49 protein-coding genes (1 of these 49 running past the window's edge) are annotated in these 57671 nt (G+C 55.0%); 27 read left to right on the top strand and 22 right to left on the bottom strand.

Translation table 11 applies throughout. The features are described from left to right. Positions 1–295: 295 nt before the first annotated feature. Complete coding sequence (locus VPK24_RS06550; protein WP_190353884.1) at positions 296–1237, bottom strand: ABC transporter ATP-binding protein; 942 nt, start codon at positions 1235–1237, stop codon at positions 296–298. Positions 1238–1656: 419 nt separating this feature from the next. Between VPK24_RS06550 and VPK24_RS06555 the strand changes: the two genes are divergently transcribed. From VPK24_RS06555 to VPK24_RS06565, 3 genes are all read left to right on the top strand, one after another. Continuing rightward, positions 1657–1800, top strand: coding sequence for a hypothetical protein (locus VPK24_RS06555; RefSeq protein WP_099533016.1), 144 nt, complete (start codon positions 1657–1659; stop codon positions 1798–1800). Between the two features lie 105 nt (positions 1801–1905). Then, a complete protein-coding gene (locus VPK24_RS06560) occupies positions 1906–2664 on the top strand; it encodes a phycocyanobilin:ferredoxin oxidoreductase (protein ID WP_393011505.1) in 759 nt (252 codons plus the stop codon). Positions 2665–4362: 1698 nt separating this feature from the next. After that, entirely contained in the window at positions 4363–6495 is a 2133-nt protein-coding gene (locus VPK24_RS06565) for an ATP-binding protein (protein ID WP_393011507.1), read from the top strand. An 88-nt stretch (positions 6496–6583) separates the two neighbouring features. Here the strand turns inward: VPK24_RS06565 and VPK24_RS06570 are convergent, their stop codons facing one another. Continuing rightward, on the bottom strand, positions 6584–7837 hold the full coding sequence (locus tag VPK24_RS06570) for an MFS transporter (protein WP_393011509.1): 1254 nt from the start codon (positions 7835–7837) through the stop codon (positions 6584–6586). A gap of 287 nt (positions 7838–8124) precedes the next feature. Then, the gene (locus tag VPK24_RS06575) at positions 8125–9120 is read right to left on the bottom strand and encodes a glycosyltransferase (RefSeq protein ID WP_393011511.1); all 996 of its coding nucleotides are present in this window, start codon (positions 9118–9120) and stop codon (positions 8125–8127) included. A gap of 244 nt (positions 9121–9364) precedes the next feature. Between VPK24_RS06575 and rpsB the strand changes: the two genes are divergently transcribed. The 8 genes from rpsB (at position 9365) to VPK24_RS06615 (ending at position 18561) form a co-directional block, all read left to right on the top strand. Next, positions 9365–10132: a 30S ribosomal protein S2 gene (gene rpsB, locus VPK24_RS06580; protein WP_099533040.1), complete on the top strand. Its 768-nt coding sequence runs from the start codon at positions 9365–9367 to the stop codon at positions 10130–10132. A 449-nt stretch (positions 10133–10581) separates the two neighbouring features. After that, positions 10582–11241 carry a translation elongation factor Ts gene (gene tsf / locus VPK24_RS06585; RefSeq protein ID WP_393011513.1) on the top strand — a complete coding sequence of 220 codons (660 nt, stop codon included), beginning with the start codon at positions 10582–10584 and terminating at the stop codon, positions 11239–11241. 336 nt (positions 11242–11577) lie between these two features. Beyond that, positions 11578–12738, top strand: coding sequence for a hypothetical protein (locus VPK24_RS06590; RefSeq protein WP_393011515.1), 1161 nt, complete (start codon positions 11578–11580; stop codon positions 12736–12738). A 327-nt stretch (positions 12739–13065) separates the two neighbouring features. Further along, a complete protein-coding gene (locus VPK24_RS06595; protein ID WP_393011517.1) occupies positions 13066–14004 on the top strand; it encodes a UDP-glucuronic acid decarboxylase family protein in 939 nt (312 codons plus the stop codon). 370 nt (positions 14005–14374) lie between these two features. After that, positions 14375–15730, top strand: coding sequence for a UDP-glucose dehydrogenase family protein (locus tag VPK24_RS06600; protein WP_393011519.1), 1356 nt, complete (start codon positions 14375–14377; stop codon positions 15728–15730). A gap of 182 nt (positions 15731–15912) precedes the next feature. Next, entirely contained in the window at positions 15913–16080 is a 168-nt protein-coding gene (locus tag VPK24_RS06605) for a hypothetical protein (protein ID WP_393011521.1), read from the top strand. Next, the gene (locus VPK24_RS06610; RefSeq protein WP_099533025.1) at positions 16073–17977 is read left to right on the top strand and encodes a cation:proton antiporter; all 1905 of its coding nucleotides are present in this window, start codon (positions 16073–16075) and stop codon (positions 17975–17977) included. The genes VPK24_RS06605 and VPK24_RS06610 overlap by 8 nt, the downstream gene beginning before the upstream one ends. Positions 17978–18231: 254 nt before the next feature. Next, positions 18232–18561, top strand: coding sequence for a DUF433 domain-containing protein (locus VPK24_RS06615; protein WP_393011524.1), 330 nt, complete (start codon positions 18232–18234; stop codon positions 18559–18561). Between the two features lie 39 nt (positions 18562–18600). Here the strand turns inward: VPK24_RS06615 and VPK24_RS06620 are convergent, their stop codons facing one another. Continuing rightward, a complete protein-coding gene (locus tag VPK24_RS06620; RefSeq protein ID WP_099533041.1) occupies positions 18601–18789 on the bottom strand; it encodes a hypothetical protein in 189 nt (62 codons plus the stop codon). Between the two features lie 137 nt (positions 18790–18926). After that, on the bottom strand, positions 18927–19406 hold the full coding sequence (locus VPK24_RS06625) for a hypothetical protein (RefSeq protein ID WP_393011526.1): 480 nt from the start codon (positions 19404–19406) through the stop codon (positions 18927–18929). 182 nt (positions 19407–19588) lie between these two features. On the opposite strand from VPK24_RS06625, the gene VPK24_RS06630 reads away from it, so the two are divergent. Further along, positions 19589–19819: a hypothetical protein gene (locus tag VPK24_RS06630; RefSeq protein ID WP_393011528.1), complete on the top strand. Its 231-nt coding sequence runs from the start codon at positions 19589–19591 to the stop codon at positions 19817–19819. Between the two features lie 108 nt (positions 19820–19927). Then, positions 19928–20929: a hypothetical protein gene (locus VPK24_RS06635; RefSeq protein WP_393011530.1), complete on the top strand. Its 1002-nt coding sequence runs from the start codon at positions 19928–19930 to the stop codon at positions 20927–20929. Between the two features lie 130 nt (positions 20930–21059). Here the strand turns inward: VPK24_RS06635 and VPK24_RS06640 are convergent, their stop codons facing one another. From VPK24_RS06640 to VPK24_RS06670, 7 genes are all read right to left on the bottom strand, one after another. Next, positions 21060–21386: a hypothetical protein gene (locus VPK24_RS06640; RefSeq protein ID WP_393011532.1), complete on the bottom strand. Its 327-nt coding sequence runs from the start codon at positions 21384–21386 to the stop codon at positions 21060–21062. A 334-nt stretch (positions 21387–21720) separates the two neighbouring features. Then, positions 21721–24537: a GAF domain-containing protein gene (locus VPK24_RS06645; protein WP_393011534.1), complete on the bottom strand. Its 2817-nt coding sequence runs from the start codon at positions 24535–24537 to the stop codon at positions 21721–21723. A gap of 548 nt (positions 24538–25085) precedes the next feature. Continuing rightward, entirely contained in the window at positions 25086–26924 is a 1839-nt protein-coding gene (gene recN / locus VPK24_RS06650) for a DNA repair protein RecN (protein WP_393011536.1), read from the bottom strand. A 276-nt stretch (positions 26925–27200) separates the two neighbouring features. After that, positions 27201–28346: a glycosyltransferase gene (locus tag VPK24_RS06655; RefSeq protein WP_393011538.1), complete on the bottom strand. Its 1146-nt coding sequence runs from the start codon at positions 28344–28346 to the stop codon at positions 27201–27203. Next, entirely contained in the window at positions 28343–28555 is a 213-nt protein-coding gene (locus VPK24_RS06660) for a hypothetical protein (RefSeq protein ID WP_393011540.1), read from the bottom strand. The genes VPK24_RS06655 and VPK24_RS06660 overlap by 4 nt, the downstream gene beginning before the upstream one ends. 42 nt (positions 28556–28597) lie before the next feature. Then, entirely contained in the window at positions 28598–29146 is a 549-nt protein-coding gene (gene rimM / locus VPK24_RS06665; protein ID WP_393011542.1) for a ribosome maturation factor RimM, read from the bottom strand. Further along, positions 29143–30186, bottom strand: a complete 1044-nt coding sequence (locus VPK24_RS06670; protein WP_393011544.1) for a methylenetetrahydrofolate reductase — start codon at positions 30184–30186, stop codon at positions 29143–29145. The genes rimM and VPK24_RS06670 overlap by 4 nt, the downstream gene beginning before the upstream one ends. A gap of 248 nt (positions 30187–30434) precedes the next feature. On the opposite strand from VPK24_RS06670, the gene VPK24_RS06675 reads away from it, so the two are divergent. The 3 genes from VPK24_RS06675 (at position 30435) to VPK24_RS06685 (ending at position 33745) form a co-directional block, all read left to right on the top strand. Further along, positions 30435–31103, top strand: coding sequence for a hypothetical protein (locus VPK24_RS06675; protein ID WP_393011546.1), 669 nt, complete (start codon positions 30435–30437; stop codon positions 31101–31103). Positions 31104–31112: 9 nt separating this feature from the next. Further along, complete coding sequence (locus VPK24_RS06680; protein ID WP_393011548.1) at positions 31113–31877, top strand: pentapeptide repeat-containing protein; 765 nt, start codon at positions 31113–31115, stop codon at positions 31875–31877. Between the two features lie 269 nt (positions 31878–32146). Continuing rightward, the gene (locus VPK24_RS06685; RefSeq protein ID WP_393011550.1) at positions 32147–33745 is read left to right on the top strand and encodes a M10 family metallopeptidase C-terminal domain-containing protein; all 1599 of its coding nucleotides are present in this window, start codon (positions 32147–32149) and stop codon (positions 33743–33745) included. A 536-nt stretch (positions 33746–34281) separates the two neighbouring features. Here VPK24_RS06685 and VPK24_RS06690 read toward each other — a convergent pair. The 3 genes from VPK24_RS06690 to VPK24_RS06700 all read right to left on the bottom strand — a co-directional run bounded on the left by VPK24_RS06690 (position 34282) and on the right by VPK24_RS06700 (position 38060). Beyond that, complete coding sequence (locus VPK24_RS06690; RefSeq protein WP_190526009.1) at positions 34282–34884, bottom strand: superoxide dismutase; 603 nt, start codon at positions 34882–34884, stop codon at positions 34282–34284. A 399-nt stretch (positions 34885–35283) separates the two neighbouring features. After that, on the bottom strand, positions 35284–36825 hold the full coding sequence (locus VPK24_RS06695) for a carotenoid oxygenase family protein (RefSeq protein WP_393011552.1): 1542 nt from the start codon (positions 36823–36825) through the stop codon (positions 35284–35286). An 845-nt stretch (positions 36826–37670) separates the two neighbouring features. Further along, positions 37671–38060, bottom strand: coding sequence for a hypothetical protein (locus tag VPK24_RS06700; protein WP_099533415.1), 390 nt, complete (start codon positions 38058–38060; stop codon positions 37671–37673). A gap of 111 nt (positions 38061–38171) precedes the next feature. On the opposite strand from VPK24_RS06700, the gene queA reads away from it, so the two are divergent. From queA to VPK24_RS06735, 7 genes are all read left to right on the top strand, one after another. Then, complete coding sequence (gene queA, locus VPK24_RS06705; protein ID WP_393011554.1) at positions 38172–39353, top strand: tRNA preQ1(34) S-adenosylmethionine ribosyltransferase-isomerase QueA; 1182 nt, start codon at positions 38172–38174, stop codon at positions 39351–39353. Between the two features lie 520 nt (positions 39354–39873). Beyond that, positions 39874–40878, top strand: a complete 1005-nt coding sequence (locus tag VPK24_RS06710; protein WP_099533332.1) for a rod shape-determining protein — start codon at positions 39874–39876, stop codon at positions 40876–40878. 397 nt (positions 40879–41275) lie between these two features. Then, complete coding sequence (gene mreC / locus VPK24_RS06715) at positions 41276–42145, top strand: rod shape-determining protein MreC (RefSeq protein ID WP_393011556.1); 870 nt, start codon at positions 41276–41278, stop codon at positions 42143–42145. Positions 42146–42199: 54 nt separating this feature from the next. Then, a complete protein-coding gene (mreD, locus tag VPK24_RS06720; RefSeq protein ID WP_393011558.1) occupies positions 42200–42772 on the top strand; it encodes a rod shape-determining protein MreD in 573 nt (190 codons plus the stop codon). A gap of 100 nt (positions 42773–42872) precedes the next feature. Then, positions 42873–43814 carry a glycosyltransferase family 2 protein gene (locus VPK24_RS06725; RefSeq protein WP_393011560.1) on the top strand — a complete coding sequence of 314 codons (942 nt, stop codon included), beginning with the start codon at positions 42873–42875 and terminating at the stop codon, positions 43812–43814. A 159-nt stretch (positions 43815–43973) separates the two neighbouring features. After that, positions 43974–45074, top strand: coding sequence for a tRNA 2-thiouridine(34) synthase MnmA (gene mnmA, locus VPK24_RS06730; protein WP_393011562.1), 1101 nt, complete (start codon positions 43974–43976; stop codon positions 45072–45074). A gap of 156 nt (positions 45075–45230) precedes the next feature. After that, positions 45231–45725 (top strand): molybdenum cofactor biosynthesis protein MoaE, encoded by a 495-nt coding sequence (locus VPK24_RS06735; RefSeq protein WP_099533336.1) that lies wholly within the window; start codon positions 45231–45233, stop codon positions 45723–45725. A 70-nt stretch (positions 45726–45795) separates the two neighbouring features. Here VPK24_RS06735 and opcA read toward each other — a convergent pair whose 3' ends face one another. From opcA to VPK24_RS06760, 5 genes are all read right to left on the bottom strand, one after another. Continuing rightward, positions 45796–47109 carry a glucose-6-phosphate dehydrogenase assembly protein OpcA gene (gene opcA / locus VPK24_RS06740; protein WP_190525997.1) on the bottom strand — a complete coding sequence of 438 codons (1314 nt, stop codon included), beginning with the start codon at positions 47107–47109 and terminating at the stop codon, positions 45796–45798. 145 nt (positions 47110–47254) lie between these two features. Beyond that, positions 47255–48784 (bottom strand): glucose-6-phosphate dehydrogenase, encoded by a 1530-nt coding sequence (gene zwf / locus VPK24_RS06745; RefSeq protein ID WP_190525995.1) that lies wholly within the window; start codon positions 48782–48784, stop codon positions 47255–47257. Positions 48785–48946: 162 nt separating this feature from the next. Then, a complete protein-coding gene (gene fbp, locus VPK24_RS06750) occupies positions 48947–49999 on the bottom strand; it encodes a class 1 fructose-bisphosphatase (protein ID WP_393011565.1) in 1053 nt (350 codons plus the stop codon). 403 nt (positions 50000–50402) lie between these two features. Then, a complete protein-coding gene (locus VPK24_RS06755) occupies positions 50403–50696 on the bottom strand; it encodes an RNA recognition motif domain-containing protein (RefSeq protein ID WP_099533340.1) in 294 nt (97 codons plus the stop codon). A gap of 641 nt (positions 50697–51337) precedes the next feature. After that, positions 51338–51586, bottom strand: coding sequence for a hypothetical protein (locus VPK24_RS06760; RefSeq protein WP_304441465.1), 249 nt, complete (start codon positions 51584–51586; stop codon positions 51338–51340). A 36-nt stretch (positions 51587–51622) separates the two neighbouring features. Here VPK24_RS06760 and VPK24_RS06765 point away from each other — a divergent pair, with 36 nt between their 5' ends. Then, positions 51623–52333, top strand: a complete 711-nt coding sequence (locus VPK24_RS06765; protein ID WP_393011568.1) for an LmeA family phospholipid-binding protein — start codon at positions 51623–51625, stop codon at positions 52331–52333. A gap of 128 nt (positions 52334–52461) precedes the next feature. Here VPK24_RS06765 and VPK24_RS06770 read toward each other — a convergent pair whose 3' ends face one another. Next, positions 52462–52755 (bottom strand): P-II family nitrogen regulator, encoded by a 294-nt coding sequence (locus VPK24_RS06770; RefSeq protein ID WP_393011570.1) that lies wholly within the window; start codon positions 52753–52755, stop codon positions 52462–52464. Between the two features lie 47 nt (positions 52756–52802). Next, positions 52803–53786, bottom strand: a complete 984-nt coding sequence (locus VPK24_RS06775) for a sodium-dependent bicarbonate transport family permease (protein WP_393011572.1) — start codon at positions 53784–53786, stop codon at positions 52803–52805. Positions 53787–54017: 231 nt separating this feature from the next. Between VPK24_RS06775 and VPK24_RS06780 the strand changes: the two genes are divergently transcribed. The 3 genes from VPK24_RS06780 to pdxA form a co-directional block, all read left to right on the top strand. Next, positions 54018–55964, top strand: coding sequence for a prolyl oligopeptidase family serine peptidase (locus VPK24_RS06780; RefSeq protein ID WP_393011574.1), 1947 nt, complete (start codon positions 54018–54020; stop codon positions 55962–55964). Between the two features lie 317 nt (positions 55965–56281). Next, a complete protein-coding gene (locus VPK24_RS06785; RefSeq protein ID WP_393011576.1) occupies positions 56282–57097 on the top strand; it encodes a hypothetical protein in 816 nt (271 codons plus the stop codon). Beyond that, on the top strand, positions 57090–57671 hold the 5' portion of the coding sequence (gene pdxA, locus VPK24_RS06790; protein ID WP_393011578.1) for a 4-hydroxythreonine-4-phosphate dehydrogenase PdxA. Its footprint extends 480 nt past the window's final position; 582 of the gene's 1062 nt are visible here — the first part of the coding sequence; it begins with the start codon at positions 57090–57092; its stop codon lies beyond the right edge, outside the window. Before VPK24_RS06785 ends, pdxA begins: the two co-directional genes overlap by 8 nt.

Below are 57671 nucleotides of genomic sequence, written 5' to 3' on the forward strand. Positions count from 1 at the left end.
AATTGCCCTATGGGTGCTGCTGAGTGGCCGGAAGTTTCTGCAACCAACGGAATCGCCACAGGTGCGATCGAACCGGAGCAATTACTCGATTTAGCCCAGCGGGCCGGTGCCGAAGCCGCTGAAGTTTCCTGGAACTGGGCGGGGAGACCCTGGAACTGGGCGGGGAGACCCTGGAACTGGGCGGGGAGACCCCGCCCCTACGATTGATTGGTTTAAAGAACGAGGTCATCAGGGTTTCAGGCGATTTGATGACAGGCCCTAAGCCCCTTGCCCCGAGGCCCAGCAACCGCAAGGGCTAACTGGGGCGAACTTGTCGATCGCGGATCAGGTTCATGAAAAAATCCTCCAGGGAAGGGCGCTGAAGGTTCAGGCTCAGCACTTGGGCTTGGGCCTGGTCGATCGCCCGCAGAAACTCAGCCGGATCGCCCTTCAGCAAACCGCGCCAGTGATCGCCCTGAAAATCCGCCTCCGTCAGCCACGACGCGATCGCCTCCGGTGTCCCCCCTCGGCCCACAACGCGATAGGTACTGCTAGGGCCCAGTAGTTCATCCAAAGATCCCACACAGAGCAACTCTCCTTGGGCCAAGATAGCCACCCGATCGCACACTTGCTCCACATCGGAGAGGATGTGGCTATTGAAGAAAATCGTCTTGCCGCGCTCCTTCAGAGTCAGCACAATTTCTCGAAACTGATGCCGCCCGATCGGATCAAGGCCCGACATCGGCTCATCCAGAAAAATTACCTCCGGATCATTGATCAGCGCTTGGGCCATGCCCACTCGCTGCAACATACCTTTGGAATATTGCTTCATCAGTTTTTTGCGGGCCGCCGTTTCGGACAGTTGCACCCAATCAAGCAGTTCCACGATGCGCTTTTGGGCAACGGCACGCGGAATTTGAAACAGGGCCGCCGCCTGCTCCAAATATTCCCAACCGGTGAGGTGGTCATAGAAATAGGCATTTTCCGGCAAATAGCCCACTCGCTGCTTCACGGCTCGATCGCCCAAGGGCCGCCCCAGCACCGTGCCGCTCCCGGCCGTTGGGTTGGCAATTCCCAGCAAAATTTTGAGCAGGGTGGTTTTGCCCGCCCCGTTGGGCCCCAACAGGCCAAAGGTCTCACCCGATCGCACCGCCAAGGACACACCCCGCAAAGTGGTGACCAATTGATTGAGCCAAAAACCAGTGCGGTAGGTTTTGCGAATGTTGTGGGCTTCAACAATCCAGGATTCCAGTTCCATAGCAACGCAGCAAGGTTAATGCAGCAAGATCAAAACAGTACGGGTCAAGGCAACAGGGGTCGATCGAGGCGGAATGCATTCAGCACAGCAAAGCCAGTAACAGCAAGACCAATACAAGATCAGTACAAGACCAGCACAAGATCAATGCAGTACAGCGCGATCGAGACAGAAGGCATCCAGATCCAGCCAATGCACCAATTTTGTCGCAATCCCCATTGTGCTGTTCATGAACCCTGTGCATGTGGGTTTTGCATTGGGCCAGCAGACGATCTCCCTTGGCCCGGCGAGCCTTAGACTGAAGAATGCACAAGGCCCCTGTTGGGCCGATGATTCGGGACACTGAGACTTTCAGTACCCCAGCCAACTTGGTCAATTCCGAAAATACCGCGAAAACACCCTAAACCTTGCGAGGAACCCCCATGACCCGATCAAAGTGGGTAGCCATTGCCACTGGCGCAATTTCGTTGCTGTTGGGGGCAATTTATCTGATTGTGGTGCAGATCTTAGACAGCCGAGAAATGGTTCCAGCGCCCATTTTGGAATGGTTGCCTATGGGGTTTTAGGACGCTTTATTCATCCCAAGCTCAATCACTCAAATTTCAGTCATTCAAAGTTCAGTTCATTCAAGGTTCAGTTCATTCAAATCATTCAAAAATTCAACAATCATCATGACTTCTGAAATGTCTTTGGAAACGCCTATCAAGCCAGGTTCCTTGCGCGATCGACTGCATCCCACCATTACCGCCGTTGCCAACGCGATCGAGCAAATTTGGCAATCGGAATTGAACCTAGAACCCTACCAAATGCCCGAGGACTTGGGGTATGTGGAAGGAACCCTAGAAGGCGAAAAATTAATTATTGAAAATCGCTGCTACCAAACTCGCGAATTTCGTAAAATTCACTTGGAACTGGCGCAAGTGGGCAGTGCTTTGGATATTTTGCATTGTGTCATGTTTCCTCGATCGACCTTTGCTCTGCCCATGTTTGGATCTGATTTGGTGGCTGGACGGGGGCAACTGAGCATGGCGATCGCGGACTTGTCACCCGTGATGGACGATCGCGCCTTGCCCAGCCCCTATGACCAAGCCCTCAGCGCCTTACCAGAATTGGTTTTCAGCCAAGAACGGACATTCCCCAGTTGGGGCACCATTTTTTCCGCTCACTGCCTGTTTGTGCGGTCCGAAAATGCCCAAGAAGAGGCACAAATTGTGACCCGCATTGGTGACTTTTTGCGGCTGCACTGCCAACAGGCGATCGCCCTTTCGCCCACAGAAGATGCCGCTGAAATTGCCGCCATTGAAATGGGTCAGCGGCGCTATTGCCAACAGCAATTGCAAAACGATAAAACCCGCCGTGTGTTGGAAAAAGCCTTTGGAGCCGATTGGGCCGATCGCTACATGACCACCGTTCTTTTTGACGTTGTATAGGACGTGATATAGCCTGCGATCGGCTGAATATCGGCTAAATATTGGCTGAAGTAGGCGCAGGTTTGCCCAACCTAGACTGGACTCGCTGAACTGGACTTGCTGAAATGGATGTTTCGTGAACCCATCTTTCAGCCCAAAGTTGAGCGAATGGCCCGAAAGTCAGACCCTTGAACCCATCTTCACCCTGTGCCCAGTTGCCCCCAGCATCTGGGTTCAGTCGTTTGGGGCGATCGCCTGGTTCTTGACATCCTCCCCGTCCTAAAGGAGCGGGGATTCCGGCCCTAGGCAAACAACCGAAGTTGCTCGACTAGACCACGGGTTGACGCTTCATAGGGTGCTGCCGGCAAGCCAGTCTGACGCTCCCTCCACGTCCGTTTAGAGTCTCGGACTGCCCGCCCGCGACTAAATTGGGTGTCTTCGGGTCGGCTTCTCCGTTGCCCTCAGATTCTTTCCCTCTCGCTGTCCCAGTCCCGGTTTCACAGCCCAACGGCTGGTATATCGCTGCAAGATGAGGTGGGGATTTCAACCATTTTCATTCTAGCAACCAAAGCCGCCCTAGAAGGGCGGGGCTTGTACCCTTTTCTTTTGGGTCAACGACCGGAAGCCAACCCAAAAGCCTCCCAGAAGCCTGGGCTGAAGGGCAACACCAGAGGAACCCGCGCGATCGAACCAGCAACCCAACGGATTCTGGCCGGGTTGCCGGATCGACAGGGATCAATTGGTAAAAGTAAGCGATTCATCGTAGCTCCCCCCTAGATACCTCGATGAATGACTTCCATGGTTTGCTCTTTAAGGGGCCTTGAACCGGGGCTTGTTTTCTTGCTATGCCCTGGATCAATGTGCCAACATAAGCTTCTTTTCGATCACGGTTCTCCAGTCAAAAAAAGACCGCCATTTATTAAAATTGAATCATTTTTCCTGAAAATCTTCTCAAATTGCACCTGACTTAGATCAAGATCACAGGAGCAAAGCCCAATTTTCAGCCCCTCTTAGACCAATTCAATACACTTCTTGAGATTTTCTTCATAAAACCGATGAATGAGTCTGCTTTTGCATTTTTTTAAAGAAAGCTTATAAAATTTCAGGGGATCAGAGCTTTCTCAAGAGTTTTTACATTTTTTTAAATTTCCATACGGGTTGTGACAATCTTCGCCACAATACAATCAGCGTTCATTGCTTTAAATCTTCGAAAAATCTCACAACGAACCATTGATCAAGCTTCAATCTAGCTTTCTCAATCGATTTATAGGAGGATGATTTTACATTCAAAGCCGTTACATTCAAAGCAGCACTGAGAAATGATGAGTCGAGAACCACCAACCTTGGTTAACTCGGTAATCCTTCCATTCCCAATCCGCGCATCCTTTACTCCAAAGACTCACAGTGATCGTGATGGATGGAGATTATCATCATTTCTCAATGCATCTTTGATCTGTTTTGATCGGTTGAAAGTTGCTTAAAGGATACCGTTGGGTTAATTTTTTTTGATTTCGATCTTGATCCGATTGTGACTCAATTTCTTACTTAATCTTTTTAGACTCCCATCATTGGCATTGACCAGCGAGACTTGATTGTTTTAACAACAATCTGCGCAATGCTTCCACTTCTTCTCAGCTCTAAACCATGCATGATATCGCGCAAAATTCTGCTCTTCATACACTCCTCAGCAAGATGCCAGGGGTTGCTTATCAGCTTCTAATGGATCGTGATGGCCGATTGTCATTTCTGTTTATTAGTGAAAGCTGCTATCGACTATTTGGTCTTTCGGCAGAGGCAATCATGGCCGATAGTCACTGTTTGTTGTCGCGCATTCATAGCCGCGATCGCCGGGCTTTTCACCGATCGCTCCAAGCAGCCGCCCGCAATCGATCGTCCTGGTTTTGGCAAGGGCGATTTGAGGGTCATCAACACCAGGAATGTTGGGTTTATGCCACCTCAGAACCGGAGCTATTGGCAGATGGTTCGATTTTGTGGCATGGCACTTTGATGGAGGTGAATTCCTTCAAGCAAGCAGAATCTCGCCTCAAGCGATCGCGCAAAACCGTGCACAAAGATCGAATGCGCTATCGCTATGCCCTGGATAGCACCAGCGAGGCGGTGGCGTTGGTTGATACGGAGGGGCAACCGATTTATCACAACGGGGCTTTTGCGCGGTTGTTCCAGGTGGATGAGCTATCGGCACTGGTGGCGGCGGGGGGCATGGCTAGTCTCTACGCCCAGCCGCAAACTTGGCAGGCGATCTATGACTTGGTGCGATCGGATCGCTCTTGGGTGGGCGAGGTGACCATGAAAAGCACCCGAGGGCAAATGCTGACGATTTTTTTGCGAGTCAGCCCCATCCATGACGCAGATGGTTCCTACATGGGTTGTGTCAGTTTGTTTTCGGATGTGACCCTGAAGCGGCAGGCGGATCAAGAGCGCCGCCAACTGGCCGCGCTGGTGGAAAACAGCCCGAATCTCATTGGCATTACCAGCCTGGATGGCGAAGTTTTATATATGAACGGGGCGGGCTTGGCCCTGGTGGGGTTGCCTAATTTATTGGCGGCCCAAAATCACCAGCTCATGGACTTTTTTGCGGTGGAAGATCGCCCGATCGCGGCTGGACTCATTCACCCGATCGCCCTCAGGGATGGCACTTGGAGCGGGGCTTTTCGGCTGTGGAATCTGCAAGCCCAAAGTTATATTCCTGTTGATTACACCATTTTCGTGATTCGCCATCCCCAAACGAATGATCCTCTCTGTTTGGGGGTCATTGCTCGGGATGCGAGCGATCGAGAAGCGGTGGAAGTGGCCTTGCGGGAATCGGAAATGCGGTTGCGGCAACAGGCCAAAGACCTAGAAGAAACCATTATCGAATTGCGCCACACGCAGGCTCAACTGATCCAACAGGAGAAGATGTCAAGCTTGGGCCAGTTGGTGGCGGGCGTGGCCCATGAGATTAATAACCCCGTGAATTTTATCTATGGCAATTTGGATCATGCCAAACGATATGCCATTGATTTGCTCGATTTAATTTTGCTTTGTCGAGAATATTTTGATTTTGAAGCAATTCAGCCGATCGCTGAGCATCTAGAAGACATTGATTTTGAATATCTCAGTCAGGACTTACCTAAACTATTTACTTCCATGAAAATGGGAGCCGATCGGATTAAAGCCATTATTAAATCCCTGCGCACCTTCTCGCGAATGGATGAATCAGAACTGAAGGAAGTGAATCTGCACGATGACCTCGAAAGCACTCTGACCATTTTGAATCACCGATTGCGAGGTAGCGATAAACATCCCTCCACGCAGGTGATTCGCAACTATGGGCATCTGAGTTTGGTGGAATGTCACCCGGGCCAACTCAATCAGGTATTTATTAATATTTTGGCCAATTCTTTGGATGCCTTGGAAGATCGCTATCAGGTTGAGGGGAAGAGTTTTCAGCCGCAAATTGTGATTTCCACTCGCCCGATTTTGGATAACCATTGGGTACAAATTTCCATTTCGGACAATGGAGCGGGGATTCCAGAAGCCATCCGAGCGCAGCTATTTGACCCGTTTTTCACCACAAAAGCAGTCGGCCGGGGAACGGGGCTGGGATTATCCATTAGCTATCAGGTGGTGACGGAGCGACATCATGGCCGCCTGCTGTGCGAGTCCCAGGAAGGCTTGGGCAGCACTTTCACGATCGAGATTCCCACCCGCCAATCGAGCTACCCCAGCCGGGGCACGGAACGGCGCTCCACGGCGATCGCCCATCGATCGCCCCAAAACGGTTCCGCCACTTCACCGATCGCGGCTTCGCCTTCGGTGATCAGCACCCGCCCGGAGTCCTCGTCGGATTGAGTTCTGGGCTGGGTGCTGATGGGGTGAGGGTTGATCCAGAGGCCGGGTTAGGCCAGGAATCCAGAGGTTAGATAACGGCAATCAGAATCTAGTGGGATTCCGAAGGGCTGAGGGCATAGACATCCGGCGATCGCCCCAAGGCGAACCGGATCGATCGCCCCACGGACTTGCTCGAAAGGGTGATAAACATCATCAACGCCACCAAAGCCAGCCCAGAGGCGATCGCGAACAACACCCGATAGCCCAAGGCATCGGACACGGCCCCCAAACCGGGCCCAGCGATCGCAATGCCCAAATCAAACCCCAGCAACACCAGGGAAAAACTGCGGCCGCGCTCGTGGGCAGGAACCCGATCGGACACTAGGGCCACAATCGAGGGAATCAGCAACCCAGCCCCCAATCCTTCGAGCAAGGCGGCTACGATGAATCCCGCCACGGATTCCGCCTGGGCCAGCAAGCCCATGGACACCACATAACAGACCAAGCTGAGAGTGATGAACGCACCGCGGCCCAGCCGATCGGACTGTTTGCCCGCTAAAAATCGGGCGCTGAAGCTGGCCACGGCGGCGGCGGTGTAGAACAGGCCGGGAATCAGGGCCACGCGGCTCTCCACAATCAAGAGCGGCACAAAGGTGCTGAGCGTACCAAACACCAGCCCGATCGTTAGCATCACCAGGGCTGGAGTCCGCAGAGCGGGCGTGGCCAACTTGGCCCAAAAACGCTCCGCACTGTCGGATGAGCTGGCGGCAGGATCCTCCGCTGGGGGAGCTGTTTCTTGAATAAAGCTCATCCCGATCGTGGCGGCCGTCCCAAAGCTGGCGGCCACAATGAAGGTGGGCCAAAAGCCATAGGCCGTTTGCAAATAGCTGCCCAGGGCCGGGCCGATCGCCACACCCACCGGCTGAGTTAGGGTCATGTAGCCAATTAGCTCCCCTTTTCGCTCCGGAGGAGACAAATCCACCACCAAAGCGCTGTAGCCGGTGGTGAAGGCGGCAATGCTCAGTCCATGGAAAATGCGCACCAACATCAGGAGGGGTACGGAGGTGACCAAGCCGTAGCCGATCGGGGCGATCGCCGCCACCACGGTTCCCAGCAGCAACACCCGCCGCCGGCCTTGGAGATCAGCCAACTGGCCCAACTGCGGGCGCGATAGCAGCAGCCCGATCGCGAAGGCTCCCATCACAAGCCCCACTTGGCTATCGTTGCCGCCCGTTTGACGCACATATAAGGACAGCACCGGCAGTTGCGAAGCCATGCTGCACCAAAACAGGAAGGCCGCCCCCGCTAAAAACAACAAATTCCGCCGACTGTGGGCCGGCAGCGATCGAAACAGCGATAACACGGCAACTTCAGGTGCTTACACGCTGGCGATAGGACTGATCATTGTAGCGAATGTGACAAAAATGCAATGAAGCGCCACTTGGCCCCAGGCCGCGATCGCCCCTTGGCAAAATCTTTTCATGTCAACGTCTTTTCACAGCTTCCCCACAAGCCGATCGGCCTGTGAATTCGGTGTCGCTCAACCACCGCCAAGCCATTACTCAAGCCATTAATGCGGATTAGCTGCGGATTAGCTGCTGCTGATCAACTTGATCAGGTTGATCATTGATCAACTTGATTAACCGTTGACTAGCCCACTTCCTCCCGAATTCGATAAATCGGTCGGCCCTGGGATTCGTGATAGGTGCGCATGGTCAACTCCGACAACAGACCAAAGCAGAAGAATTGAAAACCCGCCAGCAACAACACGGTGGCAATGGTCAACAGGGGGCGATCGCCAATGGCCTGGGCCAAAAAGACTTTGATCGCAATCAGATAGATAAACAGAACTCCCCCGATCGCAATTAGCCCCAACCCCAGGGGGCCAAACACATGCATCGGCCGGGTCAGAAATTTTTTCATGAACCAAATGGTCAGCAAATCCATCACGACCCGGATCGTGCGGCCCAGTCCATATTTACTTTGGCCAAACTGGCGAGCATGGTGACGCACGGGAATTTCTGTGATTCTGGCCCCTTCCATGAAGGCCAAGGCGGGCAAAAATCGGTGTAATTCGCCGTAAAGGTTCATATCGGCCAGTAATTCAGCGCGGTAGGCCTTGAGCGAGCAGCCATAGTCCCGCACACGCACACCCGTGACCCGGCGAATGATGGCGTTGGCAATCCGCGAGGGCAACAGTCGGGTCACGGCCGCATCTTGGCGCTTGACCCGCCAACCGGTCACCAGGTCATAGCCCTCGTTGAGCTTCTCCAGCAGGGCCGGGATGTCTTGGGGGTCGTTTTGTAAGTCTGCATCCAGGGTCACGATCGTGTGGCCCAGAGAGCGATCGAACCCCGCAGCCATGGCCGCGGTTTGACCATAATTACGTCGCAAAATCACCGATCGCAGGTTGGGGCGCTCGATCGCCGCCTGCTTCAGCCAATCGCCGGAGCCATCCCGCGATCCATCATCCACACAAACAATCTCGTAGCGATCGCCCGTTGGTTCCATCGCCGCCGTAATGGCATCCAGCAGATGAGGCAGGCTTTCAATTTCATTGTGGATGGGCACAACGATCGAGATGTCGGGGCGATCATCCAAGGGCAACTCAGACCCAGGAATCGATCGAGCCGGAGAAGAGATCATGGGGGCATCCTTAGGGAATCGGCCTTGCGCCTCAGCGGACGCTTGCAAAAGAATATCGCGATCGCACCCCCCGTGATACCCTAGTCAAGCTCTCTAAAACGCACATCCAGCGTTTCGGGTGTTTTGTTGGTTGCCAAAGAGCCGAAGCCAAGGTCGCAAACCCTGAGCTAGTCAGCCTTTCGCCTTCTGCAAAATCGCTCGCTGGATGGAGGATAAACCCGAATATCAGGAGAAATCGCCAACCATGGCAGTCGTATCCCTTACCCAAATGCTCGATGCGGGTGTTCACTTTGGACACCAGGCTAGCCGCTGGAACCCCAAGATGTCGCCCTACATCTTCGCGGCTCGCAACGGCGTGCATATCATTGACCTGGTGCAAACCGCCCAGTGCATGGAATATGCCTATCAATTTCTGCGCGAAGCCTCCGAGCAAGGCAAGCGCGTGCTGTTTGTGGGCACCAAGCGCCAAGCTGCTGGCATCGTGGCCCAAGAGGCTAGCCGTTGCGGCAGTTTCTATGTGAACCAGCGTTGGTTGGGCGGGATGCTCACCAACTGGACCACGATCAAGAGCCGGGCCGATCGGCTGAAGGAACTGGAGCGCCGCGAAGAAACCGGCGGTCTTGACCTGCTGCCCAAGAAGGAAGCTTCGGTGCTGCGCCGCGAAATGGCCAAGCTGCAAAAGTACCTGAACGGCATTAAGCACATGCGCAAGCTGCCTGACATCGTGGTCATGGTTGACCAACGTCGGGAATACAACGCGGTGCAAGAGTGCGTGAAGCTGGGGATCCCGATCGTGGCGCTGCTGGACACCAACTGCGATCCCGATACGGTGGATGTGCCCATTCCCGCCAACGACGACGCAATTCGATCGATCAAGCTGATCATCGGCAAGCTGGCCGATGCGATCTATGAAGGTCGCCACGGTCAATTGGATAGCGAAGACGAAGCCTTCGACGAAGAGTACGACTACGACGCAGAAGAGTACGAAGAAGAAGAAAGCACCGAAGCCTAAGGTCTGTCTTCAAGACTTGTCCTCGGATCGGCAAAATTCTGATTCTTCCGCTGCGAGATCCGAAGAAGTCAGGCGTTGAAATCACTGGTTGAGTCACTGTCTGGATCGATCGATCAGGTCGCAAGGGTCGGCGCTGGTCGATCGAACCGGATCGAACACCGTCAGATTTTGGCTCACCAGGCTTTGGCTGACCAAGCTTTGGCTCACCAAGCTTTGGCTCACCAAGCTTTGGCTCAATTAACTGTCCTAATTTCTGTCGCTTCTTCGGTTCATTCGTCTCGGTTCAGCTCAGTATATTTTCAGCTCAGTTTATTGGTTGATATCGATCGGGCGAGCCGGGTTAGGGCAAGCTTAACCCCGTCCTGACTCGTCAGGTTTTACAATCAACGGCAAATAACTGCTGCACAGTTCACGACAACGCTTGCAAACGCTTAGGTAACGAGGGCCCCATGGCAGAGATTTCGGCAAAGCTGGTTAAAGACCTGCGCGAACGTACCGGCGCGGGCATGATGGACTGCAAAAAAGCCCTGGCAGAAAACAACGGCGACATCGAAAAGGCCACCGAATGGCTGCGCCAAAAGGGCATCGCCTCCGCTGGCAAGAAAGCGGGCCGCGTTGCCGCTGAAGGGCTGGTTGATGCATACATCCACACCGGCGGTCGGATCGGCGTGCTGGTGGAAGTGAACTGCGAAACGGACTTTGTGGCCAAGCGCGATGAATTCCGGGAGCTGGTGCGCAACATCGCCATGCAAATTGCCGCTTGCCCGAATGTGGAGTTTATTTCGACTTCGGAAATTTCCGAGGACGTGGTGGCTCGTGAGAAGGCGATCGAAATGGGTCGCGAAGACCTGGACGGCAAGCCCGAGCAACTGAAAGAAAAGATTGTTGATGGTCGGATTAAGAAGCGCCTGGAAGAGCTGTGCTTGCTGCCTCAGCCGTTCATCCGCGACCAAAGCAAGACCGTGGAAGAACTGATCAAGGAATCGATCGCGAAGATTGGGGAAAACATCCAAGTTCGTCGTTTCCAGCGCTTTGTGTTGGGTGAAGGCATCGAGAAGCAAGCAAGCAACTTCGCTGAGGAAGTAGCTGCCCAAACCGGCAACAAATAGGACGGCTGGGGCTGGATGGCCCATCCGATTTGTGGGGAAGGCGGTTTTGTCCGGCTTGTCGCCCCAACGGCTGAATTAAACCCGAAGGCATGGCCCGATCGATCGCGCAACCGTCCGAACGATCCGTGGCTGTGCCTTTGGTGCTGTTGGGGCGATCGTTCCTATCTTGGTCTGGTGCAGCCTGGTTTACTGTTCAGCCTGGTTTGGAAGATTGGATTTGTTTGAGCTTGTGCAAATTGCAGCAAATTACAGCAAATTGAGTTTATGTAGCCTGAATTTGCACATTGGAATTTGCACGGATTTGAACTGGTGCAGAGAGAAGAGGCGAAACCACCCGTGACCGACCCGATTCATCGACTGGAGCAAGAATTGGCGGAGCTGAGCGATCGGTCTCGATTGCTGGCGGAGTCCTTATACGAGGCGGATTTGAGCTATTTGCGCACCCTGGGAGCCGCCGCCGGTCAACAGTTAATTTTGGCCAGCTACCGCATCTGTACCCATAAGTATCCTGAGCGGTTTTTGGCCCTGCCTTTCATGGAGCGCCAAAAACTACAGCAGGCCCTGCGACAGGTGGCCCGCGACCTGTCTGAACAGTTGCCACAAAACCTGGGTTTACCCATTCCCAAGCCCGAGCGGAAACAGCGGATTGTGAAGGTGGAGGCGATCGAGCGGCCCAAATCCAGCGGTCGCCGTTCGGCCAACGGAGCAGACAACGAAGACAACGAGGGCCCCAGCACCGCTGAAATGGCGGCGGCCCTAGCGGCAGCTTTTAACTCATTGGTCAATATCGAGTCGATCGAGCTAGAGGGGGATGATGCGGACGACGCTGAAGATCCTGAAGATTCTGAAGATTCTGATGACGAAACGAGCGATCGCCCCCGCAACGCGAACTCATCCAACGCAAACTCATCCTCAGGGCGCGATGACGACGATCTGGCAGCCGACTCAGAGGAAGCAGCCGACTCAGAACCGGAGTCAGATCCCGAACCCCGGCCCCCAGCGATCGACCTGGATGCTGGAATGCCCGAAGTGCTGGCAACGCTGGCAACCCACCCCAGCCGCGTGCTGCAATGGCATCGATCGCGCGAACAGCTCACCAACAACACCCTTCGCTCCCAATCCCATCAGGCCAACGAGCTATTACGCTCGGCCGGTATTCTGCCCCGCAAACTCCCGCCCGCCATGCTGGACATTGCAGCCAAGGGAGACTTCGACGACTTCACCGGCAACTCGCCTAACCTGATTGAGCTGATCATGCAAGGCGAAGACGATGACGACTCCGACAACGACTCCGACGGAGCCACTCGCCTGGTGGCCGTGCATTTGCGCCTCTCGGAAATTCACTTTAGCAACCCCGACCTGAAACCCCAGCGGGCCGCGATTCAACAGGTGCTGGAGCAGCTTGATCAACTCCGCACCCGCTACGAGAAGGTGCAGCATCGCCAAGCGATCGCCTCCGCCGAATCCGCCTGGCGTAGTGCTTGGTTTGAAGACTAGTAGCATGACAGGCTTAATACATTGGGCCAAAGTTGCGGAGCCAGTCGTGGTAACAAGGGGCTTGAACATCTTGCTGCTTAACGATCAGATGGCGGTAACAGCCATGTCATTTAACCCAGCGAATTAAGGCAGCCACGCTACTAGGAAGGACTCGCGTTCGTCAGCCAGCTAAAGATTTGCCTCAGGGATCAGCGCCCGCCAACCCGATCGCGCCTTGATCGCACCTCGATCGCGCCCGATTCCTCGAAAATCCATCACCACACACCCAACGCCTCATCCCAGGTGCTAGGTTATTGGGGATTTCAAACCCCCTAGCGCAACGTTGCCATGAGAATCCTCGTCACCGGAGGCGCGGGCTTCATCGGTTCGCACTTGATCGATCGGCTAATGAACGCCGGTCATGAGGTCATTTGTCTCGACAATTTCTACACCGGCCACAAGCGCAACATCGTTCACTGGCTGGGCCACCCGAACTTTGAACTCGTCCGCCACGATATTACCGAAGCTATTCGGCTGGAAGTGGATCAGGTTTATCACCTGGCCTGTCCTGCCTCTCCGGTGCACTACCAATACAATCCCGTCAAAACCGTTAAAACCAACGCGATCGGGACCATGAATATGCTGGGCTTGGCCAAACGGGTCAAAGCCCGGTTCCTGCTGGCCTCCACCTCCGAAGTCTACGGCGATCCAGAAGTCCATCCCCAAAGCGAAGACTATCGGGGCAACGTCAACCCGATCGGAATCCGCAGTTGCTACGACGAAGGCAAACGGATTGCCGAAACCCTCACCTTTGACTATCACCGCCAGAACAATGTAGACATCCGCGTGGTGCGTATTTTCAACACCTACGGAACTCGGATGTTGGAAAACGATGGGCGCGTGGTCAGCAACTTCATTGTGCAAGCCCTGCGCGGCCAGCCCCTGACCATTTATGGAGACGGCTCCCAAACCCGCAGTTTCTGTTACGTGTCGGATTTGGTGGATGGGTTGATTCGGATGATGAACAACCCCGACCACACTGGCCCCGTTAACCTCGGTAACCCCGGGGAATACACCATTTTGGAGCTAGCCAAAGCCGTCCAAGCCCAGGTGGGTTCCGGCGTGGAAATTGACTATAAGCCCCTGCCCCAGGACGATCCGCGCCGCCGCCGTCCCGACATCACCCGCGCCAAGCTGTGGCTGGGGTGGGAGCCGACAGTGCCCCTGGAAGAAGGACTGCAAAAGACGATCGAGGACTTCCGCCAACGGATTATCGCTGAAGCCTAAGAGGGTGTTGAAGCAGCCAAAGTTGATAACCAGCTTGCCCAATCGATCGACAAAGACAAGTTGTCCGAGCGATCAACAAAGACAAGGGGCTTAAGCCCCTTGTTCCCGCAACTACTAACTAGTACTTGGCGATTGCTGCAAGACGGGTTTCAGACATCCTCCAAGGGGCAAGTTGGAACAGGCAGCGTCTCAAAACCATCCAGAAACCATCCGGGCCAGAAACCATCCGGGCGGTCGCAATCAACCGGACTGATGACAGGCTCTAGGGAATACGGATCTCAGTTTGTCTGCACCATTTGGCCCGGATGCGGCTGAATGGTTGCCGAATGCCCCCACTTGTAAGGACTCCACTTGTACAGAAGGTGAATTTATGCGTGTTTGCGTAATTGGAACAGGCTACGTGGGTTTGGTCACCGGAGTTTGCTTGGCACGCACGGGCCACCATGTCACCTGCGTAGACAACAACGAGGAAAAGGTGAAGCTGATGAAGTCGGGGCAATCCCCGATTTATGAGCCGGGTCTGTCGGAATTGATGCAGGCGGCCATGACGGAGGGGACGATCGAGTTCACCAGCGACCTGGCTTCCGGGGTTGATCAAAGCGACATCCTCTTCATTGCCGTGGGTACGCCGCCCCTCCCCACGGGGGAAAGTGACACGCGCTATGTGGAAGCGGTGGCCCGGGGCATTGGCACCAGCCTGAAGAGTGGCAGCAGCTATAAGGTAATTGTGAATAAGTCCACGGTGCCGATCGGCTCGGGGGACTGGGTGCGCACCATCGTGCTCGATTCCTTTAAGGAAAATTCGCCGGGTCAACCGGAGCCGGCCTTTGCGGTAGTCAGCAATCCGGAATTTTTGCGGGAAGGTTCGGCCATTTACGACACCTTCAACCCCGATCGGATTGTGCTGGGCAGCAATGACCCCAAGGCACTGGGGATGATGAGCGAGTTGTATGACCCGATCGTCCGGCGCGACTTTGCAGAAAACCAAGCCCTGCCTCCGGTGCCGATCGTCACGACGGATTTGGCCTCGGCGGAAATGGTGAAATATGCGGCCAATGCATTTTTGGCCACCAAGATTAGCTTCATCAACGAAGTGGCTAATATCTGCGATCGGGTGGGGGCCGATGTGACCCAAGTGGCCAAGGGCATTGGCTTAGATTCGCGGATTGGCCCGAAATTCTTGAATGCGGGGATTGGCTGGGGCGGTTCCTGTTTCCCGAAAGATGTGTCTGCCCTGGTGCATACGGCCAGTGACTATGGTTACGATGCGGAACTGCTGAAGGCGGCGGTGAACGTGAACCAACGGCAACGGGCGATCGCGATCGAGAAGTTGCAACAGACCCTCAAAATCCTGAAGGGCAAGACGATCGGCCTGTTGGGCCTCACCTTCAAGCCCGACACGGACGACATGCGCGATGCACCGTCCCTGATTTTGATTGAACAGCTCAGTCGCTTGGGCGCGAAGGTGAAGGCCTACGACCCGATCGTTTCCCAAACCGGAATGCGCCACGGCCTCTCCAACGTCTATGTGGAAACCGATCCCGAGCTGCTGGCGGATGGTTGCGATGCGCTGGTGATTGTCACGGAATGGGAACAATTCCGCACCCTGGATTACGCCAAGATGGCCAAAGCCATGCACAATCCCACGGTGGTTGATGGTCGAAACTTCCTCGATCGGGCGGCTTTGGAGGCCGCAGGTTTCCACTACGTAGGCATTGGCCGATAAAGATCACCTTCAGGGGCCCCGGGGGCCCCTGCGATATACTGGCCCACAAGCGGTTTTGGCCGTCCCCGCCTTGGGAGGCTCTCAATTGCTCCCAATCCAACTCCCTAGTTTTGTCCAAAACACCCTCAACACAAGCATGAGGGGGAGAGCAGGCGAGGTTTTTTACTGAGTTCTTGCGCCCGATGGCGCTGTTGCTGTTGCCCTTCAATTCACAGCATTACCGGTTAGCGGGGCACCTCGCGGGGCATCTTGCGGAGCATGGTATCCTCGGCAAACGTCAGGGAATTGTGACCCAAGACAGCCGCGATCCCCATCCTTGGGGCGATCGCGCGGGAGGCAACTGTGGCTGAGATTGCCCAAACCCTCATCCTGGCCGTTTTGGTGGGCATCGGGGCCCAAATTGTGGCGGCCTGGTTGCGGCTGCCCGGCATCGTTTGCCTGCTGGTGTTTGGAATTAGCCTGGGGCGCAGCGGCCTCGGGGCGATCGACCCGCAACAGTTGGGGCCAGCCCTGGAGGCGATCGTTTCCTTGGCAGTGGCCCTCATTTTGTTTGAAGGGGGTCTGGGCCTGGAGTTGCGCGATGTGGGCAAAGTCTCCGGCAGCCTGCGCAACTTGGTGACGATCGGGACGTTGGTTTCCTTTGCGGGCGGCGGCATGGCGGCCCACTGGTTAGCGGAGTTTCCTTGGCCGATCGCCCTGCTCTACTCCTCCCTGGTGGTGGTGACCGGGCCCACGGTCATCGGCCCCCTGCTGAAAAATATTCAAGTCGATCGGCAGGTTTCAGCCCTCCTCGAAAGCGAAGGCGTATTAATTGACCCGATCGGGGCGATCTTGGCCGTCGTCGTCCTCGACATCATCATCGACGGCGGGGGCGACCCCAGCGCCATCCTGGCCGGCATGTTATGGCGCTTGGGATCCGGCAGTTTGATCGGTGGGTTGGGCGGCTGGGCGATCGCTGCCTTCCTGCGGCGGGCCCCCTTCCTCTCCGATGACCTTCGGAATTTAACCGTTTTGGCCGGAGCCTGGGGCCTGTATAGCCTGTCGCAACAAACCGCCAGCGAATCCGGCCTGATGGCAGTGGTCATTGCAGGCATTGTTCTCCGGGCCGCTGAGCTGCCTGAAGCCCGCACCCTACGCCGCTTCAAAGGGCAACTGACCCTGCTGGCCATCTCCGTTCTGTTTGTGCTGTTGGCGGCAGACCTCTCCCTCGCCAGCGTTTTCACCCTTGGTTGGGGCGGCTTGGCCGCCGTTTTGGTGTTGATGTTGGTGGTGCGCCCGCTGAACGTGTGGCTTTGCACCGCCGGTAGCGACTTTAATTGGCGACAAAAACTATTTGCCGGTTGGGTGGCTCCCAAGGGAATTGTTTCCGCGTCCGTGGCCTCCCTGTTCTCGATTTTGTTGACCCAAGGGGGCATTACCGGCGGCGAGTCCATCAAAGCCTTGGTGTTTTTGACGATCGCCACCACGGTCACCGCCCAAGGCCTGACGGCGGGCTGGGTAGCCGATTGGCTGCGGTTAACCTCCACGGAGCGGCGTGGCATCGCGATCGCCGGGGCCACGCCTGTTGGATTGCTGGTGGCACGGCTGTTTGCCGATCGCGGGGAAGCGGTGGCGATCGTGGAAACCGACCCGGAAGCCTGCAAGCAAGCCGAAAGCGCCGGATTCCGCGTGTTTTCCAGCAGCGCCCTCGACACGGCCGTTTTGGAAGCGGCCGGTTTGGAGTCCGTGGGAACGTTCCTCGCGGCCACCAGCAATGGGGAAGTGAATGCGGTTTTGGCCCAACGCGCCGCCGAAGAATTCGCCCCGCCTCGGGTCTTGGCCGCCGTTCCCACCGAAGAGAACAGCAACGGCAATGGCCAAGCCAAACGCAGCAGCAAGGTGCAACCCGCCTTTGCCACCCAACGCAGCCTCAAGGAGTGGAATCAATTGGTGAGCGATCGGGCGGTCAAACTCGGAGAAACGATCATGCGATCGACCGATTTAGACTTGCAACATGCCCATCTCACGGCCCTGATTCGCACCGGAGAATTAATTCCCTTGCTAATTGCTCGGGACGATCGGCTGATGGTGGTTTCTGCCCATGACCCATGGTTAGCGGGCGATCGGCTCATCTATTTACTTCATGATCCCAAGCCGAAGCTCCTGCAAAGTTTGGCCGGATCTCGCAAGCCCGAATTCACGATCGAGCGGCTGCCTTCTGTGGAGGAGTTGCCCCTTGCCAGTGAAGCAATCCAAGAAGCCATTTAACTCGATTGTTAAGACCACCAAGCTTACCGTTTCGCTTAAAGTGACGCATATCAATATTGCCGATTTTGCCAGTGAAGTTGATGCAGATTCGCGATCGCACAGCTACCAGACTAATCCCCAATCAAGGATGCAGGTACTGTGAGGGCAACGACATTGATCGCTATAAATTAAATTTTGATCTCCAAAGCTACCAAATGCGCCCTTATATAGAAATTGCACTTAGCAAATGAACCAATCAATTAGGAGGCTTTGAGATGTTAATTATGCCAGTGACAGAAACTGTTCCTTTAGCCATTGATGCTACGGGTGTCATTCGCGTGGGAGGAACTCGCGTGACATTGGACACAGTAATCTTGGCATTTCTAGAAGGCAATTTAGCTGAGGAGATTCAAGAGCAATATCCTTCGCTTCAGTTGGCTGATATCTATTCTGTGTTGGGATATTATTTGCGACATCGATCGGAAGTTGATGACTATTTGCGATCGCGATCTAATTTGGCGGTAACAGTACAGCAAAGAATTGAAGCAACTGATAGCCCAGTGGGTTTACGCGATCGGCTCCTGGCGCGACAGATGAGTCACTAATTTACTTCTAAAGTATGAAGTTTCTTGCGGACGAAAATTTCAATTGAGGCGATCGTCACCGGGGCGATAGGACAGGATTTCGATGCCGATGGGTTCTTGGGTGTCGCTATCTTTGAACAAGATGATGTCGTCACCGAGGTTGGTGGCGATTTGATTCAGGCGGGGCGCTTGCCAAAAGATAGTGAGCAGTTCCGTTTCAGGTTCGTAAAAGACTCTTATTTGAGCCATAGCATCAGGCAAATTTCGGTGCATGGGAGACGAGTTATAAGGATCGTGATTACTTAATCAGGCTTCCATTTACCCTAGAAGATTACTGACAGAAATTTAGGCAATCTCCTGCCAGCTTTCTTATTACACTATTCAGGCTATTTTTGAGTGCTGGGCACTCCTTGCACATCCGCAATGGGTAAATCAAGGGCAATTGAAATTTGCTGATCAGTTAAGCCCATCGATCTCAATCGCTTTACAGCTTCTAGCTTCGCTATTTTCTGACCACGCTGGAAATCCTGGGACTCATCTTCTTCACCACAGGCGTGAACTGATCCCGCTGTATTGTTATCCCCGATATTAATAATTGAGTTATAAATCATACCTTTCCGCAAGAGAACTGTTTTCAAGTTATTCTTGCTAACTTCCTCTTGAAAAATGTCTGACAGAATTTTCCACAACTCATATCCAGTATCTTTTGCATAGCCTTCCGTGCAGTTGAGGGCTTGAGCAATTTCGCTATACTTCTGCCGCTTGAGCACCCCTTCAATCACACCCAATTGCACATCATCTAGGTGTTGTCCGGTGCGATCCAGAATCAAATCATCCAGAAAGCAAAGCACCTTCTGAATATCCATAAATCTCACTTCTCCATCGCTTCAGCTAAAACCAATCATATCTGACTTTTTTCGTCTCGGCACTTCCAACGCCTTTAAAAAAAGCAAAACACGACTTTTTTCGACTTCCTCCGTCTGTGCAATCTCGATGGGCGCTCTCTATTATCATTTCAGTGACATCCCAATCACAAAGCACTAACTCCATGAACAACCTGCAAGTCGCACTTGATCAGAAGTCTTATCCCTTGATGATGCACCTCAGCATCATTCCGAAGTTGAGTGATCTGGCTGACGAACAGGCAACCTATAACCCAGTCACCCAAACTTCTAACATTTCTGCCATGAGTAGTTCTTACTGCAAACGTAGTGGATCTACAAACAAGGGGCTTCTTGATCTTGCTCCATTGGATTCTGATTCTCAAAAGGATGACTAATTTGTGATTTAGTTCGTCGAATTCTCATCAAACAAAGGCAGCCTGTAGATATCCATCTAAGTAAGATAGGCTGCCTTTGTAAATTATAAATATCAAATTGAAAAGAGAATGATGGATTTTTTAATTGTCACCTCTGAAGAAGACGTTCATGCAGACGCGGTTATTCAAGCTGTAGAAGGCAACAGATTAAATCCGATTCGTCTGAATTCCGAGCATTTTATTCAACAAAGTCAATATGCTTACTCTTGGGATCAAACCGGACAGTTATCTCAAAAACATCTGACTCTTTTGGATTCATTGAGAGAAATTCAAGATCTAGGAGTTATCTGGTGGCGCAAGCCCGGTGATTATCAAGTTTTCCAAAAAGTGCAAGATCCTTGGGCGATACAGTATTGCCAAGAAGAAACGGAGTCATTGATTTTCTCACTGCCAGGTCTTTTCCCAAAAGCACAGTGGGTTAATAATTACTACAACATCCGAATCCCATCCCATCGCATTAACCAGATTCCGGTTGCCAAAGATCTTGGAATTTTGATTCCACCCACGATCGTTACGAACGATTATGAGGCTGCTTGTGACTTCGTGCGATCTCATCAAGATTGCATTGTTAAGCCCATGCGCTATTCCGGTTTTTTGCATCAAGATCAACAATATGGCTGCTATACCCGCTTGATTGATCTCGAACTCCTCCAGGGCTTAAAAGATAGCATCCGGCTTGCACCAGTCTTCATTCAAAAGCGGATTCACAAGAAGGCAGAATACCGAGTCACATTGATCGGTGAAAAGCACTTTGTTTGTCGAATTGGGGCGGAAGCCATCCCAGATCAAGATGTTCAATTGGATTGGCGAGTCACAGAACCAGATAAATTAACTCACTGCCCTGACGAGCTACCTGATGATTACATCCAAAAACTCTATGGAATGCTGAAAGTCTTTGGACTGAATTTTGGGGCATTTGACATCATTCGGGATGACGATGATCAACTCTACTTTATTGAGCTGAATCCCAATGGCCAATGGTATTGGATTGAGCTTTTAACAGGATTGCCGATGGTGCAGGCCATGGTTGAACTGTTGGAGCAACTGGCCGATCGCTACATCAGCCTCTAGCCAACCCTCAGCAAAGCGCAATCTCCAGCCGATTGCCCTAAAAATATTGAGCCTTGGGACAACCATGGCGGTAACCATCATCCCAAGGCCAACAGCAAGCAGCCGCTAGAATCACTCGATCGAGCCGTGACTATTCGGAATATTCGTAAGTGCCGCCATCACAGACAGAAACGCTGGATTGGATCAAAGCTCCCCGACCCACACCATTCCCGGGGCCGAGAACGCCTTTGAAATCGTAGAGACAATCCTCGCGGCCGTCATCGATCGTGATCTCAATGGACTCGCCCGGGTTGAGCACATCAACGCCCAAAATGTCCTCTTCCCAACTACTGCTGCTGGGGGGAGATGCATAGAATTCTTCGAGCACCCGACTGGTGGAATTAATCAGGGTGAAGGTCACCGAATCGTATTCAGCAGCAGCGGGTTGTGCGCCCAGGGCCGAACCTACGAGGGCCACAGCGAACCCTGCCAAGGAGGAGTGCCAAAAAAAGCGATTTTTCGCCATAAAACGTCTGAAGAAGAAGTGGATTGCAGTTCAAGGGATTGCTGGGCCCCGTGATGGTGGCGGCAACCCTATCCATTGCGTCCATTAAGGTAGCCTACTGATCGGGAAGAATCACAGGGGGATCAACAGGTTTCCAAGGCTGGGGCGATCGCCCGTTAACGCTCGTAAACCCCATTAACCAGCCAATCGGAGAGGTCAGTGGGGTTTAGGAACGGGTTGCGCCAGATTGCGCCAGATTGCGCCAGATTACGCGATATTTTGCGAGACTGCGCGAGCGTTTCCGGATTTACTTGCTGGTCATGGTGAATGCACCATCCCACTCGGACTCGGGGGGATTGGTCAAGTAATGCTGACAGCGTTGGAGTTGCAGTTGGGCGGCTTTCTCGTCCTTGTTAATTTCCAACACCATGCCGAATTCGGCCATGGCCCGGGCAAACTGCCGATCGAGATAGAGCCGCCGGCCGCGGCCGTAGTGATCCAGGATATCCAGCTTGGCTTGGGGCACTTCGCGAGCCAGGGGCCCTTCTTTGATGGCGATGATTTCGTACACCGAGACGGGCTTGTTCTTGCCCTTCACTTTGATGTAGTCCAGTTCGCGGGCCCAGAGTCGATCGGGGTTGCACTTGCGATAGGTGTTTTCGCTAATCAAGATGTCGCAGCCATACTGCTTGGTGGCCCCTTCCAGGCGAGACCCCAGGTTCACACCGTCCCCGATCGCGGTGAACTCCATCCGCCGACTGGAACCAATGTTGCCGCTAATCACTTCATCGGAATGCAAACCAATCCCGATGCTGATTTCCTTCTTGCCCTGTTCACGACGCTTCAGGTTGAACTCCACCAACCGATGGCGCATATCCACCGCCGTTTGCACCGCCATCCAAGCATGGTCATCGAGGGGCAACGGTGAGCCAAACACGGCCATGATTGCGTCCCCGATGTATTTATCGAGGGTTCCCTTGTGTTGGAACACCGCATCCACCATGGACTCGAAATATTCGTTGAGCATGGCCACCACCTCTTCGGCGGTCATGCTTTCGGTGATGGTGGTGTAGCTGCGGATGTCGGAGAACAGCACCGATACATCCTTGCGATCGCCCCCCATCTTGGTTTCGCCACTGGCCAGGAGCTGTTCCGCCAACTCTTGGGTCATGTAGCGATACATGGTGCTCTTCAGGCGTTTTTCATCGCTGATGTCTTCCATCACGATCAAGGCCCCGCGCACCTGGGTAGGATCGGCCGCATCGGCGATCGTGTTCAGGGACAGGTTAACGCTATGTTCCTCCTGCTTGGCTTCCGGTTCCGGCTCTGGAACGATCATCGTCGGCTCGTCCCACAGGTCGTCATCAAGGCCGGGGGGCTTGGGAACAGGAGTCGGGGCCGGGGCCGGCGGCGGCGCTTCGATCAGGGTCGAAGGCATTAAGGTTTGGTCGGGGTAATATTGCCGACGGGCTTTTTCCTCGCTGGCGGAGAGGGCCGCTTGCACCCACTGGTTAAACTTGTCGCCCCCTTCCCGATCAGCCTTGGCCTTCAGGCGCACCACATCCGTGACCGAAAGCCCTTCCAGTTCGTCATCGGACTCCAGACCCAGCAGCTTTTTGGCGCTGTCGTTGGCGGCCAGGATTTTGCCGTTTTTGTCGGTGGAAATTACCCCATCGGAGAGCGATCGCAGAATGTCCTTCTGCATTTGCTCCTGCTGTTTGATTTCCGCAAACAATTTGGCATTTTGCAGCGCCACCCCCGCTTGGATGTTGAAGGCTTCCATGAATTCTTGGTCGCTGCTGTCAAAGCTGGCTTTCCAGCATTCAGGGGCAGCGGGCCAATCGGTGGGATCGTAGGCGGGAAATTCACCCTGGCGCTTTTTGTTGATGAGCTGGGTCACGCCGATCAGGTGCCGATCGGCATTGAACACCGGCATACACAACATGCTGCAAGTGCGGTAGCCGCTGCGCTGATCGGTTTGTTTGGAGGTTTCGGAATCGGGGCGATCGTACAGGTCAAAGTCAATTCGCAGGGGCTGACCAGACTGGGCCACTTGGGCGGCGAAGGCCGTGCTGGCCGCATCAATCCGAATTTCCGTGGGCCGACCGTTGATCGGAATTTTGGTCCAAAGCTGATTTTTATTTTCGTCGTAGAGCCAAAGGGTGCTGCGATCGGCCTGCATCAGTTCCTTGGCCTGATCCATCACATTGGCCAGGGTTTCTTCCAAGTCCAAGCTGCTCTTGCTCAGGCCTTCCGTAGCCTTCATCAGCGCATTGGCCGCCCGCTGACGTTTGATGGCCGCGTAGAACGCCCGCGACGATTCCAAAATCAGACGGATGGAGGGAGCAAACTCCCGAAACACCTGTTCATCATGGCTGGTGAAGCCTTCGAGATCGATTTTGTCCGCCAGTCCCGTGCTCGGATCCACGCCGGGCTTGAGTTTGTTGATCAGTTGCACCACAGCCACGAGTTCTTCAAACTCGTTGAGCAGGGGCATTACCAGCATGGTGTAGGTGCGGTAATGGTTTTGCTGATCAAACTTTTTGGCGGCGGCCGATCGGGGATCGTTGTAGAAGTCGTAGGGAATGTTGATGACTTTGCGGGAGGTGGCCACTTCTCCGGCAATCCCGACGGTGGAAGGAATCCGAATTTCGGGCGCGCCCTTGGCCACCTTCGACCACAGTTCCCCCCGCTCTTCGTCTAACAGGTAGATGGTGGTGCGATCGGCGTTGAGCAGCTCCCCAGTTTTCAGGCTGATCGATTCGAGCATTTCCTCCAGAACCGTTTCAAACCCCCCTTGGTTGTCGTTGAGCACGTCCAACATGGAGAGGGTTTGGTTCACGACCCGGAGCTTGTCCTCCACGTCGGTAACCACCTGTTTAAAGGTGTCGCGCTTCAGGGGTGCGAGGAACGCCTTAAACCCGCCTTGGCGCGAGACCACTAACCCACCGCCGCCGCTGCTGGAGGGGCGCGGATTGGCTGGGGGCCGGCTGGCCTCGTGGGTGGCAGCGGTGTTATCCGTCACAACCTCGGTAGCGCGGGAGTCCGTGGCGACGACATCCACGACGGTGGCTTCGAGAATGGTGGCTTGGGCGATCGGTTGCTTAGGCGACGAGGGGGCCATAGATGCTCGGGAGATTATCGCTGCGGGTCAAGGTGCGATCGAAGCAGAATCAGCAGAGAAGTAACTTGAATGGGGTGCAAATAGGGTGCGCGGAGAAATGGGTCAGCGGTGGGTGGAGATTATGGGTGCGAAGAAACCTCAAACAATCACGGAACTGAAACAACTGGCGGGAGCGGCTGATGATCGATCGCCCTACTGGATGAGTCACCAGTGATTAACCGGTCAGCAATTGGTTTTTAAGACCATTGCCCGAACCTGAGAATTGGCGTGGATCGTGGCGTTTCTGAGTCCACGGATCTAGGGCGATCGCTTCAAGGATGAAATCCGAAGCATTGTTTTTACGCCCTAGTGTAGTCTGTTTATTCTATTTTCCTCAGGGGGCAACTTCGGTGGCTTAGGCCCGGGGCCATGAATGAAGCCGTGGTTGTTGGAGTCCGAGAGGCGATCAAACAAAATGGGCGATCCAGCACTGAAAAGCCATTTTGGGATGACGAGTTGATCGCTACTCTGACCATAGAGGGATTCAGAAGTCGAGATTGTCGTTGATTTTACGACGTTTTTCGAGGGAGGCGGCGCGGGGCCCGTGGGGGACGATCGCCCTGTCGTAACCGGGCGGCTCGATCGAGCAGGGAATCGGCAAAGGCATTGGCCGCCGCCAGGGTTTCCGTGGAACCTGCTGGGCCGTCGAGGCCCCCGGCCAATTGGGCCAGCTCCAACCGGCGATGTTCTGATCCCAAAGCACTGAGGCGCACCACGGTTCGGATTCCCTCTGCGTCGTCTTGGTCAGTGATCGATTCGGCCAGCGGGGCGCTAATCGTCACCTTGGCCACACGGAAGTGGTGATCGGCCATGGCCGCCACGATCGGCTGGTGTGTCACGCACAGAACCTGATGATCTTGGCTGAGGTGATGGAGCTTTTGGGCGATCGCCTGGGCCACTCGCCCGGAAACCCCCGCATCAATTTCATCAAAAATCGCCGTTTGTACCTGGCTCACCTGGGAAAAACAAGCTTCAAACGCCAGCAAAAAGCGGCTCATTTCCCCACCGGAAGCCGTTTCGCTCAAGGGTTGCAAGGGTTCTCCGGGGTTAGGGCTGAAGGTGTAGGTAATTCGATCGAACCCGGCCGACGAAGGGGGAACCCGCCCAAACTCCACAGCAAACTGCACCCGCTCCATGGCCAGGGGAACCAATTCCGCCACCAGTTGCGTTTCCAGATCCCGCGCGGCCCGGCGACGCAGTTGATGCAGGCGATCGCACTCGGCTTCGAGGGCTTGATAGGCCGCTTGGTATTGGTGCTCCAAGGCCTCCAGGGATTGCCCCCCGTCCGTCAACTCCCCCACCCACTGCTCCAGCTCATCGCGCCGCGCAATCAGAGCACCCAGGTCGAGGTTATATTTCCGGCAGAGGGCCTTGAGTTGCATGATTCGCCCCTCCACCCACTCCAGCCGATCGGGATCGCTTTCCAGGCTGGCTCCGTAGGCGTTGATTTGCAGCCCCGCCTCCGTGACTTGGGTGAGGGCGCTGGTCACCATCTCCAAAATGGCTTCTACCTGTCGATCGAACCGGGCCGATCGCTCCAATAGGGCTTCCGCCTTGCCCAACAGTTCCGCACAGGAAGCCGCATCGTCGGCCCCGGCATAGAGCAACTCATAGGCCTGGTAGCTCTGTTGTTGCAAATCCACCACATGGGTCAGGCGATCGCGCTCTTGCTCCAGATCAGCCAGTTCCTGCGCTTCCGTGAGGGCCGCCGCCGTCAGTTCCTGCAACTGGAATTGATAGAGATCGAGTTGTTGTTGTCGCTGGGCTTCCTGCTGTCGGCGGCTGCTCAGTTGCAACCACAGTTCCTGGGCCCGGTCATAGGCCTTGGCCACGGCCGATCGCTGCTTCAAAGTCGGTGCGCCGCCAAACTCATCCAGCCAATCCCGCTGGGATTCTGCTTGCAGCAATTGCACCGTTTGCCCCTGGGCGGCAATGGTCACCAACCGATCGCGCAGGATAGCCATGCGGGTTTTGGGGATGGGTTGCCCGTTGCAGCGAAACCGGCTGCGCACCGTGCTGCGGCCGCCTTTGCCCCCATCGCCATTGCCGGGACTGCTGACAATTTCCACACTGCAAACCAGCCGATCGCCCGTCATGGCCCATTGCCTCGCTTCCAGCCAGGCCCGCAGCGATTGATCAATGGCAAAGGTCGCCTCAATTTCTGCCCGATCGCAGCCTGTGCGGATCGCTCGGGCCGTGATGCGCCCGCCCAACACCGCCTCGATCGCATCGAGAATAATCGACTTGCCCGCGCCCGTTTCTCCCGTCAGCACATTCAGCCCGGGCCCAAGGGTCACTTCCAGCGCATCCACCAGCGCAAAGTTTTCAATCCGCAATGACAGCAGCATGGACCGTTGATTAACCCCACTCGCCTAGCGCTCTCCTAGCTTAAGGCGTGTCGCCTACCAGGTCGAAAGGCTTGGCAACTGGGAAAGGCTTTCGACAACCTATGTTGATTCAGCCGACCCAGCGGAATGGACGAGGTAACCGGAACAGAATCGATCGTGACCCGCAACCAACGAAACCAAGATCGCCGTAGGGGTTGGGTCTCCCAACCCTGACCTGAGCGATCGCGACTTTTCAGACCCCCTTTCAGGTATCGATCCAAATCGATCAAATATCGATCAAGAGCGCTGTTTCAAGTAGGTTTCAATGGCTTGCCGAATATCCTGAGAAAACTGCTCCGTTGAAAATAGTTGAGCCTGTTTTTCAAGGGCCGATCGCATTCGACTTTGCAACTCCGAAGAGGACAACAGAGCCACAATTCTAGCCACCGCTTCCTCGTCATTGGCGAACATCAATTCTTTGTTCTGTTCTCCAACAATTTCCACCTGGCCACCTCCCCGATCGCGCACAAAGGGAATGGTTCCCACTTTCACCATTTCTGCGATCGAGATGCCAAAGGGTTCCTTTTTCCAGTGGAGTCCATAGCGGCAACGGGACAGCACATTCACATAATCGGCATAGCTCAAATTTTCGTAAAGGGTCACCCAATCGGCATTTTCATCAATTTTTTGTTGTAAAAACTGCCGATATTTCTGACCATAAACCCCGCCACCGCCACCCGTGAAATAGAGCTTGATCGGAAACCCCTGATCGCGCACCCGCTTCAAAATTTCCAGCACCCGATGCGGTTCCTTGGCTTTGGTCAAGCGCCCACTACAGATAAAAGCTTCCTCGCGATCGGGCCAAGCCACCGTCGGCGCATCCACGGCCACGGGCGGATAAACCACCACCGGTTGGCCACCGTAACGCTCCTGGGCCACCGTGGCCACCATCCGCGAATTAGCGATCGACCAATTGCGCCGCATTCTGGCTTCCGAAAACTGCGAAACCCAATAGAAATTTCGGTTTTCTAGGACACCCACCCAATGGACATATTGCACCCCATCGCACCCCAAATCAATCGCGTTATAGCCAGAAACTGCCAAGTTATATTGCCGACTAAATTTCTTGAAAAATCGGATGCAAAAGTGGCAAAAAAACTTGCGAAAAAACTGACTATTGGCGATTAGAAATTCTACCAAATTCTTGAAGGGAGCCGGGATGCAGTAGCGCACTTTTACCCGATCGGAAAGTTGGGTTCCATAGAGCTGGTTTAACCGATTGAGGTCGATCGGGGTCAGTGTAAATAACGTCAGGTCATAGTCTGCCTGCAACGCATTCAACATCCACAGGGTCACGGCTTCCGCTCCCCCACCCGCAAAAAACGGATAAAAAACCGCGATCGTCGTTGGGGTTTGGGGACGGGGGTGTTGTTCTGAGGTCACGATGAAAAACCAATGAGCGACGAGCGATCGACCCGGCCAACCATCGGGCCCAGGTCGGGAGCCAATCCACAGGGCGATCGGCTGGGGCCATTATCGCCTAGCCTAACTTCCCTCTCTTTGCCCGCCAAGGATTCAGCCAACCGGACAATTCCCCCAAGAGCGCTTGCCCCGATCGCACCTTGAGCATCATCGGCGTGATCGGTCAACATTCCAACAGCAAGCAGGTTTCGGGTTGCATTTATCCGCTGGAATTACAAATCCAAAAGACCAGGGGGGGGCACAATTTCCAGACGCTTGGTTGTTAGATCAACGATCGGGACAATTTCATCCACAAAGGGAATCAAAATCACCTGTTCCGAGTCCGTGAGCTGCACTTGCAACAGATCCTGAGCAGCGGTCGCCAGGCCCACCACTTGCCCGATCGGGGCCTGTTGCACCTGATCAAACACCTCCATCCCCATCAAGTCCATCAGGTGATATTCCCCCGCTTCCAAGGGAGGGCGGCTGTGGGCCGAAACCAGCAACTTGGCTCCCCGGAGGTTTTCAGCACTGGTGCGATCGACCACTTCCGCAAACCGCACCACATACAGGTTTTGCTTATTCAGATATCGACCGCTCAGCAGGCGCACCGGTTGGGGTTCGTCCCGCCCCAGCTTGGCCCCCGGCGGCAACAACCAGCGTTGGCCCGGCTCCATAAATCGTTCTGGAAAATCGGAGTCGGGATAGACCCGAAGTTCCCCCCGCAGACCTTGGGGGGCAACTATTTTACCCACTTCGAGCCAATCATCAGGGGTGCTCATGGATGCAAAGAGGAGGTAGAGGTCAAGGAAGGGGATGAACTATGACTGGTGGTTTGGCCGTCTGAGTGGCCGTCTGAGTGGCTGTTGGGATGACTATGGGCATGGCCATTGGACTGGCCATTACTGTCGATCGGCTGGGCGGGCGGGATCACGGGTTCCAAACCAGCCATCTGCAAAATTTCGGGGATTAAGTCCTCGCGGCGCACCGCCATCATATGGACTCCCTGACAAATTTGGCGGGCCATGGCCACCTGCTCAGCGGCGATCGCCATGCCCTCGCGTAAGGGGTCTTGGGCCCGAGCCAGGCGATCGATCAAATGCTGAGGAATTTCTACGCCGGGGACATTGCGGTTGATAAATTCCGCGTTTTTCGCTGATTTCAGCAAAAAGACCCCCGCCAAAATTGGTTTTCCGCAACCGGCAGCCACCTGGGTCATGAACTGATCCAAGCGATCAAAGTCAGAAATCAATTGACTTTGAAAAAATTGGGCCCCAGCAGCTAACTTGCGCTGAAAACGCCGCTGCACCCCCGACCAACTCTTGCATTGGGGATCCACCGCCGCTCCAACAAAGAGATCAGTGCCGCTATTTTCCAAGGGGCGATCGGTCGCATCTTGCCCTTGGTTGAGCCGCTTCACCGCTTCTAACAGGCGCACCGCTTCCCAATCAAAGACACTGCGGGCTTCGGGAAAGTCACCGGCCTTCACCGGGTCACCCGTGAGGGCTAATACGTTCTGAATCCCCAGGGCATGGGCCCCCATCAAATCCGCTTGGAGGGCAATTCGGTTTCGATCGCGACAGGCCACCTGCCACACGGGTTCAATGCCCCGTTGCAACAGCAAGCTCGCGGCCGCCAACGAAGACATCCGCAACACGGCCCGGCTACCGTCGGTAATGTTCACCGCATGAACCCAAGGCTGCAACTGCTCGGCCATGGCCAACATATGGCTAGCATCACTACCCTTCGGTGGCATGACCTCGGCAGTCACCAGAAAAGTGCCAGCGCTGGCAGCAGTACGAAAACGCGATAACACGGGCATTGACTAACGGCGCAAGAGACAGGGATTGCGCAGGCATAGATCGACATTCTACCCGGAAGTTTTCCCCCCAAAATCTTCCCTTTGGCGAGGGATTGTGCAGGCTAGTCTAATTTTCTGGCCCGATCGCCCGCTGTTCCCCCACCTTGGGCGATCGGCCTTGTGTTGGGGCCGGCCCCTTGGCACAATGAAGCCCGTGGATTGCCCACAGATTCCGGCCATTGCCCCCGCTGCGGAAGCCAGCCTCCTCCTTGGGTATCGAACTCCGAAGCTACGTTTATCTCGATCGCCTGCAACCCCAACATGCGGCCTACATTGGCACAGTGGCGATCGGCTTCTTGCCGCTCCCCGGGGACAGTTCCCTCTGGATTGAAGTATCGCCCGGGATTGAAATCAACCGCATCACCGATGTGGCCCTCAAGGCTACCTCCGTGCGGCCCGGCGTGCAGTTTGTGGAACGGTTATATGGCCTGTTAGAAATTCACTCCAGCCGCCAAGGGGAAACCCTGACAGCGGGCCGGGCTATTTTGCAGGCCCTGGGGGTGCGGGAAAGCGATCGCCTCAAGCCTCGCATCATCTCCAGCCAAATTATCCGCAATATTGATCCACACCAGGCGCAATTAATTAACCGCACCAGCCGAGGCAACATGCTGCTGGCGGGTCAAACCCTCTACGTTTTTGAGGTGGAACCGGCAGCCTACGCGGCCCTGGCCGCCAACGAGGCGGAAAAGGCCGCGTTGATCAATATTCTGCACATCACAGCGGTGGGCAGCTTTGGGCGAATGTACCTCGGTGGCGAAGAGCGAGATATTTTGGCGGCGGTGGCGGCGGTCGAGGATGCGATCACCCATGTTTCTGGACGAGATCGGGATGATGGCAACGATGGCCGCACCCCGATGCTCCTGACGCGAAAGGAGTAGCAATCGATCGTGGCAGACGCAGCGGATCTCATGTATTTGGCCCGATCACCCCGACAGTGGGCCGATTGGCGAGCGCAACAGGGCGATCGGCCCGCCGACTTGCGCGGCGCAGATCTGAGCGGTTGGCGTTTGCCCCGGTGGGACTTGGCCGGGGCCCAACTCCAGCAAGCAATTCTCGATCGCGCTGACTTGCAAGGGGCCAACGGTTCCCATCTGCAAGGCCTCGGTTTACGGGCGATCGGACTACAAGGCTTTGGAATTCAGTTGCGCCACAGCCAAGCCATTGCGGCCAACTTCCGCCAAGCCGACCTGCGCCACGCAGACTTGCGCGATGTGAGTTGGGCCGGCGTGAACCTGGCCGAAGCTGACCTGCGGGGAGCCAACCTCAGTCGCGGACAACTGGCGCGATCAACCTGGACATTCACCCGCGCCCAAGGCGCGATTTTGCAAGGGGCCCTGCTCGATCGTGCCTTGGTCTTGGGGGCCGAATTTGGGCAACTGCAAGGCCACGGTCTCCAGGCCCGAAAATTACGGGGCGATCGCTCCCACTGGGCCGCCGCTCAACTAGCCGAAGCCGACCTGTCCGGAGCCAGCCTCATTGGCGCAGACTTTACCTGGGCGAATCTCAGCGATGCCAACCTGCAAGGGGCCGACTTACGAGGGGCCAATTTGCACGGGGCGAACCTCTGTCGCGCTAACCTACGAGGAGCCTTGCTGACCGATGCCGATTGGAGCCTCAGCATCACCCTAGACACCCTTTGGCCAGAACCCTAGCCTGATCTTGCTCCCACAAAATCTCCGGCTTCTCGGGTCAATTTACTCCAGAGCAAGCATTCTGAGAGCCTCAATCATCGCCTCAATCACCTTGCGTCCCTAATGATCCAATTCAAGGAAAGGGACTAATCACAGCTCCCAACAAAACATCAATTTAGGATTCGTTCCTTTACGGATAGCAACATTTTCCTTTTTACATTGGCATTCACAGAAAGGATTTCTATAAATGGATGAATGGTTGAAGGGATGTTAAACCGTTCATTATTTTTATGACCACTTTCTCTCTCAGTGACTCTGTTCTCGCACCCGCCTCTCTCCCCACCGCTTCTGAATCTTCCCGTTGCAGTTGTCGGGCCTGTCGATCGGCCCGGGGTGGCAGCACCAACGGCAGCTCAGCCCCCACCCGCCCCCTAGCGGCCGGCAGCGGTTCGCCTGTGGTGGATACGATCATTGCCACCACTGACTCAGGCGCTCCTGACAAATGGCCCGTGGGCCCCGGCGGCACCATCACCTACAGCTTCATTTCCCCTGCCACCGCTAGCACCTACAACGCCGATCCGGATGAAACCAACATTCAGGAGGTTGAAGAGTCCGTCAAAAACAACGTGCGGGCCATCTTTCGCCACTACAGCGAAATTATGCCGCTGAATTTTGTGGAAGTGGCGGACTCCGCAGACAGCAAGGTACGGATCGTTTACTCCCAGGGACCAGGGCCAGAGGGCAATGCTTACGCCTACTATCCCAGCAATTCCGAGCGGGGCGGCGCAGTTCACCTCCAGCCCGCAAACAACAGCGACCCGAGCACGGCCTTTACCTCCGGCCCCGGCAGCTATGGCTATTCGACGCTGATCCACGAAATTGGTCACGCCTTGGGTCTGAAGCACCCCGGAAACTACAACGCCACCGCCAACCAGGATCCTGGCCAACCCGCAGAAAACGCAGGTGAAGAACCGTTTCTTGATTCGGCTCGCGACAATATCGTGAACACGGTCATGAGCTACAACGGCGATGCTCAGCAGGACAAGGGATTTGCGGATCCTTCAACGCTGATGGCGTTGGATATTGCCGCTTTGCAGTTCTTGTATGGCACCAATCGCGGTTCACGGGCAGAAAACACCACCTATCGCCTAGATTCCAGTAATCTCCGCACGGTGCAAGCGATTTGGGATGGTGGGGGCAATGACACGGTGGACGCATCGGCCCTCCCGGCAGGCGATTATCTGTTTGATCTGATCGATAACGGCCGCTTGACGGAGCGTTCTGCCTTGGGCGCACGCATTTACAAGGGCAAAAACGAACCGACCGGCCCCGACTACCAAGACATGGGCTACGGCTGGGTCGTTGGGATTGGGGCCAATTTAGAAAACGTGGTTGGCACGGCTGGTACTGATGAAATTTTGGGCAATGCCTTGCCGAATGTTTTGCAGGGGGGCGAGGGCAATGACCAAATTTCCGGACGGATTGGCCCAGATACCCTTGATGGTGGGGCGGGTAATGACCTGCTGCGGGGTGGTTTTGGGTTTGATGTGTTGATGGGTGGCCCTGGTGATGACATCCTTTCGGGCGATCGGGGACGGGATCAACTGACCGGGGGCGATGGAGCCGATATCTTTGTGTTGCGGACGAGCACTCCTGCACCCACGCCGGAAGTGACGGATATTTTGACGGACTTCACCCCAGGGGTCGATCGCATCGGCTTGACGGATGGATTCTCTCCCTCGGCCGTGGCCTATGCGCCCTTTACGCTCAACGGTCAGGCTGGAACCATGATGAGTATTGCGGGCAGCAGCAACGCTTTCTTGGCCTTTGTGCCCGGCGTGGGGGCTGATGCGATCGGGGCGGCCCTGATTGCCTCGCCAGTTCCCTAAGCGCGATCGATCGGGATCATTGGTTCAGGTTTGCAGATGCCTGAGCCGATCGCGGGCCGATCGAGCACGAGAGCTGCCCGCTTTGAAATTTTGCCCGGAATTTAACCCCTAATGTCGGGTCGGATTCGATCGGCTGAAAGGGTTATTTTTCGGGCATAGGGCAGCCGAAATAACAAGACCACAATTTCCAATTAAGGATTGCAAACAACTGGCATCCGTCTTTGGGCGATCGTCGTCTGCTATGTTAAATGCGACAATTCAGCGACGCGTCCCAAGCCTGAGCGGTGCGGGACGTTTTTTTTCAGGCCATTTTCCAAAGTGATTGATTATTCAGGGCGATTGAAATTTGGCCTTCGGGAAAACCCAAAATAATGCCGACCCAAACTATCTTGGGTCGGCCAGGGATAATTTAGACCATTCAGCAGATCAACCTTTAGCCAAACCTGTAACCAAACAGGCAAAGGAGAAAGGTGTTTAACCCATTGGGGGCTGAATCATCGGAAAGATTCAAGAACCCCAAGGTTCGGAGGCCGCAACTAGGCAGCTTTGGCGAAGTTTTCAGCCACAAAATCCCAGTTGATCAGCTTGGTTACGAAATCGCTGATGTAGTCGGGACGGCGATTTTGGTAATCCAAGTAGTAGGCATGTTCCCAAACATCCATGGTCAGGAGGGGAATTTGGCCGGCGGTCATGGGGTTTTCGGCGTTGCCGGTTTTGGTCACCTTGAGCGTGCCGTTATCGAGCACCAACCAAGCCCAACCGCTACCGAATTGGGTAGCCCCAGCGGCTTTGAATTGGGTCACGAATTCATCAAAGCTGCCGAAGTCAGCCACAATTTTGTCCAGCAGTGCGCCGGCCGGTTGGCCGCCACCGTTGGGCTTAATGCAGTTCCAGTAGAAGCTGTGGTTCCAGGCTTGAGCAGCGTTGTTGAAGATGCCAGCTTTGGATGCATCACCAGCAATGGCTTTGATTACGTCTTCGATCGGCTGTGCGTCCAGCTCAGTCCCTTCAACGGCCTTGTTGTAGTTGGTGACGTAGGCGGCGTGGTGCTTGTCGTGGTGGAACTCCAGGGTGTTCTTGCTGATGTAGGGTTCCAGCGCCGTGTAATCGTAGGGCAGGGCAGGAAGTTGGTAAGCCATGATTGCAGTGCTTTCTCTTGGTGCTTCTCTCGGTTCTTGGCGATTGCACGGTTGTTGGCGGCAGACTGGGGCGATCGCACGCCACCGGCCAGCCGATTAAAACAACTTCTGGCGAGCAAAACAGCCGCCCTCTAGGGTATCGCAAAATCTGTGCATCCCGTGCAGGGACAAGTTTGCTGGTTGGTCTTGGTCGATGGGTTAAAACCGTTCACCGGGCTGGGTCTTGGCTGGGCAAGTACCCAGCTCAAATCACCCAGCTCAAATCACCCAGCTCAAATGGTTCAGCCCAGTTGATCGGGTCTTCCCGGCTCTGATCTGCAATTTCTAGATCTGCAATTTCTAGATTTGCGATTTCTAGATTTGCGATTTCTAGATCTGCAATTTCTAGATTTGCGATCTCTAGTCTGCGATGCCAAACACCTGGGGCACAAAGCTGCCATGCAGACCATAAGGAACATGGTGCTTGAGTTTCAAACGAGCCACCAGGGACAGATCCTGAGCGGCCAGGATGATCAGATCGGAGGCGTGGCGCTCGGCGTTGTAGGCCAGCAGCAACACCCAACCATCATCCTCTTGGGTGGCTTGAGGATTGGGAACGAACAGAGGTTCACCGCCAAAAACCCGCGCGCCCAGGTCAAACAGGGCCCGATCGCCCGTTTGCAAATCCAATTTCAACACCGCTTGCAGGGGCGCGTTGCCTTGGGGCGATCGGGCTGCCCCGATGTATAGATAGCGATGTTCATGGCCCACGGCATTGGGGTGCAAACTGGGAAATTCACAGCAGCGGCTTTCGATGCAGTGCGATCGCACCCGATCGGTGGTCAAGTCCATTTCAAATCGCCAAAGTTGCCCTTCCGGCAGGCTGCCAAAATCAACCGATCGAAAGTCTGCGCCCGGTTCCAAGGTTGGGAACGAGTCATAGCAAACGGAATCGATCGTGATTTGTTGACCATCGGGGCTTTCAAAGGCGTTGCCGTGGTGAAACACAAAGCAAGGCGGCACATCCAGCACGCGCACCGCCTGGCTCGGATCCCGAGGAATCAGCAGGGCCCGAGTGGGTTGTTTGGGGTCAAATTCCAGGCATTGCCCCGCCCCTTTGAATCCCAGCATGAAAGGCAGCGGATTGAATTTGACGGGATTTTGGAAAAAGATGCACCAATGGGGAGTGATGGCAAAATCATGCAAAAAGGCAAATCCCGGCACGCTGCGGGTTTGGCGGCTGGCGAGTTTTCCCGCTTCGTCTAATTCATAGATCGTGATGTTGGTGGAAAGGCCGGGCTTCACGGCAAAGTTCACGAAGCGCCGATCGCCCGCCGAGTTGGGACTCATGGCCCAGCGGTTGGCTCCGGTGGCTGTTTCGGCCGCGCCGGGAACCGTACCAGGATCAATGCGGGCATGGGCAGCGAAGGCATCGCCGGGCTTCAGCAGTCCATCGATCGAATCCAGCCCGATCGTCTCCAGGGTTTCCGGATCCAAGCGGTGGGGTTCGGCCGCTTCCCACAGGGCCCAGAGTCGATCGGCCCAATACATCACATGGGTATTGGCAATATTTTTAATCTTCAGATCCAACAAATTCGCCAGCCAACCGCCGGCCTTTTGCGTGCCAAACACGCCGCGATAGAGGATTTTGCCGGCTGCCTGCTCGGCCAAATAGCCCTCGGTGCGCACAAACCGATTGCGAAAATGGGCCCGACCATTTTGGAAGGTAATTTGGCAAATCATCCCATCCCCGTCAAAGGGATGTCCGATCGGCTCGCCGGCCACATCCAGCAGGCCGGGTCCATTGCGAAACAGCGTGCCGGTAAGGTTGTCGGGAATTTTCCCTTCAATGTCATCAATCCAGGTCTCAAACTCTTGGGGTTGAGATTCATAGCCCCGCTGCCAGTCCGCGAGACTATAGAGCGCTGGGTTTGATGAGGTTTTCGTTTCAAGGCTTTGCATGGATCGCGGTCAAGTCGAGTTGGGTGGCGGTTGCAGAAGACCCGATCGGGCGACCAATTTCGGAGCGATCGCGGCCCATGGGTGACCGCAATGCACAATCACAATGGACAATCACGCAGGGTGATCGCTCCAACGCCCAATCCGTAAGGTTTGCTTCTCTAGTCTAATGGTCTGTCTTGCTTGGAACCGCGCAAAACCGGCAATTCTCGAGCAATTAGCCCCTGTTTGTGCAAATCGCGATCAAATTTTGTCTCAGGTTAAAATTAATTTTTAAGGTTTTTCAGATGTTTATTAAAGATTTTTAGGTATTTTTTCGTTTCTCTTGCTTGATCTTTGCCTTGATTTAATTATTTAAATTCAATCATTTTAATTTATTTTGATTTGATTTTTACAAATTTACTTTCATAGATTTTTATGAGTTCTGGTAGTCAAGTTTTAATCATGAATTCAATCAAGTTAGTCAATTTTCAAAAACAATCAAGACAATAATTAAGTTGTTTTATTATTTAGTAAGTGATCTTGATAAGAATCTTCATCAAGATACTCTTCAGAATTTGGTGTTGATCTTTCAGACAGTTATCGTAGGGATTGCAACAGCTACTATCCCTAGGGATCGTTGTGATCGCCCATGATAATTATTCATCTCCACTATTTATTGATTGATCAATTTTTTTTGGAAGTTTCGGAATTTGTCCCAACTTTCCTGATTCTTAGGAATCATTCAGAGAGTAAAGACCACAATTCCTGAACCTAAAAATCAGAGAGCAAAGTGGCTGGACTTCAGGTTTGAGCTTCAAGAAACATCAGCCGCTTTGACCCTGACAGAAAAGGCAATAGCCTCTTCATCAAGCGAGGGTTGCAGGACAGTAGCCCAAACCAGCAATAAATTGCTTGCAGAATTCCTCTATTTCTTCCTTGTCCGGGCGACCATGGGAAATGACGGCCACTTGATGGCGCTCCATCACGGAAATGGGAGATTGACCCAATTCAAGGCTCCAGAGCACAACTTTGAGCTGTGGCGAGGGCAAGTAAGGCGAGCCTAATTCTTGCAAAAAGGCTTGCAAATCGAGATGGGCTTTGGAAATGAGCGGCGAAAACAACTTGAGACGCAAAATCCATCCATCAATCTGATGGAGAACGGTGACAAATTGCAGAGAGGAGCGCCAGGAGGTACTGACATGCTCGATCGCTCGGAGCGTTAGACTGGCGTTGGCGAAGCGGTAGAGGTATTCCATGGCCCGAGCTTGGATTTCCAAGCGATCGATACACTTAATATTCTCTCAAGATTTACGTTTCTTGACTTAAAATCTTAAGCGATTCTTACAAAACGTGACTATTCCCTTTTTATGGGATACATCAACGCCCCAGATCGATCGCTGGACGGCTATCACTACGAGCTACCCAATGATCGAATTGCCCAAAATCCGCGAGAACCCCGCGATCGATCGCGATTGCTGGTGGCCACCTCGCCCCACGAGATTGTTCACCGACAGTTTCGCGATTTGCCGGAATTCTTAAGACCCGGCGATCTGTTGGTGATGAATGATTCTTCTGTGATTCCAGCTCGGCTCCATGGCCACAAGGCCAGCGGAGCGGCGGTGGAAGTGCTGTTGCTAGAAGCGCGATCGCCCGATAGCTGGCTGGCCCTGGTGCGGCCCGGCAAGCGACTGCTGGTGGGAACCCAAATTGAATTTGACCCACCGCCCGGCATGGCACAAACGAATCCGACAACAGCTCCGACAGCAACTCCGACAGCAACTCCGACAGTCGCCAAACTGTCGGCCGAAGTGGTGGCCGTTGACCGGAACACGGGGGGCCGCCTGCTACGGTTCCAGTTACCGCCAGGGGCCAACTCTCTGCTGGAAATTCTGGATGCTTGGGGCGAAATGCCACTGCCGCCCTACATTACCGATTCGGCGGCCCCGCCCGATCGCTACCAAACAGTTTATGCTCGCGATCCCGGTTCGGCGGCGGCTCCCACGGCCGGCTTGCACTTCACCCCAGAATTACTCGATCGCCTGAGTGCCGCTGGTGTGGGACGGGCTTTCGTGACGCTGCATGTGGGCGTGGGAACGTTTCGGCCCGTGGCCAGCCCAGATATTACCGCCCACAAAATGCATGAGGAATGGGCCCTGCTGTCCGAGGAGGTGGCCGAAAAAATTCGGACGACTCGGGCCAATGGCGGCCGAGTGTTTGCGGTGGGCACAACGGCGGTGCGAACCCTAGAGTCCGCAGCACGCCATGGCCAAGTGGAAGCGTTTTGCGGCAAAACGGATCTGTTCATTTATCCCGGCTACCAATGGCGGGTTGTAGACGGCCTGATCACCAATTTCCACTTACCCCGATCGAGCTTGATGATGCTGGTGGGGGCTTTTGTGGGACGGGCCCGTCTCTTGGAGCTATATCAGGCTGCCTTGGATGCGCCAGCGGATCCCTACCCCGATCGCTACCGGTTCTATTCTTTTGGAGACGCAATGCTGCTGCTGCCGGATGCTTGCATTGCCCCCCGTTTCCAGACGGAGGACTAATCAGCGCTAGACTGGTGGCAAGACCAGTCCAGATTCGGCAGCCATCTCCTCATTCCATTCCAATCTCTGCCTGAGCCGGTTTTTTCCAACGCCCTGTCAATTTGCCTGTTTTCCAATTCCTTGTAAACCTAGGGACTCACGGTCAAAATCTCCTCCCAAATCCCCAGGCAAACCGACATCTCAAGCCCAAATCTTCAGGAAAGCTGGTTGCAAATCCGTCAGGATTAACCCCGGTACTCCTTGGAAAGATCCAGAGAATCCAGCGCATAACCTACCGGATCGCCACTGATCGCTACACACCATGCCATCGCTTCTTTTAAATAGCCTGCCTGCAACTGAGAGGAGGGTTTCAACCGCCCGGGCGATCGCCCAACTCAGGGATAGACGGCTGGTACAAAACGTAATAGAATCCAGCTCGACTGTCACCGGTACAGTCATTTTTGGCGAAGCAACTTCAGTTCCTGACCTTGTGGGGGCTTAAAACGTGGGTCTTTTTAATGGCTTCTCCTTGTCTCGGGATATGGGCATCGACCTCGGGACGGCCAATACCTTGGTGTATGTGTCCGGCAAGGGCATCGTGCTCCAAGAGCCGTCCGTCGTGGCGATCGATCAAGACAAGCGAGTCCCCCTAGCGGTTGGCGAAGATGCCAAAAAGATGTTGGGTCGAACGCCCGGCAACGTCATGGCCCTGCGGCCCCTGCGTGACGGGGTAATCGCCGACTTCGACACAGCAGAGTTGATGCTGAAGCACTTCATTCGGCGCGTCAACGAAGGCAAAGCCCTGGTGCCACCCCGGATCGTGATCGGAATTCCGAGCGGCGTAACCGGCGTGGAGCGGCGAGCCGTCATGGAAGCGGCACATCAAGCCGGAGCCAGAGACGTTTATTTGATTGATGAACCGGTCGCAGCGGCGATCGGGGCCGGTCTGCCCGTGGCGGAACCCACCGGCAACATGATCGTAGACATCGGCGGCGGCACAACCGAAGTTGCCGTTCTCAGCTTGCAGGGGACGGTGTTGAGCGAATCCGTGCGCGTGGCGGGCGATGAACTCAGCGAATCCATCACCCAATACATGAAAAAAGTCCACAACCTCGTTATTGGGGAACGGACGGCGGAAGAAGTCAAAATCCAAATTGGCTCTGCTTACCCCAGCAACGAAGATGACGTGGTGTTGGAAGTGCGCGGGCTGCACCTCCTGTCCGGTCTGCCTTGCACCGTTGCCGTTAAACAGGGCGAAGTGCGCGAAAGCATGTCAGAGCCACTGTCGGTGATTGTGGAAGCCGTGAAGCGGACTTTGGAACGAACCCCGCCGGAATTGGCTTCAGACATCATCGATCGGGGAATTATGCTGGCGGGCGGCGGCGCGTTGCTCAAGGGCCTAGACACCCTGATCAGCCATGAAACGGGCATCGTGGTTCACGTGGCTCCCGATCCGCTGAGCTGTGTGGTGTTGGGTACCGGTCGCGTTCTCGAAAACTTCAAACAATTAGAGCGGGTCTTTAGTGGCAGCTCGCGTAATCTCTAAGACCGACTGAAGCAGTTGACCTCCGCTAAGGTGGAGGTGCAGTTCAAGCCTGCGTTGCATAGCTTGCCTCTGCGTTGCATCGTTTGAGTTCGGTTTGCATTCAGCCTGAGCCTGCACTGCCCAGCTTGTGTTGTTCAGCTTGCATTGCTCAGCCTGCACTGCACTGATCTTGGCTGACCCCGATTCACCGTTTCCTTAACCGGTATCGATTGGCCCTTACCAACCACCGTTCGTCATGGCCAATCACGGGTCGCCCATCTTGGTTAGACGGGAATAGCCCGGAATGCATCACCGCAAGTCCTGGAGCCAACCCGCCAACAAACCCCTTAATTTCAGGATTAATCAGCAACTTTCGTGGGCAAGCAAGCCACTCAATTTCTAGAACGGAGCGCTGGTCGTGTATGACGTTCGACGATGGTGGGGGCGCAATTGGCTAAAGGCAGTCCTAGCCGTCGCTGCACTGGGCTTAGCCCTTGGTGTGCGACAGAGCCGGGCCGGTTTTTTGGTGGAAGCCTACCGTGCCTTGACGTTGCCCCTGCACCTGGGAGCACCTTCTCAAAGTGACCTCGCGGATGCCCGAGTCCGTGAACTTCAGCAGCGGCTTGAGGAGGTGGAGAGCCGCAATGCTCAGTTGCAAACCCTGCTGAATTACCGTAAAACCCTGCCCGTTGAGGGCATTGCATCGCCGGTCATTGGCCGCAGTGCCGATCGCTGGTGGCAACAAATTACCTTGGGCCGCGGCACAGCCGATGGCATTCAACAGGGGGCGATCGTCATGGCTCCCGGGGGCGTGGTGGGCCGTGTCACCGCCGTGACTCCCCACACCAGTCGGGTGCTATTGATCAGTGACCCCGGCAGCCGCATTGGCATCTCGGTGACCCGATCGCGCTATATGGGTTACCTTCGGGGCAAGAGCGATCGCACGGCAACGGTGGAATTTTTTGACAAGTTGCCCGATGTGAAACCAGGCGACGCGATCGTCACCTCTGCCTACAGTCAATTCTTCCCAGCGGGCTTGCCGATCGGGCGCATCGTCGCGATCGACACCAAGAAATCTCTCGCTCCGGAAGCGGTGGTGGAGCTATCCGCTCCCCTGAGCACGTTGGAATGGGTGACTGTCTTGCCCCATAACCCAGAACTCTTTCAGCAGTTCCAGGAACCCGCCCCCACAACGCCTAGCGGATCGGAGAACCCCAACACCACGCCCAATTCCGGAACCAACCCAGCGCCCAAACCGACCGCAACGCCCCGCGCATCTGCCAACTAACCCACTCTTGACTAGCCCACCATTGATTCGATCGGCATGGTTGCCGTCTAGGCCTTGAACGGAATCAAGCAAAAACCCCAACTACGCGATATTCTCGATCGCTACCCTGTGCTGGCGCAGGTGGCAATTAACGTTGCCGTTTCGGCCGGCTCATTGTTGCTCTGCACCGCCCTTACGCCGCTTCGGTTACCCGGTCTGGAACTGCTGGGGGTGGGCGTTGACTGGCCCCTAATTTGGGTCGTGAGCTGGAGTGTGGGTCGCCCCTGGTGGGTCGCCATTTTCGGCGGCGTGGTGGCGGGCCTGCTTCAGGATGGGATGACGGAGTTTTGGCCCAGCCATGTTTGGGGGTTAGCCCTGGTGGCCCTGCTGACGGCTCGCATTCACCAACGCGCCACCACCACGGCCTGGGTGATGATTCCCCTAACCACCTTTGTTTTGGTGGCGGTTTCGGAAACCACGATGGCGGCCCAATTTGCCTATCTCTACGGTCGTGATGCGGGCGATGTGTGGGCGCTGCATCAGAAGGTCACGCTCTGTTCTGCGATTCTCAGCAGTTTGTGGTCGCCGGTGGTGTCCTGGCCCTTGGGGCGTTGGTGGCGGATGATGGAATCCTTGGGCAATCGTTGAACTCCAACCTTCTCCTCCAGAATTGCCCCCTCTCTAAGCACCCCCTCTACAATCAATCTTAGAAAGCAATCAACCATAGATCCCGGTCTTGCCCCCACCTGTGTTTATTAGTGTCATCATCCCGACTTATAATCGCTTGCCCATTCTCCAAAAGTGCCTGCTGGCCATGGAGCATCAACGGTGGCATGGCCTCGACCTGATCGAGGGCTATGAAATCGTGGTGGTGGATGATGGCTCGGCGGATGGCACAGTGACTTGGCTGTCGGAGTCTTGCGATCGCCTGCCCCATGTGCGCTTAATTGAGCAGGATCATGGTGGGCCCGCTGCGGCCCGGAACCGGGGCTTGCGGGCGGCCAAGGGAGACACAATCGTCTTCATTGACAGCGATTTGGTGGTGCTGGAGGATTTTTTGCAGTGCCATGCCCAAGCACTGGCGGCGGCTCAGACCCGATCGGGTAGTGATGCCTATTTCACCTACGGGCGGGTGGTGAATACTTGCAATTTTGACGATCCCACCGCCGAACCCTTCAAGATCACGGATCTTTCCCGTGCGTTTTTTGCGACGGGAAATGTGGCAATTGCAAAACATTGGCTCGATCGCGCGGGGGCCTTTGATGAGCGCTTTACCCTCTATGGCTGGGAAGACTTGGAATTGGGGGTGCGGCTGAAGGCTTTGGGCGTGCGCCTCATTCCCTGTCCGGAAGCCGTGGGCTATCACTGGCATCCTCCCTTCAGCCTCGATGAGATTCCGGGACTGATTCGGCGGGAAATGGAACGGGGCCGAATGGGCATTGAGTTTTATCGCAAGCACCCCACCTGGAATGTACGCTTGATGATTCAAATGACCTGGCTGCATGTGGCCCTGTGGGGGTTGCTGTCTTTGGGCGGCCGCTTAAACGAGCGCACGCTTCGCCCCCTGTTGCAGTGGTTGATCGATCGGGGTCGGCCGCAACTGGCCCTGGAGGTGGCTCGGGTCTTTCTGAACTGGTACAACGTGCAGGCGGTTTATCGGGCCCGATCGGGCGTGGAAGTTGCCCCCTAACGCCAGCAATTGCCAGGCAACCAGACCGCTACAGCCAGGAAAATTCGTCCGGAATTCGCCATTTTTTTGGAGTCGGTCTGGATCCGCAAGATCCGCGATCGCCCATATCATAGGAAACGCCCCGTTGAAAACACCCCTTGGGTCAGCTTTCGTCGCGCCATGAGCAACGCCACCCTCCATTCCAAAGTCGCCGTCGGTTTGTCCGGTGGAGTCGATAGTTCAACCACGGCCGTGTTGCTGAAAGAGCAGGGGTTTGAAGTCCTGGGTGTCACCCTTTGGTTGATGCGCGGCAAGGGCCAATGCTGCTCGGAAGGCATGGTGGACGCGGCCCAACTCTGCGAAAAATTGGGCATTACCCACCACGTGGTGGATATTCGCGACACCTTTGAAAGCTACATCATCGATTATTTGGTGGATGGCTACCAAAGCGGCACCACACCGCTGCCCTGTTCCCAATGCAACAAGGCGGTGAAGTTTGGCCCCATGCTGCGCTACGCCCGCGAGGAGTTGGGAGCCGATCGCATTGCCACCGGTCACTATGCCCGCACGGACTACGACCCGGATCAAGGGCGCTATCAGTTGCTGCGGGCGCTCGATCGCAACAAGGATCAATCCTATTTCCTCTACGACCTGGATCAGGATGTGTTGGGCGCGGTGCTTTTTCCCTTGGGGGAATATGACAAGGCCCAAACCCGGGAGTTTGCTCGCAAGTTTGGGCTGCATGTGGCCGACAAGCCCGAAAGCCAAGACCTGTGCCTGATTGAGGCCCATGGTTCCATGCAGGCCTTCCTCGACAAGTACATCACCCCCAAAGCGGGCGAGATTGTGGATCTCGATGGCAAGGTGTTGGGTCAACACGAAGGTATTCATCACTACACGATCGGGCAGCGCAAGGGCATTGGCATCTCAGCGCCGGAGCCGCTCTACGTGGTGGCGCTAGACGCAATGCGAAATCGAGTGGTGGTGGCCACGCGCGATCGAGCCACCCGCCCCAGTTGCACGGTCAGCCGTGTGAATTGGGTGTCGATCGCCCCGCCCCGCACCCCAATTCACGCGGAGGTGCAAATTCGCTATCGATCGCCCGCCGTGCCGGTCACGATCGTGCCCTTAGAGGGGGGCAATCGGGTGAAGCTGGTGTTTGATGAGCCACAATTCAGCGTCACGCCGGGTCAAGCGGCCGTTTGGTATCGGGGTGAAGTGTTGCTGGGCGGCGGGATCATCGATCGCTTCGAGGACACAGCCAGCTCAAGCGCCGGTTAAGCCAGTTTAAAGCTGACTTCAAGCTCAGGCTAACCGCAACCTAAGAGCGGCTGATGGATGTGTTCCAGGATTCCATCTCGCCATTGGTGTCGATCGTCCAAGGCCAGGCGTTAGGATAGCAGGAGTCGCCGTTCCCGATCGAGCCTGATCAGAGCCATGTTGTCCGTGCCGTCTCCCCTTGCCAAAGCCGCGCCCCTGGCCGACTCACGCGACTCCTTCGCCATTACCTTTGCGCCCCTCTCGCTGGACGCGGTATATCGCTTGGCCGATGACCCGGCCAACGGCGCGATCGTGGTGATGAATGGCACTGTGCGCCAAGAAACAGACGGCAAACCCGTGGTGGCCCTGGATTATCAAGCCTACGAACCCATGGCGATCGTCATCTTTCAGCAAATTGCCGCCCAGATTCGCCAGCGCTGGCCCGTGGTGAATCGGGTGGTGATTCACCATCGAATCGGCAAGCTAAAAATTGGCGAAATCAGCGTGCTGGTGGCGATCGGGTCTCCCCATCGATCGGAAGCTTTCGAGGCCTGCCGCTACGCAATCGACCAACTGAAGCACAACGCCCCCATTTGGAAAAAAGAATTTTGGGCCGATGGTTCCAGCAACTGGGTCAGCATCGGCGCTTGCGAACAAACCGGCGACTGTTAGGCCACCGCTAGGCGACCGTGAATCGATCATTGGTCGATCGTTGGTTGATCATTGGTCGGTCTTTTCTGGGCTACCGCAATTGCAGAATTTTGATGGTGACGGCCATGCTTTCTTCATACAGCACCTCCCGTCCCCAACGCTGAAGCTGTTGTGCCATCAGCAATTCTGCCTTTTGGTCGGGCAAAGCCGTCACCTGCTCGGTGCGGGCCGATTGGGCACTGCCCCCCGCCTCCATCCGCATACAGCCCGTCATTTCTGAACAAAGAATCGTGGCACAGTCAGCATTGGGATTGGTGGAAGCCAAACGCAGCCCAATCAAATCCCCCGGAATTTCACCCACATCGGCCGTGGGAATGGCGGCTAATTCTGCTTGGATCGATCGCCCGTCACCGCGTTCAAAATCCACATATACCAAGTCATAGTCACCGCCCGTGGCCCGATAGGCGATCGGCTCCCACCCCAGGCGGCTCGCAAACCACCCGAGGAACATCAACGCTTGAGCCGCGCTGCCTTTTTCGTAATCGATCGAGATTCGATCGACCTCTCCCAGCCACATCCGCCGCTCCGGAGGATCAAACGAAGCCGCCGTCAACTCCTGCCAGAGGGACAACCGGTGCCAATTCAAATCAGCAATGTAGGTTTCCTGATCAATCAGCGACTGAATTTTCAAAAATTCCGCCTCGGGATCGCTGAAGTAAGACGAATCCAAAATCAGGCAATTGGCCGTTTCCGACAGCGCTTGGAACAGGCCCTGCTCAGGATTGGGCGTGGCCTTCCACCAGGCAAACTTCGGCAAATCAGGAATCAACAACGACACCACCAAATCGGAAACCCGCTCCAGGGCCTCCTTGGTTCCGCGCAGCGTGATGTATTCGCAGCAAACCAAATTCCGACTCTTGCTCTTTTGCACGGGGCAATAGGCGGACACTTGGGCAGTTACCCCTTCATCGGGCCCCAGGGTGGGACAAAGGGCAATAATCCGAGAAGGATTTTGCGCCGCGATCGCGTCGCTCACAGTGGCCCCGCGCAAATCTAAATTGGGGGAGCGCGTTTGCCCAAAGCTCACGTGGTCTTCGCGCAAAGCCCGCAGGGTGTCCATGTCCACGCGCCCGGTCGCCCGAAACCCATAGGCCGACTGGGCCAACTTGATGGCATTACGGGTGTCGGGGCCATGCAACCCATCGATCGCCCCCTTATAAAACCCCAGGGAACCCAACAATTGCTGAAACTCCTCCGGCTCATAAACCACCATGCAGAACGTGGCAGCTCTTGTGGCGATCGCCGCATCGCCGGATCCCTGACTCAGCCAAATTTTGTTTAACTCTGCCTCAATTTCCCCGAGCGAAATATCCTTGGGGGTTTGGAGTGTGATGGTTGTGGTCATGGTTTGCCTGCTGAGGGATCTGATTGAAAGATCTGGTTGAGGAATCTGCTTGAGGAATCTGCTTGAGAGCGTTGAACCGTCATTCAACGCCTGATTTCCGAATTGCCGAGTTGCAACACCTGATTTCGGTAACCTCGCGTTCTGCCTAGAGTCGTCGCCAGTGCCGACCATCACGCTCCAGTAATAACTCCGCCTCCACCGGTTCCCAAGTCCCCGCTTCATAGAGCGGAATCGCTTCCGGTCGCGCAGGCGCATCCCACAACTCCAAAACCGGCGTGAGGGCCCGCCAAGAAGCCTCCACTTCGTCATCTCGTGTAAACAGGGACTGATCGCCCAACATACAGTCCATCAGCAGACGACCATAGGCCTCGCCTTGGGATTGGCCAAAGGCACTTTCATAGCGGAAATCCATATCGACCGATCGCGTCTTCAAGGATGCACCCGGCATTTTCACCTCAAAACGCATCGAGATCCCTTCATTCGGCTGAATCCGCATGGCCAACACATTTGGGTTGGTTTGGCGCGCCGCCGACGGAAACATCAACAGCGGCACTTCCTTGAATTGAATGGCCACCTCAGTCACCTTTTTCGGCATCCGTTTGCCCGTGCGCAAATAAAAGGGCACACCTTTCCAGCGCCAGTTATCAATGCATAGCTTGAGGGCCGCATAGGTGGGAGTAGTGGACGTGGGGCTGGCCCCGTCCTCTTCGCGGTAGCCCGGAACCGGCTTGCCACGCATCCAACCACGACTGTATTGGCCCCGAACGGCACAGAGATCCAAATTTTTCAGGTCTGCAAGCCGGGTTGCTTGCAGCACTTTCACCTTTTCGTTACGGATGCTGTCCGCATCAAGGGAGTTGGGCGGCTCCATGGCCGTGAGGCAAAACAGTTGCATTAGGTGGTTTTGCACCATATCCCGCAGGGCCCCGGAAGTTTCGTAGTATCCGGCGCGTCCCTCCAGCCCCACAGTTTCCGCCACAGTGATTTGCACACAGTCCACAAACTGCCGGTTCCAGAGGGGTTCAAAGATGGCGTTGGCAAATCGAAACACCAACAGGTTTTGAACGGTTTCTTTGCCGAGGTAGTGGTCAATCCGATAAACCTGTTTTTCGGAGCAGACGGCCTGCACGACGCGGTTGAGCTGTTGGGCGGTGGCAAAGTCGCGACCAAAGGGTTTTTCGATCACGAGACGTTGCTTGTCGGGATCGGCGAGCATCCCGGCGGCCCCCAGTTGCTGGATAGCTTCCCCAAAAAATTTGGGCGCTACGGACAGGTAAAAGACCCGGTTGCCCCGAGTGCCCCGGAGTTCGTCCAGCTCTCCGAGGAAGGTTTTGAGCGTTTGATAGTCTTCGGGTACGTCAATGTTGGCGGGCCAATAGAACAAGCCTTTGGCGAAGTCTTCCCACAGGTCGTCGCTTTGGGTTCCGCCACCAAATTCTTCGATGCCTTCGCGCAGGTGTTCGCGGAAGAAGTCGTGACTCCATTCCCGGCGGGCAACTCCGACGATGGTAAGTTCGGGGGGCAGTCGCCGCTCTAGTTTCATTTGGTAGAGGGCGGGTACCAGTTTGCGCTGGGTGAGGTCACCGGAGGCCCCAAAGATAATCAGGATTTGGGGTTCGGGGATGCGTTCTTGCTGAAGACCAACGCGCAGGGGATTTTCTTGGAAGGTCAGCATTGGGGAAGTGGGATCTGAAAGGGGCGATCGAGGCTAAAGATCGAGGCTGAATGAGGAAGGGGGTTGGGCAGGGAAATCGATGATCACGGGTAGCGGAGAAAAGGCCGAGGATCGATCGCCCGGATAGGGTGTTTGCGGGCCGTTCGTCTCGATCGTCGGGGGTTAGCCCGATCCCCGCTGTAGCAAAGATTCCACTCGGTTGACTTCTTCGGAACTGCCAATAATCAAGGGCGATCGGGCATGGAGGCGATCGGGAATCAGATCCATGATCGGTTTCTGGCCATCGCTGGCCTGACCACCCGCTTGCTCAATCAAAAAGGCGAGGGGAGCCGCCTCATACAGCAAACGCAGCTTGCCCTGAGGTTTTTGGCGGGTTCCTGGGTAAAGAAACACGCCCCCTTGAAACAGAATGCGGTGCAGGTCGGCCACTAAGGCTCCGCTGTAGCGGGAGGAATAGCCGCCCACCTCTCGAAAGTATTGAATACAGGCTTGGGTGGCTGGCTCCCATTGGCCAAAGTTGCCTTCATTGACGCTGTAGAGTTTGCCGCTGGGGGGAATTTTCAGGTTTTCGTGGCTGAGGATAAATTCTCCAAGGCTGGGATCGAGGGTGAAGGCATGGACTCCGCGCCCGATCGAGTAAACCAGCATGGTGCTGGGGCCATAGAGAATGTAGCCAGCGGCCAGTTGCTTGTGACCCGATTGCAGCAGGTCGGCGGCTTCACCCGTCTCGTCGTTGCCTTCCTGCTGGCGAATGGCGAAGATGGATCCCACATTGAGATCAATGTCAATGTTGGAGGAACCGTCGATCGGGTCATAGAGCAGGGTATAGCGACCGATCGGGCAATTTTCGGGAATGTAATAGGGACGCTCCATTTCCTCGGAAGCCAAGCGACAAACCAAGCCACTTTGCTTAAACACCGAGATAAAAACATCGTTGGCGTAGAGATCCATCTTTTTGACGGCCTCGCCTTGGACGTTGGTGCTGCCCGTGAAGCCCAGCGCATCTTCCATCAAACCCGATCGGCTCAGATGGCGAGCGATGAGCTTGCCCGCCAAGGCAATTCGGTTCATTAGGGCGCTGAGATCTTGGGCATCGGAGCCAAAACTTTGCAGTTGTTGCAGCACATGGCGACCCAGCGTGGTGCAATCTCGATCGAGCGATCGCTCCTGGGTCACGACATAACTGGCGGAATCAACACTGGCAGCATCAGCCATCTCAGAACCTCTCGTGACTGACGACGGAACGACAACGGAACATTGCCCCCGGGGGTCATGCCTTCAGTGTAGGAACCGATTTCCGAAAAGCTGGGGTGTTTTTAGAGAAACTTCATTAGTTCGTCGTAGTTCGTCGTAGTCCTTTGCAGTCCGTCGCAATTGACCGATGAATGGTTCGCTGCGCCCGTTTGTTGGTGTCCTGGCAAGCATTCAACAAACTTTTAATCGTCCAACCAATCGCTCAAGACCCAGCAATATCCAAAAACGAAAGGGGCCAAGTCTCGTAGACTGACCCCTTTTCCAGAAGAGTATTGCTATTTCAGCGGAACCAAAACCTTGGTTCCCCGATCGGGCAATTCTGAACTAGGCAGACTGTTTTCCGCCGCGCTCCATCTTTGAAGACTTAGAACGCGTTGTGGAAAAACGAGCGCCCACCGCCACCACCGGAGCGAGGCTCCTTAGGACGAGCCTTATTGGCACGGATTTGGCGGCCCATCCATTCTGCTCCATCGAGTTCTTTGATGGCGTGCTCTTCGGCCTGGTCGCTTTCAAGATCGATGAAGGCGAAACCGCGAATTCGGTTCACTTCGCGGTCGATCGGCAGGGTGATACGCTTAACAACGCCATACTCCGAGAAAACTTCTTGGAGATCCTGCTCGGTAGCGTCGTAAGAAAGATTGCCAACGTAAATCGTCATTTGAGTCCGGAACGGTAAAACAAGCGCGTGAAGTCTTCAGTTCAATTTGTCTCATGAGAACTTGGGTTAGCGGACTGGGACACAGTTCCACAAACTAAATTCCCACGCGGTGCTAGGCCCCAAGTCTATTGAGATTGTGCCCGATCGCGATCGCGCTCAAAACAAAAGGAGCTGAAAGAACATCACCATGATAGCGCCCTAAAGGGGTACTACTGGCGTAAACTTGGGAGTTTATTTTGCAATCCGGGGTAAGTCAGGGGTTGGCAGCGGGTAAATGGCTTGGATTTGGGGGCAAATTGCCCCTTCGCGATCGTTACCAATCGTTGACGACCCTTCACCCCCAATTGTCCGGATCCTCGGTGGCCGTGGGCGATCGCCCCGTTGCTTCCCGCCCGGCCCTCAGCCTCGATCCTCCGGGGATCTCTATCTATCTATATAAAGATCCCCGATGGATAAGGATCCCCAATAGCCCAGGAACCCTCAGCGGGATTCCACCCATTTAGCCTTGGGCTTTGGCTTCTCAGGTGCAGACGTTGACGACGGGTTCAGGAATGCGCTGACTCAAATTCACTGACTCAAATTCACTGACTCAAATTCACTGACTCAAATTCACTGACTCAAATTCGCTGACTTGAAACCATTTACTCGATCGAGATTGACTGAGGGCCACCGCTGGGGCTGCTGGGTGCAGACTCCGTGGAGCCATTGGGGCGATCGCTCCCCAACTGTTGCTCCAACCAGCTCTTAATCGGATCCTGATTCAGATCCAGGCGCAACAGGCCGGAAGCCAGTCCACCCAAGAAGCTCACGGGCTGTTTGAGGCCTTCTTCAACAAGGGGTTTGAGTTCTTCTAGGAACATAGGGCCGGACACACCGTTTACAAATTGCAAGAATTGCTGTCCAGTGTATCAAGAGGTTTTCGGTTGATGGGTAGTGGGAATCAAGAGTCGATCGCCCCAAGCAACTCCAGCACGGGCAGCCGCCTCATCACCTCCCTGGTTGCGCCAGCGGTCAAACTCTGGCTGCGATCCCAGGTGGAAGCCGCTACTGAAATCACCGTGCGGCTGGATGGACGCGATCGAGAAATTCTCGCGGGCCGCCTGCCCCAAGCCCAGATCAACGCCGAATCCGTGATCTATCAGGGCTTGCACCTAAGCCATCTCAACCTGCAAGCCACCGATATTGCCGTCAATTTGGGGCAAGTGCTGCGCGGCAAGCCCCTAAAGCTACTGCAGCCCATTCCTGTCAGTGCGGAATTAAAACTTTTTGCCCCCGACTTGGCAGCCTCTTTGGCGGCTCCCCTGCTGGCCCCGGCGTTGGCGGACTTCCTGGCTCCGCTGTTGGCCCTTTGGGGGCGACCCGTCACCTTCGAGCAACCCCAAGCCACCCTATCCGGGGGGCAATTAATTTTGTCAGGGGCGATCGAGCAGCAACCGGTGCAACTCTGCCTGGGGTTGGAATTGGTTGACCCCCAAACCTTGCAACTCTGCAATCCCCAGTGGCTGAACCAGGCAGGTGAGCCGATCGCCCAAGGATCCTCCGTGCGCCTACCCTTAGGCGAAGACGTGGCCATCAACAGCTTGTCGATCGAACCGGAAGGACTCCAATGCACCGGTACTTTGCTAGTGCGCCCCTGATCGGTCTATTTATACAAGTCGTCTAGATAGATAGATCCAGTTAGCCAGGCCCAATAGCAACTTCGACTCGATCCAGTTGGTCAAACAGGGAGGTAGACCCCATCCAGCGGATCTAGCTGCATCGGAATTTAGTGAATCACCAAAGCCGCATCACTGACCAAGCAAAGCCCCCCAACTCGCTTCAAAATCGGGCGAATTAGCTTCACCAACTGATCCAATTGGGTCACATCCTGGCAAGTGGTCAAAATATAGCAATTGCCAAATTCCCGGCCTAAATCATTGCTGAACTCTCCCCGATCACCCTTTCCCGAAGCATCACGAATTACCGTATAACCCGGAAATTTCAGGCCATCCAGCATTTCCAAAATTTCCTCTAGCTCCAAAGAGCTAACAATAATTTCCACACGTTTTGTTAATTGCATATCAACCTACTCGCAAACAAGCCAATCCATGAACTCCAAAAACACCCCTACAGACCCAGAATTTTTTCCAGTTCTAAATACAGCGGAATTCCCACAATAATGTTGAATGGGAACGTCAAAGCCAGCGCCATCGAAACATATAAACTCGGATTTGCTTCCGGAACCGTCATCCGCATTGCTGCCGGAACTGCAATATAAGAAGCACTGGCGCAAAGCACCGCAAACAATAGCCCATTGCCTTCACCGATACCCAGCAGCTTGGCAATCACAATCCCCAACACCGCATTCAGCAGCGGCACAATCACCGAAAAGCCAATTAAAAATAATCCTGTTTTTTTCAGATCTCGAATTCGTTTGGCGGCAATGATGCCCATATCCATCAGGAAAAACGTCAGCACACCATAGAAGATGCCCTGCGTAAAGGGTTCTAGTTTGTGCCAACCGCTGGGGCCGCTCAGCATTCCAATAATCACGCTGCCCACCAGCAGCAGCACAGAGCTATTCAAAAAGGCTTCTCGCAGCACTTCACCCCAAGCAAAGGGATGATCGGGATCGTCCTTATCATCTTTGGCATCAAAAATTCGCACCAAAATTAGGCCGATGATAATGGCGGGTGATTCCATTAATGCCAAAGCTGCCACCATGTAGCCGCCATAGCTAATGTGCAGTTGATCCAAAAAAGAACTAGCCGTAATAAAAGTCACGGCGCTGATGGAACCGTAGGTGGCCGCAATGGCAGCCGCGTTTGGTGGATCCAGGCGAATTCTTAAGATAAAAAATGTGTAAATTGGAACCAAAGAAGCCATCGCGATCGAAGCGAGCAGCGTGCCAGCCACCTGCTGAGTAATACCGCTTTCTAGTAGCTCATAGCCCCCTTTAAACCCGATCGCCACCAATAGATAGAGCGAAAATAGCTTGGGCAGTGGTGCAGGAATTTCCAAATCTGATTTACAGAAAACGGCCAACATTCCCAAGAAAAAGAACAAAATGGGAGGATTGAGAATATTGGAAAGAATCAGTCCACTATCCATCGGCTATCCAGGGCAAAAACTAGAAAGGGATAAATTCCAACCTAGCCCAGGTTTAGGGTTAGGTAAACCTCTGAAACTAATTAAGATTATTCTTCATAATTATTCACTATTATTCGCTTTCACTGATGAAGACTCTCCGCCACAGGTGTCACGGTTCCCCTTGCTTGCGACAGGATCAAGGCTGGATGATTATGAGAAATTGTTTAGAAATTGTTGGTTGTAGTGGGTTCTATGCCTCAAATTGCGCCCTACGGGACTTGGAAATCGCCGATTACTTCCGAAGCGATCGTGGCGGGAACGATCGGGCTGGGCGGTGGCCGTGCGGAAGGCGAAACGTTGTATTGGAGTGAATCGCGGCCGGCTGAGGGCGGACGTGTGGCGATTGTGGCCCGATCGCCCGAGGGCCAAACCCAAGATGTGATTGCGGCTCCTTGGAACGCTCGCAGTCGGGTGCATGAGTATGGTGGCGGCGCTTGGACAGTCGATCGGGGCTGGATTTATTTTGTGAACTTTGCCGATCAGCGACTGTATCGCACCCGGCCGGGCCAGGAGCCGATCGCCCTCACGCCTGAACAACCCTGGCGCTATGCGGATTTTGTGGTGGATGCCCAGCGCGATCGGGTGATTGGCATCCGCGAAGATCACAGCCAGCCCGATCAGGAGCCAGTGAACGAGTTAGTGGCGATCGCCCTGGATGGATCGCAACAGGTGAGCCTATTGGCAACGGGTTGGGACTTTTACGCCTCGCCGGCCCTCAGTCCCGATGGGTCGCAGTTGGCTTGGTTAACTTGGAACCATCCCAATTTGCCTTGGGACAGCACCACTCTGTGGGTGGCGGAGATTGCCGATGATGGCTCCCTGCAAAATTCCCAGATCGTGGCCGGCGGGGCCGAAGAATCCGTGTTTCAGCCCAGTTGGTCGCCCGACGGCCAATTGTATTTTGTGAGCGATCGCTCCGGTTGGTGGAATTTATATCGCCAGGAATCGGACGGCCAGGCGCGGCATCTTTGCCCCATGGAGGCAGAATTTGGCTTGCCTCAGTGGGTTTTTGGGATGACCACCTATGGGTTTGTGGATGCGGAAACCCTTGTTTGTGCCTATACCCAAAATGGTCTGTGGCAATTGGCAAAATTAGCTCTTGCCGATGAAAAACTAACGGTCATTAACCAGCCCTATACTTCAATTTCTGATCCCTTTGTGGCACAGGATTTTGTCATTTTTGGGGGTGGTTCGGCCGTTAAATCAGGAGCGATCGTGCGACTGGATTTGGCAACGGAAACGATCGAGGTTTTAAAAACCAGCAGCACTTTAGAAATTGATTCGGGCTATTTGTCGGAACCGCAATCAATCGCATTTCCCACCACGGGCGATCGAGAAGCCTATGCCCTCTTGTATTTGCCGAGAAATCGTGATTTCCAAGCACCGGAAGGCGAAAAGCCGCCGTTGAAAGTCAAGATTCACGGCGGCCCCACGTCCCAAACTTCCAGTAGTTTGAATTTGTCGATTCAATATTGGACGAGTCGCGGCTTTGCAGTGTTGGATGTGAACTATGGCGGCAGCACGGGCTATGGCCGCGCTTACCATTGCCGGTTGGATGGCCAATGGGGGCTGGTGGATGTGGATGATTGCGTGAATGGTGCGCAATATTTGGTCGATCGGGGATTGGTGGACGGTGATCGCTTGACCATTGCCGGGGGCAGCGCCGGGGGCTACACAACCCTGGCCGCGTTGGCTTTTCGCGACCAGTTCAAGGCCGGAGCCAGCTACTACGGCGTGAGCGATTTGGAAGCCCTGGCCCGCGATACCCACAAGTTCGAGGCCCGCTACCTCGATCGACTGATTGGCCCCTACCCGGAGCGCCAGGATATCTACATTGATCGATCGCCCATTCATCACATCGATCGGCTCAATTGCCCCGTGGCCTTTTTCCAGGGACTTGAAGATAAAATTGTGCCGCCTAACCAAGCAGAAATGATGGTGAATGCGCTTCAGGAAAAGGGAATTCCGGTGGCCTACGTGCCCTTTGAAGGGGAGCAGCACGGATTCCGCAAGGCAGAAAATATCCGTCGCGCTCTGGACGGAGAATTCTATTTTTATGCCAAGGTTTTTGGCTTTGAACCGGCGGAGGCGATCGACCCGATCGAAATTGCTAATTTGGGTGACTCGATGGGTGACTAAGCTTCCCAATCAGACAAAAATCGGGGACTGTTGCCATGTCCTAAATGTAAGCGGAAATCGCTAGTAATCGATTCTCCAATCGTCTTAACAAGGGGCTTAAGCCCCTTGTCTCTTGGGTCTCTTGTTCCTCGTGATCTCGAAACACCAGCATCAAGGTTTTAGGCAATCTAGCAACAATTCCTCAAGCATTTTGGATAGCCTAAAGAACTCCAGTCAAAGGATCAGAGTGCTTTTCGGTTAGCCAAAGGGCGATCGCCCCAATGGCGGTTATTAACCCCACAGAAAAATGGGTGCGCTAGCATGGGCAAAAACATCCTATGTTGCACCCAATTTCGTTGGCGCGATCGAAAACAGCCGATCGCATCACGGCCGCCGACTGGCTCGCTTACTTCCAACAAAATCACAGCCAATTGTTGCCGATTAATTGGCAGCAAACTGGGGGCTTCACCCCCCAAGAACAAAAACGGTTTCGCCAATCGATCGCAATTTTCCAGTTGGGGGAAAGTTCCGAGGGCCATCGGTTGATGCGAACGGTGCGGGCTTGGGTTGACCAAGGAGCGGATCCCGTTTGGGTGGATGTGTTCAAGTGGTTTGTGCGAGAAGAACAGCGCCACGCGGCGGACTTGGGGCGACTGCTCGATCGCGAACAGCTTCCCCGCCTGCGACACCACTGGGCCGACGCGGCTTTTCGGTGGCTGCGGGGGGGCATGAATTGGGAATTGGCGCTGGCAATGTTGTTAACGGCGGAGGTGATGGGGTTGTTGTATGCCCGGGCATTGCAGGGGGCCACAGCCCACCTGATCGCCCAAGCGGTTGCATGGCAAATTGAGTGGGACGAAAGTCAACATTTGCAAATGCAAGGTCAGTTATTGACCCAATTGCGCCAGGGTCGATCGCCCCTGCATCAAAGGTTGACCCATATGGCCCATCGTTGGTTTTTGACCCTGACCCTAGGAGCCGTGTGGTTAGATCATCGGCCGGTGTTTCGGGCAGCGGGCTGGACGTTTCGGTCTTTTGCCCAAGCGGCCAGGGCCGAACTCAACCAGGCGATCGACCCGAGGCCCTTGGCAATGCCGCGCCCCATCGTTCACCCCCTCTCTCGACAACAACGCTCCAGATCCCAAGATGATTAGACTAGCTATTTCCATTGGCGACCCGGCGGGCATTGGGCCGGAAGTCGTGCTGAAGGCGCTGGCGGATCCGGCGGTGGCGGCTTTGCGGCCGGTGCTGGTGGGCAGCCGATCGATTCTCAGCCGCACCTATGCGCAACTTCAGCCGCGCAGTTCCCAGCCGATCGCTGATCCGGCCAAATTGAGGATTCTGGATATTCCGATCGACCCGCTGTTAGAGCGATCGATTCATTGGGGGGTTGAAAATGCGGCCGCCGGAGCTGCCAGCTTCACTTGGCTCGATGCGGCCTTGGCGGCCACGGCGGCCGGCCGGTTTGCGGGAGTGGTCACCGCACCGATCAGCAAAGCCGCCTGGCATTCAGCGGGCCACGCCTTCCCTGGACAAACGGAGGTTTGTGCCGAACGGGCCGGGGTCGATCGGTTTGGGATGGCCTTTGTGGGTCGATCGCCCCAAACCGGTTGGAAACTTTGCGCCCTCCTGGCCACCACTCACATTCCCCTGCATCAGGTTCCTGTGGTGCTCACGGCAGAACTGCTCGATCGCAAGCTGGATTTGCTGGTCACCATGCTCGATCGA

Source organism: Limnothrix redekei LRLZ20PSL1, from assembly GCF_043235035.1.
Lineage (GTDB): Bacteria > Cyanobacteriota > Cyanobacteriia > CACIAM-69d > CACIAM-69d > CACIAM-69d.

Bases quoted from the DNA above. Each gene is read 5' to 3' on its own strand.
- VPK24_RS06595 (WP_393011517.1), top strand. From the start codon at position 13,066: ATGAGAATCCTCGTCACCGGAGGCGCGGGCTTCATCGGTTCGCACTTG.
- VPK24_RS06605 (WP_393011521.1), top strand. From the start codon at position 15,913: ATGGCGCTGTTGCTGTTGCCCTTCAATTCACAGCATTACCGGTTAGCG.
- tsf (WP_393011513.1), top strand. From the start codon at position 10,582: ATGGCAGAGATTTCGGCAAAGCTGGTTAAAGACCTGCGCGAACGTACC.
- VPK24_RS06555 (WP_099533016.1), top strand. From the start codon at position 1,657: ATGACCCGATCAAAGTGGGTAGCCATTGCCACTGGCGCAATTTCGTTG.
- queA (WP_393011554.1), top strand. From the start codon at position 38,172: ATGGGATACATCAACGCCCCAGATCGATCGCTGGACGGCTATCACTAC.
- VPK24_RS06775 (WP_393011572.1), bottom strand. From the start codon at position 53,786: ATGGATAGTGGACTGATTCTTTCCAATATTCTCAATCCTCCCATTTTG.
- VPK24_RS06630 (WP_393011528.1), top strand. From the start codon at position 19,589: ATGAACAACCTGCAAGTCGCACTTGATCAGAAGTCTTATCCCTTGATG.
- rpsB (WP_099533040.1), top strand. From the start codon at position 9,365: ATGGCAGTCGTATCCCTTACCCAAATGCTCGATGCGGGTGTTCACTTT.
- zwf (WP_190525995.1), bottom strand. From the start codon at position 48,784: ATGCTGACCTTCCAAGAAAATCCCCTGCGCGTTGGTCTTCAGCAAGAA.
- VPK24_RS06765 (WP_393011568.1), top strand. From the start codon at position 51,623: ATGGGTAGTGGGAATCAAGAGTCGATCGCCCCAAGCAACTCCAGCACG.
- VPK24_RS06645 (WP_393011534.1), bottom strand. From the start codon at position 24,537: ATGGCCCCCTCGTCGCCTAAGCAACCGATCGCCCAAGCCACCATTCTC.
- VPK24_RS06635 (WP_393011530.1), top strand. From the start codon at position 19,928: ATGATGGATTTTTTAATTGTCACCTCTGAAGAAGACGTTCATGCAGAC.
- VPK24_RS06550 (WP_190353884.1), bottom strand. From the start codon at position 1,237: ATGGAACTGGAATCCTGGATTGTTGAAGCCCACAACATTCGCAAAACC.
- VPK24_RS06600 (WP_393011519.1), top strand. From the start codon at position 14,375: ATGCGTGTTTGCGTAATTGGAACAGGCTACGTGGGTTTGGTCACCGGA.
- VPK24_RS06695 (WP_393011552.1), bottom strand. From the start codon at position 36,825: ATGCAAAGCCTTGAAACGAAAACCTCATCAAACCCAGCGCTCTATAGT.
- VPK24_RS06615 (WP_393011524.1), top strand. From the start codon at position 18,232: ATGTTAATTATGCCAGTGACAGAAACTGTTCCTTTAGCCATTGATGCT.
- VPK24_RS06700 (WP_099533415.1), bottom strand. From the start codon at position 38,060: ATGGAATACCTCTACCGCTTCGCCAACGCCAGTCTAACGCTCCGAGCG.
- VPK24_RS06785 (WP_393011576.1), top strand. From the start codon at position 56,282: ATGTTGCACCCAATTTCGTTGGCGCGATCGAAAACAGCCGATCGCATC.
- VPK24_RS06770 (WP_393011570.1), bottom strand. From the start codon at position 52,755: ATGCAATTAACAAAACGTGTGGAAATTATTGTTAGCTCTTTGGAGCTA.
- VPK24_RS06780 (WP_393011574.1), top strand. From the start codon at position 54,018: ATGCCTCAAATTGCGCCCTACGGGACTTGGAAATCGCCGATTACTTCC.
- rimM (WP_393011542.1), bottom strand. From the start codon at position 29,146: ATGAGCACCCCTGATGATTGGCTCGAAGTGGGTAAAATAGTTGCCCCC.
- fbp (WP_393011565.1), bottom strand. From the start codon at position 49,999: ATGGCTGATGCTGCCAGTGTTGATTCCGCCAGTTATGTCGTGACCCAG.
- recN (WP_393011536.1), bottom strand. From the start codon at position 26,924: ATGCTGCTGTCATTGCGGATTGAAAACTTTGCGCTGGTGGATGCGCTG.
- VPK24_RS06565 (WP_393011507.1), top strand. From the start codon at position 4,363: ATGGATCGTGATGGCCGATTGTCATTTCTGTTTATTAGTGAAAGCTGC.
- VPK24_RS06660 (WP_393011540.1), bottom strand. From the start codon at position 28,555: ATGTTGACCGATCACGCCGATGATGCTCAAGGTGCGATCGGGGCAAGC.
- VPK24_RS06755 (WP_099533340.1), bottom strand. From the start codon at position 50,696: ATGACGATTTACGTTGGCAATCTTTCTTACGACGCTACCGAGCAGGAT.
- VPK24_RS06625 (WP_393011526.1), bottom strand. From the start codon at position 19,406: ATGGATATTCAGAAGGTGCTTTGCTTTCTGGATGATTTGATTCTGGAT.
- VPK24_RS06575 (WP_393011511.1), bottom strand. From the start codon at position 9,120: ATGATCTCTTCTCCGGCTCGATCGATTCCTGGGTCTGAGTTGCCCTTG.
- VPK24_RS06560 (WP_393011505.1), top strand. From the start codon at position 1,906: ATGACTTCTGAAATGTCTTTGGAAACGCCTATCAAGCCAGGTTCCTTG.
- VPK24_RS06735 (WP_099533336.1), top strand. From the start codon at position 45,231: ATGTTGTCCGTGCCGTCTCCCCTTGCCAAAGCCGCGCCCCTGGCCGAC.
- VPK24_RS06670 (WP_393011544.1), bottom strand. From the start codon at position 30,186: ATGCCCGTGTTATCGCGTTTTCGTACTGCTGCCAGCGCTGGCACTTTT.
- VPK24_RS06710 (WP_099533332.1), top strand. From the start codon at position 39,874: ATGGGCATCGACCTCGGGACGGCCAATACCTTGGTGTATGTGTCCGGC.
- opcA (WP_190525997.1), bottom strand. From the start codon at position 47,109: ATGACCACAACCATCACACTCCAAACCCCCAAGGATATTTCGCTCGGG.
- VPK24_RS06620 (WP_099533041.1), bottom strand. From the start codon at position 18,789: ATGGCTCAAATAAGAGTCTTTTACGAACCTGAAACGGAACTGCTCACT.
- VPK24_RS06690 (WP_190526009.1), bottom strand. From the start codon at position 34,884: ATGGCTTACCAACTTCCTGCCCTGCCCTACGATTACACGGCGCTGGAA.
- VPK24_RS06685 (WP_393011550.1), top strand. From the start codon at position 32,147: ATGACCACTTTCTCTCTCAGTGACTCTGTTCTCGCACCCGCCTCTCTC.
- mnmA (WP_393011562.1), top strand. From the start codon at position 43,974: ATGAGCAACGCCACCCTCCATTCCAAAGTCGCCGTCGGTTTGTCCGGT.